Here is a 57,671-nt window from a genome sequence, read left to right as displayed (position 1 = left end):
ATTACGAATCACAATGCGATGATATTCGTCGTCATGCGATTAAGCACTTATTCTCTCGTGAAAAAGATCCGATTAAGATTATTCAATTTAAAGAGATTTACGAAGAGCTTGAAGAAGTAGCTGATAGCTGTCAAAGCGTTGCAAACGTATTAGAAACAATTATTATGAAGAACGCGTAAGGAGTTTGATCATGGATACACTCTTGATACTGACCGTTTTAGTAGTCATTTGCGCTTTAGCTTTTGACTTTATCAATGGATTTCACGATACAGCAAACGCTATTGCAACGGCTGTTTCAACGAAAGCTCTAAAGCCTAGACATGCAATTATTATGGCAGCTATTATGAACTTTTTAGGTGCAATGACATTTACAGGTGTAGCAAAAACGATTACAAAAGATATCGTTGACCCATTTGCTTTACAAAATGGTTCTCTTGTAATTTTAGCTGCTTTGCTTGCGGCGATAGCATGGAACTTAATTACTTGGTACTACGGTATCCCAAGTAGTTCTTCGCATGCAATTATTGGCTCCATCGCAGGTGCAGCCATTGCTGCTGCTGGTATTAGCTCATTAAACCTTAAAGGATTCATTAAAATTCTTGAAGCTTTAATCATTTCACCAATTATCGCTTTCGTTATTGGTTATATCGTTTACAGTATTTTTAAAGTGGTCTTTAAAAACTTTAACTTAACGAAAACGAATAAAAACTTCCGTATATTCCAGATTTTCACTGCAGCATTACAAGCCTATACACACGGTACGAATGATGCACAAAAAGCAATGGGAATCATTACGATGGCTCTTATGGCTAATAACTATCATACTTCTAGCGATATCCCGTTCTGGGTACAATTATCTTGTGCTATCGCAATGGGACTTGGTACTTCTGTCGGTGGATGGAAAATTATTAAAACTGTCGGTGGACAAATTATGAAAATTCGTCCTGTAAATGGTGTAGCTGCCGATTTATCATCATCACTTGTTATTTTCGGTGCAACATTCATTCACTTACCGGTTAGTACGACGCACGTTATCTCTTCTTCTATTTTAGGGGTTGGTGCTTCTCACCGTGTGAAGGGGGTAAAATGGGGAACTGCAAAACGTATGTTAATTACATGGGTTATTACACTTCCTATTTCAGCTTCTTTAGCTGCTCTGTTTTACTACCTATTACATTTTGTTTTCTAATCAAAAGTCGTCTTCCTTATTTTTCTAGGAAGACGACTTTTTTGTGAACAAGCCTATTTCTCATTAAAAAGCGTGTATAATAATTGGTGGATAAGTTATTTAGAGGAGTTGGCAATTTTGGAATACATCATGTTACTTTTCATCGGACTAATCGCCGGGACAGTCGGCAGCCTAGTTGGGCTTGGAGGCGGAATTATTATTGTTCCGTTATTAATTGGATTACACAGTTTATCACCACAACTTGCAGTAGGGACTTCTATGGTAACAGTCGTTTTCACAGGACTATCTTCTACCCTTACTTACATGAAGCATAAGCGAGTGGATTATAAAAGTGGACTTATTTTATTTATCGGAAGCGGTCCTGGTGGTATTATCGGATCATGGGCAAATAAATTTTTAAACCAAGACACATTTTCTTTATACTTTGGGATTTTCCTTATATTCGTCTCAATTCTACTTATGCTTCGAGACAAATTAAAACCTCTTTCCCTCTCAAATACGTCTGTAATTAAGCGTTCTTTTACAGATAATGATGGAAATGCTGTACACTACCAATTCCCACCGTTTCTTGCTATCTTTATCGCCTTTATAGTTGGGTTTATATCTGGGTTATTTGGAATTGGTGGCGGTGCCTTACTTGTTCCAGCAATGATGCTTCTTTTTGCATTCCCAGCACATATTGCAGTAGCAACTTCAATGTTCATCGTATTTCTATCAGCAATTGTAAGTTCTGCAACTCACATCTCACTTGGAAATGTCAGCTGGATTTATGCATTAATCCTTATTCCTGGTGCATGGATCGGCGGAAAAATCGGGGCTTACATTAATACAAAACTGAGTGGTAACGCCGTAATTAATTTATTACGTATTACGTTAATTATTCTTGGAACTAGATTAATCATTATTTCCCTTTTATAACGTATTCTTTTTAGAATGCGTTTTTCTTATACACATGAATATAAAAATCCTCCGAGGAGAACAAATAAAATTAAACAAGCACTTAATAACATATAATTTGAAATATGTACTTTCTTCAAGTTGACCACTCCTATAACTGCGACTGTTATCTTTATGATAGCGAAAAAATAGTTCACTTGCAGTTACAGAGTGCTAACAATGCAAAATCAATTATTACAAATTTTATCCTTATATTTCATTTCTTTGTATATTCTATCGATTTAATAAAAAAAGATGTCATATTGACATCTTTTTTAGTGAAGAAGTGACCATCCCATAAAGTCTTCATGTACTTGGCACGCCCTCTTATCGTTTCGATCATATAATTCAGCATAACTATCTGTTTCTTCATCATAAGCCATCGTATAAATAATTTGGCCGTCTACTTCAACGGATAAAACGACTCCACCTTTCATCTCTTCTACATGAATGATAGCATTCGCCGGAATTCTCATATCCGTCATTCTTATCGCATCTAACAATATACTAAACCCCCTACAGCGTATTCATTGCTAGTACTATTACACACTAAATAGTATACTACTGTAATAGCATACATTTCGTCAATGAAATTGCTGTTGAAATAGCATATTGTCTATATACATATACGCTAAAATAGAAGAAATAGAAACATATTAATGGGGGGCTAACATTGATTCTACACAAAGGAGATGTACTATTCCGTCAAGGCGAGGACGGTCCTTTATACTTTATAAAAACAGGCTTATTAAAAGTAGTTCGGCTAGAAGAAGACGGAACACCATTTTTATTCAACATTATCGTTCCAGGTGAAACGATACCTCATCATTCTTTAATTTCACCGAAAGAATATCACGGTACAGCTATCGCTTTAATAAAGACAGAAGTGGAACCGATCACTAGTAGTGAATGGTACGAGAGACTTCAAGCAAATCCCGAATCATATGCCAACATCGCTATGCAATTGCAATCTAAATTAAGAATGATGCAACAACGAATTGATCAATTGACAACTGTCTCTCCGAAAGAACGTCTTCATCGTTTACAAGAATGGTTCACATTATATTTAGGTGACATTCCTATATATGAAATATTAACACAAACTGAAATTGGTCAACTGATAGGCATACGCCGTGAAACAGTTAACCGTTTATTACGAGAACAAATAAAAAACGAGGTAAAATAAATACCTCGTTTTTTTGTTTATTCTCATCTGTCTTATTGTAAGCTTGTTGCTGGGCCGAAAAATTCATAATGAATATGCTCTTGTTTCACACCTAAATCAGTTAGTGCAGCATTTATATGCTTCATAAATGCTACTGGACCACAGAAATAAAATTCTGCTTCAGTTGTCTGAATAATAGTTTTTAACCATTCGCTTTCAACGAAACCTTCTTTATCAAAGTTCTTCATTTCTAAATCTTTTTCAGTCGGTGCAGAATAACAAGTATATGCTTTAACTTGTTCATATTCATTTTCTACTGCCTTAACGTGTTCTTTCATTGCATGTGTATTACTATTTATTGCTGCATGAATAAAATATACATTACGTTTTGAATCTTGTTCAATTAACGTATTTAACATACTCATCATCGGTGTAATCCCTACTCCACCACTAATTAGTACAACTGGTAATGTTGAATCCATATTTAACACGAAATCTCCCGCTGGTGCACTTACTGGTAAAACATCTCCTTCTTTTACATGTTCATGTAAGTAATTAGACACTTTACCGTCTGGTGTATCTACACCTTTTTCTTTCTTTACACTAATACGATAATATTCTTTCCCAGGTGCATCGGATAAACTGTATTGACGATTATGTGTATATGTCTCACCTTCAATATTGATTTGAACCGTTACATATTGACCTGGGATGAATGAAGAAACTTTCCCTCCATCTTCAGGTTTCAAATAAAATGACGTAATAACATCGCTTTCCTTCACTTTTTTAACAATCACAAAGTTACGGAAGTCTTTCCATCCACCTTCTTTATGTGCAGCTTCTTCATACATCTCTGCTTCAATGCTAATAAATGCATCAGCAATGACACCATATGCTTCTCCCCATGCATTTAAAACTTCATCAGGTGCACCTGCGACCTCTTTAATGGCACGTAGTAAACATGTACCTACAATCGGATAATGCTCAGCTTTAATACCTAAACTTCTATGCTTATGACCAATTTGTTTTACAACTGGAATAATTGCTTCTAAATTATCAATGTACGTTGCAGCTGCATAAACAGCATTCGCTAACGCTTGTTGTTGTCTTCCCTTTTTCTGATTCGTATGGTTGAAAATATTCAATAACTCCGGATGTTCTGAAAATAAAATTTCATAAAATCTCGTTGTAATTTCAACGCCTTTTTCTTGTAATAATGGTACTGTTGACTTTACGATTTCAATTGTTTTTGCACTTAACATTGTATCCCACTCCTCTATTTCCTTAACTGTTTTTAGTTTAACTGAATCTTATAATGCAGATTGTGATTTTAATCACTATTAACACGTTGTTTTTGTGAATAATATATGAACATTGTACTTACAAAAGAAAATAAGCTAACTAGAATTCTAGCTAGCTTATTATTTTGTTTGTATAGCTTGTTCAATTACTTTTATATCTTTCCCCTCGCCAAACTCTGTATACCCCCAGATATTCGTTTCCCCCCTATATTTATTTACGATAATATCCAAGTCATGATATACACGGTGGGCATACACTACATACTCAATATTTTGAAGTTCCACACCTTTTTTTACAATTTCATAGCTTCTATTTACATCGCGTTTTATTTTTTCATTCTTTATTTCCGTATGTATATTTTTTAAAGATGGTTCTTGTTGTTGAAACCATTGCTTAAATTGATTCCAATCCCCGTCTGTATAATTCTCTGCTTTACCGTAATTTAAGAAATTATTATAGCTTTCATGTGTCATTCGAATAAAATCTAGCACTTTTGTCTCTTCTTGCACATCTTCTACTTGAGCTATTGTATTTACCTCAGCAGGCTTATTCGCATAATGTAACAGCACTTTCATAAGACTATAACTCGCGATGATCATTACGATAATAATCCCGAATACACGTAGCAATTTCTTCATATACAGAACTCCTTCTCTACTAAAGATATTATAATGTATGGCTATACTTGTAACATTCTCTCGTAGAAATATACTTCCTGTATAAATTCTTCCTATCATTTCGACAATATTTTTCTATACATTTCTCGTTGGCAAATGTTCTTGTAAAACAATATATCCTTCATAAGCTGTGTAACCGAGTATAGCCATTAATCCGATATAACAAGCAAATACTGTCCATTTCGTTTTCGCATCCACTTTATAATAGTTTTCTTGTTGTTCTTTTTCTATTTTCCATTTATTTAATTTTCTTTCTGACGCTTCAAATGCTTCCCTTATGTGAATTGTATACTCATCTTTTTCATCTTCATATGGAACATAATCTAACGGTTCGAACTTCGGTAAAAGATACTCTAACACTTCCATTTTTTGAAGTTCACCTATTTGTAACTCTTTTTCCCGTTCTCTTTGTCTTAATGCATTCATCTCATGATGCATCATGTATATAGTCCGATGTACAGCACCCGTTTCTTTTAATTCCTCTTCAATCCTAGCAACATATTCTTTCATCCCATCAATTTTATGCCCTAATTCCTTAATCGGCTCATCTCTCTTTATCACTCTATATAATTCCATACAACCGATAATAACAATAAATCCTCCCAAAATACTTTTAAAGTAAATTGAATAGCCAAGTAATAAAATAAGGCCTGCTCCCCAAATTTTAGTGCTGACAACTGAAATAATTCGCCCACCATCTAGCGGCGAAACGGGAATTAAATTAAAGAAATTAATCATACTTCCAAGCAAAATAACAAGCGCCCAAAATGGTTCTTTCGTCATTATGTAAAGCGGTATCGCGGGTAAATATGACAGAAGCCCGAAAAGCGGACCCATATAGGCAATGTAAGCTTCATCTTTTGCATTTTTCGGCATCTCTTTCATTCCAATAAGAGCCCCCATAAATGGGATAAAGATTGCTGGCGATGTTGGAATTCCTTTTCTTTTCGCAGCCCATAAATGGCCCATTTCATGAACAAACAACAAATAAATGAGCGCCACCCCAAATTTCCAACCATATAGAACTGCGTATGCGCCAAGCGATAGAAACATACTAAATACCGTTGAAAACTTTGCTAATTTAAAAATTGCAAATACCCACTTTAACTTAGACAGTAAAAATAATCCTATGGCAACAATAATTCCCCATAATCCTTTTTTATTATTTTTCATCTCTCTCCTTTAACCCCCTGTAACGAGTCATACAAGCTCATCAAAAATTATTCTCCTCTTTATTATGACATATTTTTTTCTATTGTTAGAAATAATGTTTATTTAATCCATTTTTAGCCAAAAATATAAATAAAGGAGGTATATACGAATGAATTTACAATCTCTCATAATAAGTGTTTTATCATTTTTAGCTTCAACTCTTATTTTTTATACAGTGAGCTATGTATTATTATTAGATTGGTTGCCAAATCACTTACTTATCACTCTTATCATTCTTTCCGCTCTTATGATTTCATTTCTTATTACACGAAAATCAATGAATGAGCCATCTGCAAAAGCAAAATAATAGAGAGGGTGTTCTTCTCCCCTCTCTATTATCATTTCCTAGGAAAGGCTATATAGAATTTACAATTCAGTTACAGCCAATAAGGGCCTTACCCCAAAATTCAGTTGAAACAAAGAAGTTAAGTGAGAGTCAACGCCGAATTGGCAAAGACTATTAATCAATGAGAAATGAGCAGCCTCCGCCGATTAAATTCTCACTTTATCTTTGGAAATTCATTTTTTCACCATACTCTTTAACGATTTGAATTATATTTTGAAACACACCTATTTTTTCTTTTTCACTGTTTAATATTTTTAAATCATACTTTTCGTAATATGTTTCTAATGATTTTAATTGTGATTCTGAAGCGCCTTTTACCTGCACAGTAGCATGCAATTCATATTGCTTATACCCTTCCTTTACTTTTTCACCTAAAATCATTTCACTCTCTTTTGCTCCAATTAATTTTTGAACTTTTTCTGGGAAAGTGAGTTGCAAATAATATTCTTGTTCCTTCACTAACTTGTTGTATAGTGATTGTGAAATCGTATACCGTACCATATAATTCACGTTTTGATCGCCTGCTTTAATATGAAACGCGGTAATCTGCAAATCTTTTTTTGTTACCTCCGTTAAAGGACCTACCTGCATCTCTTCTTCTTTTTGTTCTGAAACATTTGGAAATATAGCCAAAAGCTTTTCCGTATCTTTTTCATTCAACATATACATAACTTTCTTATATTGCACCCATCCTCGTCTATCTTCTCCCCTTAACCATGCATAATAAGTTTCTTTTTTCCCCTCTCTACTAATTTGTATTTCATATTCAGGTCCACCGAAGCTTCCGGTTATTTCTTGTTTCTCAGCTTTATCCAAAATGTCTATTACTAACTTCGCTTCTGATTCCTGCAACTTTTTCTCTTTATGTTTTTTTTGTATAACGGTTACCCCTATTGTTTCTTTCACTTCATTCACCGTCTCTTCTACTTTTTTTGTTTCTTGTTTTTGCTCAGCTTGACCACAAGCTGCTAGTAACATAACAAATAACAACAATACATATTTCCCTTTCAAATTAATCCTCCTTTTACGATAAGAAATTCTTATAATCTTCATACATAAAACAAAAACGTGACATCCTATTAAATAAGTTATACTAATCATTGAAAGGAGGTCTTTATCATGTCCATTAATTTTCATGATGCAAATAATAAATACACATACGCAACAAGAAACGCTCATATTTCTTGGGCTGAAATGGTAAAAAACATTACAGACATACAAAACAAGCAAATAATTGATATTGGCTGCGGTGGCGGGATTTATACGAAAGAACTCGCTCTTATGGGAGCCAAAAATGTTGTGGGACTTGATTTTTCAAAAGAAATATTACAAGCTGCAAAAGAAAATTGCAACAATTCCCCAAATATTTCTTTCATCCACGGTGATGCACATAATATCCCATACCCTAACGAAACATTCGACATAGTTATTTCGCGCGCAGTTATTCATCATTTACAAGACATTCCTACATTTTTATGTGAAGCTTCTCGTATATTAAATAAAAACGGTGTACTTATTTTACAAGATCGAACGATTGAAGATTGTACAGTTCCAGGAAGTCCCGAACACATTCGTGGATATTTTTTCTCTATATTTCCAAAACTCATTGAAATAGAGTCAAAAAGACGTCCAAAAACCAACACGATACAGAAAGAATTACAAAAACATTCTCTTCACGTGCTTCCCACACAAACACAATGGGAAGTACGAAAAATACATGATTCTGTAGAAGCATTGCTACAAGATTTATCTCCTCGAACAGGTCGATCCATTCTATATGAGTTAACAGATGATGAACTTTCTCAACTTCTACAACATATACAGACCACATTACAAAACGTCTCTCCTATTATTGAAAGAGATCGATGGACAATTTGGAGCGCCATGAAGTTGTAAGGAAGGAAGCCTCACAAAATAATGTGAGGCTTCCTTTCTTTCATAATCTAATTTTGCAACACTCTTGATATCCTCCACTTCTGGCCTGTGCACTTCCACACTTCGGACATACTAAATATCTAGACTGATTTGTCAACAAACTACCTTTTTGAAAGAGTAAAACTTCTGCTTGTTTAAACGAACGCGAATAATATAACCACATAAAACCAATTATAGCAATAATGCCAAATAATACTCCCATCGCAAGCATTTCAGTCACCTCTTTTGGTTTGTTCTTTCCAGCAAGTGGATTGTTGTAATATTCTCTGTAAATTCAAATAATCCCTTCTTTACTCCTATAAATATCAACTTTCTCTATAAATTTTACAATTCTCCACAAATTTTTACTCCCATTTTACAATTCATTATTCCTTTTGCAACAACGAATATTACTTTCGATATTTCCGTATATAAATATATCTTTCAAAAAACATATTGACTTTCTAAAAAAAACATGCAACAATACTGTCAGAATACTTGAATAAAAATTCATTGACGAGAACGAGTACGTTATAGAACTGTTCCCCAGAGAGTTGGCGATTTGCTGAAAGCCAACGTTCAGTGCGTAACCGAAAATCATCTCCGAGAAGTAGAACCGAATGTTACAGTAAGTTCTTACCGGCCGTCCCCCGTTACAAGGAACACGTATCATGTTGTACGTTGCAAAGCCGTATACATATAGATTTATTTCTACATGTGTAAATTAGGGTGGTATCGCGGGTAAATATAACTCGTCCCTTTCTTTAGGGACGAGTTTTTTGTGTTCTTACAAATGAATTTAAAAAAGGAGGAAAAACAATGAACACTGTATCAAAAAAACATATTTTTTTCACGGGTCTTATGCTATTTTCTTTATTTTTTGGGGCAGGTAATTTAATTTTCCCTCCCATGCTTGGCCAAAACGCAGGTGAAAACTTTTGGCCCGCAATGATTGGATTTTTACTAACAGGAGTTGGCTTACCACTACTTACTGTTATCGCAATTTCTCTATCAGGAAATGGAATGCAGCAACTTGCAAGTCATGTTCATCCATTATTCGGAATTTTCTTTACGGTAGTTGTATACATTGCCATCGGTCCATCCATGGGCATCCCACGTGTTGCAAATGTTGCTTATGAAATGGGTGTTAGTTCTTTCTTACCAGAAACAATCCGCTCTAGCAGCCTAGTGCTATTTGTATATACAATCATATTCTTTACTATCGTATTTTGGCTGAGTTTAAATCCATCTAAACTTGTCGATCGTATTGGAAATATATTAACACCTATTTTATTACTCTCAATTTTCTTATTGTTTGTTAAAAGTGTCTTTACACCACTTGGACAATCAGGACCAGCTATGCAAGAGTATCAAACTTCTCCAATCTTCAAAGGCTTTATGGAAGGGTACTTAACAATGGACACCATTTCAGCACTTGCATTTGGAATTATCGTTGTAAATGCAATTCGCTCTAAAGGTGTGAATGATCGTAAGTCCATTGCCATCGCCACAGCAAAAGCAGGGCTTATTGCCGCTACAGGACTCGTACTTGTATATGGTGCACTCGGCTGGCTTGGGACAACTAGTGTCTCTCTCGGATATGCAAAAAATGGTGGACAGCTACTTACTGTTATCGTACAACAATTATTCGGCCCATACGGTTTGCTCCTATTATCTCTTATCGTTACACTCGCTTGTTTAACGACATGCGTTGGACTCGTATCTGCGTGCAGCCAATATTTTTCAACATTATTGACTACATTTTCATACAAAACGTTCGCGAGTATCATTTGCGCATTAGGATTATTAGTTGCCAACTTAGGTTTAACAAAAATTATCGCAATCTCTGTTCCAATTCTACTTGTTGTATATCCAATTGCGATTGTACTCGTACTACTATCGTTACTTCATAAATACTTCGGTGGATATCGCTCTGTTTATGTAGGTGCTTTAATCGGAGCAGCAGTTGTGAGCGTATTTGATGGATTAAAACAAGGCGGTATTCCAGTCTCGTTTATCACGTCCAACTTTGAATTTATTCCTTTATATAATGAAGGAATAGGCTGGCTATTACCAGCATTAGCCGGAGCACTTATCGGATTTACTATCGCTAAACTAAACGGTGCTAAAAAAGTTCCCTTAATAACCGACGCAAAAGCATCCTAAAAAAACTCCCGAAAGGGAGTTTTTTTACATTTGATAAGCAGTATGATTAAAACTACTTATTTTATACGCTTTCGTATAATATTCAATATTCGTATCAACTGTTTCTACCTTAACAACATCATAGCAGTCTTCTTGCTTTACTAAAAATAAATAGTATTCCTCTGTTGCCTCAATAATCGCAATTTTATCTGTTTCAACATTATATTGTTCACAAAGCGCTTGTAATGCGTTCACATAATCCCCTAATTTTTTAGACTTATCCATTCCGAATATAGTTTGAACTAACATATACATTCTCCCCTTTGTATGTACTGTTAACAACTTAATGATAACGCTTACATTTATTAGCGTCAATAAAAAGATTTGATGCAAACTAATAATCAATGGGGATAGTCCCCCACTGATTAAAGTTGCACTTTATCATTTCGTTAATTGATGTCTAAATGCATAAATAACCGCCTGTGTCCGGTCACTTACATTTAGTTTATTTAATATATTACTCACATGTGTCTTTACTGTTTTGAGGGCAATAAACAATTCATCTGCAATCTCTTGATTACTTTTCCCCTCTGCAATTAATAACAAAATTTCAGACTCTCTTTCTGTTAACTCCTCATGCAAAGGTTGCTCTTTCTTTTGACGCATACGGGACATCATTTTCCCGGTAACTTTCGGCTCTAATACCGTTTCTCCATCATAAGTAGCTCGTACAGCGTCCGCTATATCACTTGCTCTTGATGTTTTTAATAAATAACTAGTCGCCCCAGCCTCAATAACAGGATACAATTTTTCGTCATCTAAAAAGCTTGTTACAACTACAATTTTTGCTTCTGGCCATTCTTGAATAATAGCACGTGTTGCTTCGACACCATCCATCTCATCCATAACAAGGTCCATTAAAATAATATCCGGTCTTAATTGCAGTGCTAATTCTGATCCTTTTTTTCCATTTTCAGCTTCCCCGACCACTTCAATATCTGGTTGTGTAGATAAATATGCCGATACACCCATACGAACCATTTCATGATCATCGACAAGCAATACTTTTATCATACTTCTCCCCCTCTCTCAAGCATAATCGGTACTTTCACTTCTATTTGTGTACCTTTGGCCGGGAAACTCAGTACCTTGAGTGTCCCACCAATTTCATGAACACGCTCTTGCATCGATCTTAAGCCATAGGAACCGGCTTTATTAACGCCTACTTCAAACCCAACACCGTCATCAATGATTTTTAAAATCGCATATTGATCAATTTTTCGAAGGCGCACTTCTGTTTTCTTTGCCTTCGCGTGTCGCAACGTATTTGATAGCGCTTCTTGCACAATACGGAATAAATGATCTTCTACACCTTTTTTTAATTCTATTGGCTCAATAAGCCATTCAATTTTCATATGTTGTTTTCGCGATAATTCCGTTAATAATTCCTCTATACCTTCTGTCAGTTTCTTACCTTCCAATTGTACAGGACGTAAATGAAGGAGCAATGCTCTCATTTCTGATTGAGCATTTACAACCATATTTTCAACAAGTTGTAATTGTTTTTTTGTCACATCTGGAAATTCAGTTATTTGTTCATTAATCGCTGACATCATCATCGACATTGCGAAAAGCTGCTGACTTACTGAATCATGCAACTCCCTTGCTAAGCGATGCCTTTCTTGAGAAATCGCTTCTTGTCTCATCTCTTCATTCCAATGAGCTCGTTCATTCGTTACTTTTTGAAAGAGTCCAGCTTGCTCCTCTAATCGACGAGCCAGAACGATTACTTTTCGCTCCACTTCATGAAATTCATCATCCGCAGTAAACGAAACATCACTCGGAAAATTCCCTCGCTCTACTTCAAATAGAAAAGTATTTAATCCTTGTATACGCTGCTCTATATAGTAACCGATTGCATATCCTACAATTCCCCCGATAAGTAAACTTGTAGTCATAATAAACAAGCCAATTGGAACAGAAGCGATGGATTCCTTCCATAATAAATCATACACTTGTTGCTCGCTTTTCCAAACATATACAATTGTACAAATGAGTGCGATACTAACAGAGGACAACATAGAATAACGAATATACATCCACGAAATATTTTTTTGTTTCTTCATTATACTTTCCTCACTTCCGTGTCGCCTACGACAAGCGAAGAAATAATTTTAATACGACGAGGAGCCTCTTTATACTGCTCTGTTCTAAATGTAACATTGCGGTTAAACCCTGTCTCTTCATGACCTGGCAAGAGCACACGGCCGACAATAACAGAGTGATTTAAAGAAAGTTCAATATCATATGGCACATATAAACGAATATTACCAACGACACCTCGAATAACAATTACTGTTTCTCCTTCTGGAATCATAGCAGTTGTTAAATCTATTTCCACATCACAAGCACCATATTGAACATTAATATCCTCAAGTTCATAAATATGATCCATCATTCGTACATTGCCTACAAACATATTTTTCAAATATGGTTCTGTACGATATATTTGCTTCTCTTCGTCTATAATCCCTTTTTCTTTAATTTCAACCTTCATTGCTTTTTGCTGATGTCCTTGTTGAATCAATTGATAACCAATTAAAGCTAAACAAGCAAATACGACAAGAACAAATGCTGCTGATGAAAATAAGAAAAATAAAAATACGATACCACCAACAAATAAAAATACATTCCCCCGTACATAACGATTCTTTTTACGATAATGCCTTCCAAACATAAGCATAATAAATGCAAAAATGAGACCACCTGGTTCAAAATGTCCAAGTATCATATCAAGAAAAAGACCGAACCCAAATATGATGAGGAGCATCCCCATTAATTGTGTCTTTGAAAAATGTTTCTTCACTTCAGCTCCCCCCTTCTTGTCACATATACATAGAAGAAAAGGCATTGCTTTCCAACACCTTTTCTCCTATCACTATATCATAAGCCTGTTTTATAATATACTACTATTATTTTGTTAACTCTTTCGTTAACGATACATCATTCTTTTCTTTCATTTCACGCTCAAGTTTTGCAATTTTCATATCAAATGTGTCACGCTCATGCCCTTCATTCATACGAGTTTCTAAGTCACGAATGTGATCTTCAATTTCTTCAAATCGTAAGAACGGATTATTTTCATCCATTTTATGCATCGCAGTATTCATCCGACGATTTGCATGTGCCATATTTTCACGTGCCATTAGTTCCATACGCTTTGCGTGCATTTCTTTTAATTTATTTTTCATTTCAGAAAGACGACGCTCTAACTCATCAATTTGCTCTACAACACCTGCATACATTTCTTCTAATCGAGTTACTTGCCCTTCATAATAAGCTACCTCTTCTAACGCACGTTCGTGCAATTGTAATTCGCCTGCTTCTTGAGCAACGATAGCTTGCTTTGATCTTTTATTAACGAAATAACGTGCTTGCTCAAGCTCACGAGCGAAGTTAGATTTTAATGTTTTATGACGCTCAATTAACTTCTCAATTTTTGTTATTTCACGCTCACTATCACGTAAATATTGGTTTAACATCGCAATTGGATTTTTTCTTTCCTTCTCATCTAACACGTTATGAAAATCAGCTAAAATTGCATCGCGTACACGTCCGAATAAAGATTGTTTCATTATAAATCTTCCTCTCTTCTACTTTAATTATAATTTGATTTATTGTTTTAGTTTTTCATTAATTTGTTCCACTCATCTTCAAAGTTGCTATATGGTTTAGAACTTTCTGGAGCAGATTCAACAACTACATCTTTTTCTTTTTTCCACTCACGGTATCCGTAGTATAAAACCACTAAAGCAGCGATACCGATTAATGCTGGTGAATGAGAAAGTGCAATGGATAAACCGATTAAACCAACAATACCCCAAGCTAACTTTCCAAAAAATGATTTAGCTCGCACAAATGATTTATAGCTCCAATATACAACTCCTGCCCCGATTGCGAATCCTACAATACCAGCAAGACTACCAAGAGCAATTAAAGCCAAAATACCGGCTGCGATAAACGCTAGAAATTGTTTCATCTTGTGCTTGCCTCCCTTCGATTTGATACTCTTATCTTAACTATTTTTTCATCTTTCCATAACGAGCTTAAGAACCGTTTTTAACTCAGACTTAAGACCGAGTCATATTCAGCCCTTTACGCAAAAAAACGTGCAGAGTCTATTCTCTGCACGTTTTTTAATTACTAACGTTCATATTAGATTAAGCTGTTTTATGATACTTTTTTTTCTCAGCTACTTTCGAAAACCTTGGAAACCCAATTAAAATAGAAACAATCCCACATACTCCAACTAAAATTGGATAAAATGCATATGGTAACAATTCAACCGGAGATAACGCTGCAAATCCTGCTGCCGTTAACATTTGGGCACCGTACGGGATCAACCCTTGCACACAACATGAGAAAAGATCTAATACACTCGCTGATTTACGAGGATCTATTTCATATTGATCCGCAATATTTTTTGCAAGCGGGCCTGTAAAAATAATCGAAATCGTATTATTTGCTGTACACATATTCGTCATACTCACTAAACCAGCAATACCAAATTCCGCTCCTTTTTTCGAACGAATATTACGTGTTAATACATTCATTAAATATTGAATACCACCATTATATTGGATTAATTCAACCATACCGCCAATTAATATAGCAAGTAATACTAACTCCATCATACCGCCCATTCCAGTCGTTACACTTTTAAAGAAACTTTCTAACGTGTAACTTCCATCTATAAGACCGATAACACCAGATAGTACAGTTCCACCAGTTAATACGATAAGTACATTCCAGCCAAGTAGAGCTGTAATAAGTACTCCTGCGTACGGTAAAATCTTTATCCAATCAAAGCTATGCGCTTTAACCTGGGTATCACTTCCTGAAGTAACTATTACTAATAGTACAATTGTAATAATAGCCGCTGGTAATACAATTAAAAAGTTCGTTTTAAACTTATCTTTCATTTCTGTTCCTTGTGAACGAACAGCTGCGATTGTTGTATCTGAAATAAATGATAAATTATCACCAAACATCGCTCCGCCAACAACAGTAGCCATCGTAAGCGCAATTGAGATATCAGTTTGACCACTAATACCTACAGCAATTGGTGCTAACGCTGCAATTGTTCCCATTGAAGTCCCCATAGCTAATGAAATAAATGCACCAATAACAAAGATTCCAGCTACGATAAATCCTGGCGGTAAAATAGTTAACGCTAAATTAACAGTTGAATCTACCCCGCCCATTCCTTTAGCAGTTTCAGAAAATGCACCAGCAAGCACAAAAATTAATACCATAATCATAATATCTGGATTTCCTGCACCTTTAGCGAACCGCTCTACTTTCACATTAAAACTTTCTTTACGATTCATCACTAAAGCAACTCCTACAGCAATTGAAATCGCTACAAGTATCGGCAATTTATAGAAATCACCTGTAATAATTCCAGAACCAATAAATAGCGCCAAAAATATCCCAAGTGGTAATAAAGCTAAACCATTTCCTCTCGTTTCTTTCAAAGTACCATCTCTCCCTAGTTTCAACCTTTTTCTAATGAATAACAAAAGACCTCTTCCGATGAGAAGAGGTCTTATACATCTATAAGAAACACTCTTCTCATCTTTCAAGCACACGCTTGCTGGATTTGGCACAGCACTCTGAAATCGAGTCCGCTGCCGAGGCATCGTAGGGCCAGTCCCTCCGCCTCTCTTTATAAGAAGGTTTCATATTTATTTTTTAATAATAATTTCTTCCCTAACTTTACTCGCTTACAAAACAAAAGTCAATTATTTTTTGTATAGATTTTTTTGGTAATTATACAAAAATTTGAATACAACAATCATTTTAACTTTTCGATTTCTTCTTCCAATATTGAAATCCAATAAAATTCACTATTTTTTATTGCTGCTAATATCCATTTCGTAGTGTACCAAGCTAACTCATACTCTTCCTTCGTGACATCGCCACTTTTATAAGCATCCTCTAGCTCTTCTTCATCTAATATATACACCTTACCGCTGGGTAATAATACTACATCTAAATATAAATCATCAAAATACGGTAAACCACGATCGTCTATTTCATATTCTTTCGTCACATCAATATAATATTGCACTAAATTGTGCCTATCATCTAACATAGCTGTAATCGCAAAGTTCTTTCCATTAATGAAATATTGAACCCACGTATACCCATCACTTGCAATACAAATTTCTTTACCATCATATTCTTTACAACTAGGCTCTCTCACTTTTTTTATATCCAGTATTCCGAGCATTCCCTCTTCCACTTGCTTAACCGTATAACTCTTTTCTATTAGTCTCTTCCACGAAGCACCGTCACCATATTTACGTTTCATTATGTCTGCTCCTCTTCTATATACAGAAAAGCTCCCACATATTATGTGAGAGCTTGTTCATATTATAATTAAGCAGCTTGACCCTTTTCAGAAATCTCTTTTAAATAAGCTTGTCCTTTTTCAGCGTCATATTGACCTTCCCACTTAGACATAACTACAGCTGCTAAAGAGTTTCCTACAACGTTAACTGCTGTACGAGCCATATCTAAAATACGGTCAATACCAGCAATGAACGCTAAACCTTCAGGTGGAATACCTACTGTACCAAGTGTCGCTAATAATACAACGAATGATACGCCCGGTACACCTGCGATACCTTTTGAGGTAACCATTAATACAAGTAATAATGTAATTTGTTGTGTAATAGATAAATCAATACCGTACATTTGCGCCAAGAAAATCGCCGCAATTGCTTGATATAAAGTTGATCCATCTAAGTTAAATGAATAACCTGTCGGAATAACGAAAGATGTAATTGCTTTCGGACAACCGAATTTCTCCATTTTCTCCATGATTTTCGGTAAAACTGTTTCTGAGCTTGCTGTAGAATACGCTAAGATCAGCTCGTCTTTTAAAATCTTAAAGAATTGGAAAATGTTAATTCCAAATATTTTCGCTGTAAGTCCTAAGACAACTACGACGAAGAAGATCATTGCTCCATATACGACAATTAGTAATTTCCCTAATGGAATTAATGAAGCAAGACCAAATGTAGAAACTGTAACACCAATTAGTGCAAACACACCAAATGGTGCAAATTTCATAACTTGGTTTGTTACATAAAACATTGCGTCAGCTACACCTTGGAAAAATTGAAGAACTGGTCTTCCTCTTTCACCAATTGCTGCTACACCTAAACCAAATAGTACAGAGAAGAATATAATAGCAAGCATATCTCCGTCAGCTAATGACTTCATAATGTTCGTTGGAACAATATTTACAAATGTATCTGCAAATGAATGACTTTGTACTTGCTCTGTTGTATGTGTATATTTTGAAATATCTGTCTTTGTTAACTGCTCCATATTCACGCCTTTTCCTGGTTGGAAAATATTCGCTATTAATAGACCAACAATAATTGCAATTGTTGTAATAATTTCAAAGTAAATAATTGTTTTTCCGCCTAGTCGACCTAGTTTTTTAACATCGCCAACACCAGCAACCCCAACAACAATACTTGCTACAACAATCGGTACAACGATCATTTTAATTAATCGGATGAAAATATCACCAATTGGTTGTAAATAACTCACTACAGCCGGATTGCCAAAGAAAATCGCCCCAACTGCAATACCAAGTGCAAGTCCTATTAATATTTGCCATGCAAGTCCTATTCTTTTCATATTTGTTGTAACCCCCTCTTCGATGTGTCACTCTATCTCTCATTCTATCTCTATAAAACTAAGAAATTAAGAGTATTACATATTATTCGACAATTCACTACATTTTGTCCCTGTTAAAAATCATAAATCAAAATTTAAAATCTGACAACAAAATAACTTTGCTCGAACACAAATAATTTTCTTGACAAAAAATAAACTCATGTCAGAAAACCTCACATGAGAACGATTCCTTACTAGTATTTCATTGGCTTTCTAAGTAATATTTCACCCCATAAAAACTCTTACTTCCCTCCTGCATTTTACAAATAAATCAAAAATTTACCTTTGTTACACATATAAATAAAATGTAAGTACTATGACAATTAAAGTTGAAAAATGATAAATTCCGACAAAACTTAGCAATTTTATAAAGTTTTCTTTACATTATGATTACAACGATAGACACCCTTCTTCTTATGATATATAACATTCATAGGGAAAGGAGTCAGACAACAATGAAAAAGAAATTTGCAGCGTTTAGTGTTTTAGCAGCAGGAACGATTTTTGCTTCCCCGTTACTTTCACCCGTATACGCTGAAACGAATCAAGATAAATTAACTAACATTCAATCTGAATTAGAAGGCAAACAAAGTGACTTACAAAATAAATCAGTCGAGAAAGAACAAATAGAAAAAGAAATTCAAGAATTACAGAAGAAAATCGATGAATTAACTACTTCTATTAATAAAAACGAGGCTGAATTAAACGATACAAAAAAAGAAATTAGCAAAACACAACAAGTAATTACTGACAAAAAGAAACATATAGAACAATTACAAACAAACATAGATACACGTCAGGAAGTTATTAAACAACGATTACAATCTATGCAAGAAAAACCGCGTACAAATATCATTACAGAAGTATTAACAAACTCTACAAACATTGCTGATCTTGTTGATAATATGTACTCCGTAAGTTTAATATTAAACAACGATACAGATATTGTAAAAAAACAAACATCTGATCAAAATGCTGTAACTACAGAAAAAGAAGCTGTTGAGAAAAAAGAACAACAACTGAAAGAATCTGAGCAAAAACTAGAACAAAAACAGCAAGAATTACAAAATAACCAACAACAGCAACAAACTCTTATTAACGATCTACATACGAAAGTAGCACAAGTAGATTCAGAGATTGAAGGATTAGAAGAATCCAAAGGTATTTTAGAAAATCAACGTCAAGCTGTTCAAAAAGCAATTGAAGAAGAAAAACGTGCCGAAGAAGCTCGTAAAGCGGAAGAAGCTCGCCAGGCAGAAGAGGCTCGCAAACAACAAGCTACTAAATCTGCTCAAGCAACTCAAGCAGCTCCAACACCACATGATACAAATATCGGTGGCTTTATCAAACCAGCAGCTGGATCAAAAACATCCGGATTCGGTGTACGTTCTTTAGATAACCATAAAGGAATTGACATCGCTGCTTCGGGAACGGTTCCAATTATCGCTGCTGCAGATGGCGTTGTTATTCGCTCAGAATTATCATCTAGTTACGGAAACGTAGTGTACTTATCTCACCGTATAAACGGAAAAACATATACGACAGTATATGCTCATATGAATAGCCGTTCCGTATCGAATGGACAAACTGTAAAACAAGGCGATCAGCTTGGATTTATGGGGAATACGGGCCAATCATACGGACAACATTTACACTTCGAACTTCATCTTGGAGAATGGAATGTCGGCAAGACAAACGCAGTTGACCCATCTCCTTATATCGGATTATAAAAAACCTCGGTGCCTACCGAGGTTTTTTATTTACACTTCACACAATATAGGCATTCTACATAAACTATAACTAAATGCCTATAGTTTACGAGGTGATCCATATGAATACGCAATTACAACAAAAAATAGAAGAAGCTAGAACGACATATATCGGCCGGATATTTACATTTGGCGGCTCAGTTTTATTTTTAATCGGTTCATTCCTCGCAGTCACCACAGCCTATAAAGCGTATAATCAGCTATTACATTCATCAACATAAAAAAGACGGTAGATCCCCGTCTTTTTTATGCAAACATTTTAAATATACCTATCGCATTTAAAAATACAATTATTACAGTTACCGGAATGACATAACGAAGTAAGAAGAACCAAATGTTAAATAACGTTTTCCCTTTCGTTTCCGTCACTTCTAATTCTTTCATCAACAATTCTTTACTCATTTTATTTGGTACAAATAATGAAATAGCTAGTACTCCTAACGGCAGCAATACGTTACTTACTGAAAAGTCGACTAAATCAAAAAATGTTTTCCCGAATATTTTCACGTCACTCATTATTCCAAATGATAACGCTGATGGAATACCGACTGCAAAAATAAGAATACCAATTAATAATGATGCTGACGGACGCTTCTTCTCATTACCTTTCGCAACAGATGCTACTACAATTTCAAGCATTGAAATTGCTGATGTTAAAGTCGCAAAGAAGAATAAAATTAAAAACATAATAAAGAAAAATTGACCAAATGGTATTTTTGCAAATACTGCTGGAAGGACGATAAACAGTAATCCCGGTCCTTCAGTCGGTTTAACTCCTAATGCGAAAATCGCTGGGAAAATTGCTAATCCTGCAAGTACTGTAACAAAAACAGTTAAACTTACAATAGATGTTGCTGATTTCGCTAAATGTTCTTCTTTCTTTAAATACGAACTATACGTTACCATTACCGAGGCACCTACAGTTAGCGAGAAGAAAGATTGTCCCATCGCATATAAAATCGTATCTGCTGTAAGCTTTGAAAAATCTGGCTTTAAGAAGAACTCTACTCCAGCAAAAGCACCATCGAGTGTTAACGCACGAACAATAATCGCTATAAATAAAATAAATAATAGCGGCATCATGTACTTACTTGCCTTTTCTATACCTTTCTCTACACCTTTACTTACGACAAAAATTGTACAAAGCATAAAGATAAATTGTGCTCCAATCGCACTTAACGGATTTGAAATCGTTTCACCAAACAATTGTCCATAATCAGCTACTCCATTCCAGAAACTGCCTGTCACACTATAATATAAATAAAGTAAAATCCATCCACCTACAACACTATAAAAAGATAGTACACTAAAACAAGTAACAACTCCCATACGACCAATCCAAGGATATAATTTGCTATTTGGCACTAATACTTTATAAGCTGTAACCGCCTCTTTTTGCGTGCTACGTCCAATAACAAACTCCGCTATTAGAAGAGGCATACCTATAAATAAAGTTAATAGTAAAAATACAAGGAAGAATGCTCCTCCCCCGCCATTACCTGCAACATATGGAAATTTCCATATCGCACCAAGACCTACTGCGGCTCCGGCTGCTGCGAGTACAAAGCCTATTTTCGACGTCCATTGCTGTGTTTCTTTCATCATAAATTCTCCTTTTCTGAATATTTAAACTTTTGTTAATTATACACTTTCATTTCATACTCGCACACCTCCTTTAGAAAATAAAAAAGTCCTCTACACGCAAATATGCATGTAGAGGACGATATATGTAATGTAAATACCGTGGTACCACCTCAATTGGATTGATAAATCCCACTTGTTCAAGTACAGGAATAATTCCGATACTCTATCCTTTTAACGGCGGAACCCGGGTTGCCTACTACAATGTTCAACATACCTCTCGCAAGCCCATTCTGTATAATTTATCGTACCGGGCTCCCACCTAACCCCAGCTCTCTGAACGCATCAAATATACGTACTCTTCTTGCTCATCGATTTCATCTATTGAAGTTACTTGTGATTATAAATTATATTTTTATATTTGTAAAGCGCACTTTATCTTTTATTATTTTAAAACCTTTTCCTCTAATTCTCGCAAAAAACTTTCTCTTTTCCCCTCGTTTTGCATATATACTGATTTCAACACTTCCTGGAGCAATATATTTCGTTCCCTCTTTTCTAACTGTAAATCTTTTAACTTCACCCTTACTTCATATAAAAAATCTAAATACGATTCATATGTCTCATCATATTTATTTGCAATCTCATCTCGAATTTTTTTTGCGAGCTTCGGGCTCGCTCCCCCAGTAGAAACTGCTATATTAAGCAAACCACGATGAATCGCTGCCGGAAAATGAACATTACCACTTTCCGGATTTGTAATAACATTTACTAATTGATTCTCCGCGGCATCTTCAGCAACTTGTTCATTTAATATTGAATCACTACTCGCTGCAACAACTAAAAAAGCACTTTTAATATCACTTTTTTCATATTCTCTTTGATACCAACGAATTTTCTTTTCTTCCACAAGTTTTACTAAATTCGCATCTAATTCTGGACTGATTACAACTATATCTGCACCTTGTTTGAGTAAAGGAATAATTTTAAATCCTGCAACTTTTCCCCCACCAATAACAACAACACGTTTCTCATTAACTCGCACTGTAAGTGGATACATACTGATCTCCCTTCAATAACTCCGTCGTTTTCTGAATTAACATATCTTGAAACGCTTCATTCTTCCCTAAATATGGACTGATTTTTATCTCTTCCAATTCATATTGGCGCACTTCTTTCTCAATATGTTTCATAAGTAAACCTGTAAATAACAAGTAGGGCAGTACAACGATGTTCTTTTCTTTTCGTTCTACAACTTCCTTTAATTTCTTCTCAAATTTCGGCTCCGCAGCTGCTAAAAAACAAACTTCTACTTTAGCAATTTTTTCTTCTGCTTGAAATAAAGTAGCGATCCGATTTATATCTTGTAAAGTTTCAGGATCGCTACTACCCCTTGCAACGAGTAAAAGTGTTACTTCATCTTTATATTCTTCAATACCACTTCCGTTATATACCGACTTTATAAGCGTCTCTGATACACCAAACGGATTACCATACGTCACCTTAATATTAGGGTATTGATTATTTAACTTTTCTAATTCAAAAGGAATATCATTCTTCACATGGCCTGCTGCTAATAAGAAAACAGGAATAGCAATAATCTCTGTCGCACCACGCTTCGCACATGTACGAAATCCTTCTTCAATAGAAGGATTCGCCAGCTCTAAAAAACAAACTTCTTGAATAGCCGCTTCTATACGGCTCATACATGTCGTAATAAATTGAATTGCCTCTTCTTTCGCTGCCCTCAAACGACTTCCATGACATATATATAAGACGGCTTTCATTTTACAACACTCCACTTACTTGATAAGCATTTTCCGTTTGCTTCTCAAACCAATGGATTTTTTCTCTAAAACGGACAACTTCTCCAATTACAATCATGCTCGGATTTTGAATTTGCTCTTTTTTCGCAACATCTACAATTGTCCCTAACGTTCCAACAACTGTGCGCTGCATAGACGTCGTCCCCTGCTCAATAATAGCAACTGGCGTACTTTTATCTTTTCCATGCTTCATCAGTTGTTCGCATATGTAGGGTAAATTACTAACCCCCATATATACAGCTAACGTCTCTACACCTTTCGCTAAATTTTCCCATTTCACTTCTTCTTTAGCACCTTCTTTCCTATGCCCAGTCACAATAGCAAAACTTGCACTTGCATCACGGTGCGTCACTGGAATACCAGCATAAGCAGGTACAGCTATTCCAGACGAAATGCCTGGGACGATTTCAAATGGTACACCTTGCTTTGCTAATGCTTCCGCTTCTTCTCCTCCTCTACCAAATACAAATGGATCACCGCCCTTAAGCCTCGTTACAACTTTTCCTTTTTTCGCATATTTAATAAGAAATGTGTTAATTGTCTCTTGCTTCATCGTGTGATAATTCGGGAGTTTCCCGCAATAAATTAAATCCGCTTCAGGCTTTGCATATGAAAGCAATTCTTTATTCACGAGACGGTCATATAAAATAACATCTGCCTTCTCAATACATTTCAATCCTTTAACAGTAATTAAATCCGGATCGCCAGGACCCGCTCCAACTATATACACCTTCCCCATCATCTCTCCTCATTTCTTCTATTAAAATGAAACTTCCATTCGTATATAAGAATGGAAGTTTTTATTTTTTCGTATTACTGATCTCTACTCATGAATAACAAATGCCGCACCTTTTCGAATCTTCTTTTTTTCAAATAAGGAGATTTCCTTTACTTCTGGCAACGGTAAAAAATGCTTTTCAAGCTCAATCTCCGCAAGCTTAAATGCCTGCTCTTCACTTTGAGCAACAACAACAATCGGAACGATATTATTCGCTAATACAGCTTCAAATCGATATAATTCCATATTGCCCCTCCTAAGACGCTATTACTTCTTCTAACACGTTATTTAAAGCTATTTGCAATGTATCTACACCGATACGTCCGACAAAATCATAAAATGTTTCGGCAGGTAACTTATTCTCTTTAAAATAACTTATAAATGATGCGAGTACATCCGGTAAATCCTCGCCATCTATTTTCCCTTTTAACTTTTGATTATAGGCACCGCCATCTAACAACGTTCCACCTACATATATTTCAAATGCTTCAACAATCCCTTTTTCCTTCGTTTTCATTTTTACCCCTTGTAATCCGATGTCAGCAATTTGACGTTGACCACATGAATTTGGGCATCCTACCATATGAATTCGAACTGGAACATCAAGTGCAATTTCTGTATCTAAGTATTCTGCAATTTTCCGTAATCTTTCTTTCGTTTCTACTAGAGCAAGATTGCAATATTCAATACCAGTACATGAAACCGCATGACCAATAAATGATTTCGGACTTGCAGATATCGCTTCAAACAACGGTTCACTTAATAAACCCGTTACATTTTCTGGTGGAACATTCGGAATGATGAAGTTTTGTGAGTTACACGTACGAATTTGTCCATTTCCATACTGCTTTGCAATTCTTGCAATCTCAAACATTTCTTTTGCATGTAAACGACCTACCGGCACATTAAAACCGACATATTTTAATCCATCTTGTTTTTGATCTTGAACACCATAAAAATAGCCTGCATTCCATCCTTTAAGTGCACTTTCTCCTTTACTTTGCAATGGTCCTGTATACTCTATTAGTTTCTCTTTAAATTTCTCTGCTCCCCAGTCTGCAACAAGAAATTTCAAACGAGCTAAATGACGTTTCTCGCGATATCCAAAATCACGGAATATAGTAGCAATCCCAATTGCTACCGCCTTCACTTCTTCTGGTAAAACGAACACATCTAATTCATCAGCTAAATATGGACGGGCTGATAATCCACCGCCTACTTTTATATGAAAACCAACTTTTTTCTCACCATCTATTTCTTTCGTAGCAGGTGTAAATGCAACACAGTTAATCTCTGCGTTTGCCGAGTTATAAACGTTAGAACTAATAGACATTTTAAATTTACGTGGTAAGTTAGAAAACTCTTCATTATGTTGGAAATAGTCATATACCTCCTTCACAATATGCGTTGTATCAAACAGTTCATTCGCATCAATTCCTGCAAGTGGATTACCTGTAATATTACGTGTTATATCACCACACGCCCCTGCTGAAGATAACCCAACTCTTGCTAATCTTTTAAAAATATCTGGCATTTGCTGAATTTCTAACCAGTGAAACTGAATCGCCTGTCTTGTCGTAATATCTATTACATCACGTCCATAATCCTCAGCGATAGAAGCAAGCACTTCCGCCTGCGCATTTGTAATAATCCCTGAAGGAATATTTACACGCATCATAAAATAGCCAGCTTCTTTCGGTCTTTGCAAATACAATCCTGCCCATTTAAATGCGTCCCACTCTTCTTTCGGAATAGATTCGAATCCATTTTCCGCATAGTAAGGAATATCATTAAAAATTTCCAAACCATCTTTTGCTAATTTATTTTTCTCAGTCTGATTTAATTTTTCATTATTAGCCCATACTTTTTCATAACTCATTTTTAAATCCCCCTATATAAAGTGAAACTTTAATCAACCCTCACCAATCGGGCATTTACAGCCTGCTCCAGCCGAATTTTGAGGTGGGCGTTTTACTTCCCAGCAAACAACGGGACAAAACTACGCTCTTGTAAGTACTTCACGATTTGTTCTGCACATTCTTCAATAGAATACTTGTGCGTTTCTACAATTAATTCCGCTCGATCTGGTTCCTCATACGGTGAATCAATACCTGTAAAATCTTTAATATCACCTTGTCTCGCTTTTTTGTATAACCCTTTTGGATCACGTTTTTCACACTCTTCAATTGGACATTTTACAAACACTTCTATAAACTCATCTGCCGCTAATAGATCCCTAACTTGTTTGCGATCTACTCGAAATGGTGAAATAAATGCTGTAAGGACAACTGTTCCTTGATCTACAAATAACTTTGCCACTTCGCCAATACGTCTTATATTTTCCATGCGATCACTTTCAGAAAATCCTAAGTCTTTATTTAAACCGTGGCGAATGTTATCCCCATCCAGCACATAATTTCCAATATTCTTTTCAAACAGTTTACGAGCGACCGCATTCGCTACTGTAGATTTACCCGAAGCTGATAAACCAGTAAACCAAATTACAAAACTGTGATGTCCATTCTTCACTCTTCTATCATCTTTTGAAACCGAAGCTATATGCCAAGTAATATTCGTATCCATCTCGTTCTCTCCCTATTCTGTTACTACTTCTTTTTTTAAACCTTTAATTAGCACTTCTACTACTTCTTTACGACTAAATGTACTTGGCGGAATCTCACCGTTTCTTAATAATTCTCTTACTTTCGTACCCGATAAAATAACATGATCTTCTTTTCCGTGCGGACATGTTTTCGTTGAAGCCATCGCTTCACATTTCGTGCAGTAAAAACTATGTTCAAAGAATAGTGGTGTAATGCCTAACTCTTCTATCGTAAAATTCGTGAAGATTTCTTGCGCTTCGTATGTTCCGTAATAATCTCCTACTCCGGCATGATCACGCCCTACAATAAAGTGTGTACATCCAAAATTCTTTCTTACTAACGCATGAAATATAGCTTCCCTTGGTCCTGCGTAACGCATTGCAGCAGGAAATACACTTAAAAAGACACGATTTTTCGGATAATAGTTTTGAAGGAGTACTTCATAGCTTTCCATTCTTACATCAGCAGGAATATCATCCGATTTCGTTTCTCCAACGAGTGGATTTAAAAAGAGACCATCTACAATTTCAAGAGCAGATTTTTGAATATACTCATGGGCACGATGTACCGGGTTTCTCGTTTGAAATCCGACTACTGTTTTCCACCCACGTTTTTTAAATTCTTCTCTCGTTTCAATTGGGTCTAAACGATAAGAAGGAAATTGATTATTTTCAAAGCGTTTTGTTAGAATAATAGTTCCTCCAACGTAAACGTTTGGCCGTTCATATAACTTTTTCACTCCTGGATGAACCTCATCCGTTGTTTTATATACAAGTAACGCTTCTTTTTCTTTATCTGGTACGAAAATATCTTCTATTTGAATAACACCATATATATTTCCATTGTTGACAAGCTTTACTTCCTCTCCAGTCTTCAGGCTTTCTGCGACTTCTTCTGTTACCGGTAATGTAATCGGTATACTCCACACACTACCATTTGCTAAACGAAGCGTTTCTACGACTGAATCATAATCTTCCTTCCCTAAAAAACCAGTAAGCGGGCTATATCCACCTGTCGCCAATAGTTCTAAATCACTTAAAGCAATATTGTCTAATTTAATTTCTTTTTCAATTTGTGATACCTCATATGTCTCATCTATACGGTTTACTAATTCGTTTACTGTGCTCATTTTCTATATCCCCTCTTAGCTTTATTTCAAGATTCATCTTATTGATAATGAAGACCACATTCGGTTTTCATTTTCCCAGCCCATCTACCATCTCTTGAATCGCCACCATCCCCTACAGGTAAAGTACATTTCTCACACCCAATACTTGGATAGCCAACATCATGCAACGGGTTATACGGCAAGCTATGTTTGTATACATATCGCCAAACTTCTTTCCACGTCCAATGAATGAGTGGACAAACTTTAATAGATTGAAAACGATGATCTTGATTTATAAACTTTGTATGCTTACGTGTTTCTGATTGTTCCCTTCTTAAGCCCGATATCCATGCTTTTTCCACGACTAATGATTTTTCTAAAGGTAAAATTTTTCTAATCTTACAACAAAGATTCGGATTGCTCTCCCACAGTTTTTCACCATGCAACTTCGCCTGTTCATCAAGTGTAAGTTCTGGCTGTTTTTCTATAATATTCAATGAAGGAAATCGTTCCCTCACTCTTTGAATTAATTCATACGTTTCTTGAAAATGAACATTTGTATCTAAAAATACAACTTTAGCAGATGGATTTACTTGGTTTATAAGGTGCAGCAATACCATACCTTCCACCCCAAAGCTACATGCATAGACGATTTCATCTTTATACTCTTCATAAGCCCAATTTAATACTGATAACGCGCCTTTTGTTTCATCTTCTTCCGAAAATGAAACAACATTTTCTTCCCACGTTTCATACGTCAACATGTTTTTTCCCCCTGTAAAAGCAAAAAGACGGTTTTAACCTAATGAAAATAGGTTAAAACCGCCTCTAGTTTTCCTAGTCAGCGCTTTTCACTTTAAACGTACTTTTTCACTTTTCTCTAACTGAATTACTTTTCCATCTTGCACAACAATTGTAATTGAACCATATTTCATATCAGCAAGCATCGCTTCAATCTTCTCGGATACTTCATCAAAATGTTCCCGTACACTCACGCGAACAGCCCCCCTTTTTATTCATAAAAAAAATCTTTCCCATTTCGAAAAGACTGTTCGGTAATATATTTTACCTTATCTTTCAAAATGGATTCCATTTTGCTGGATTTAGCACCTTGCTTTCTATAAGCAGGTTGCCGAGCTTCTTCGGGCCAGTTCCCTCCGCTTCTCTTGATAAGCTTTGTATTTGTATTTTATCACAATTCTGATTTTTTTCAATCCTAGTTTTCCGATATATTTTAATTATTTTATTTTACAAAAAAGGAATTGCCCATCCGAACAACTCCTTTTCTATTTAGACAAGCTCTTTAATACGTATGCGATCGTTCCCAATAATATTTTCATATGTTTCGCGTTCCACAACTACTTGCGATGTTCCGCCTTTTGCAAAGACCACGGCTGGTCTTCGAATCCGATTGTAATTATTCGCCATCGAATACCCGTAGGCTCCTGTACAGGAAACTGCTAGTAAATCAGCAGAAGCGACTTTTGGTAAATGAATATCCCAAATCAACATATCTCCACTCTCACAGCATTTCCCAGCAATCGAAACGAGTTCCTCATTCTCATCATTCCCTCGATTCGCTAACATTGCTTCATAACGCGCACTATATAAAGCAGGTCTTAAATTATCTGTCATTCCACCATCGACTGATACATATTTCCGAATACCAGGAATATCTTTCACAGATCCAACTGTATAAATTGTTGTCCCAGCATCACCTACAATGCTACGGCCTGGTTCAATCCATATTTCTGGCAATGGATATTCACATACAGTAAATTGTTCTCTCACTGCACTTGTTACAGCTCGCACATATGTCTCAAGAGTTAATGGTGTATCCGACTCTGTGTAGCGTATTCCAAATCCCCCGCCTACATTTAACACTTTTACTACATAGTTTGTTTGCTCTCTCACTTCTTCTAAAAATTGGCGAAGAACTTCAATTGCTCGAACAAAACCAGCTGTTTCAAATATTTGCGATCCGATATGTGAATGAATCCCTAGCACATTATAATTTGATTTTTGTAAAGCAAATCCAATTGCCTGCATCGCTTGACCGTTTGAAACGCCAAATCCAAATTTCGAATCATCTTGGCCTGTTGTAATATATTCATGTGTGTGCGCCTCTACTCCAGGTGTTACACGAATTAATATGTTCACAAATTTTCCATGTTGCATCGCTAAATCGTGTAAAATTTCTAATTCAAAGAAATTATCTACGACAAAACAACCAATATTCGCCTGAAGAGCCATCACTATCTCTTCTTCTGTTTTATTATTTCCATGAAAATGAATACGTGATGCTGGAAATCCAGCTTGGAGCGCAGTATATAATTCTCCCCCAGAAACAACGTCTAATGACATATTCTCTTCACGAGCTACTCGGCACATCTCCATGCACAAGAACGCCTTGCTTGCATATGCTACTTGATAAGAGAAACCACTTTCTTTAAAAGCACGATGAAACGCTCGGCATTTTCCTCGAATAGACTCTTCATCGTATACATAAAGTGGTGTTCCGTATTGCTTTGCTAGCTGCGTCGTATCGCACCCTCCAATTTCTAAGTGTCCTTGCCCATTAATTCGGCTTGTGCCGTGTAAATACATTTAAATTCCTCCCTTATTTCCTCTAAAACTCATAACCCCAATCTTCTATTCATTGCAGCACGCTTTTAGATAGACAAAAAACGCGCGGAACAATGTTCACACGCGTTTCTTATTAGGAAAAATATATATTGAAAAAATAAACGAGTTGTTATCTCCTCAAAATAAGAAACCGCATCAACATCTCCAAATAGCTCTCCATAAAATAAATCTTATGACAGTACTACATTTATTCAATGTAGTCCCAATATATGAATAAGATGGTTATTCTTATATTTCGGCAATAGTCCCTTTCAACCTATGATCACAGATTCCATTAAATCTCCCATAGCTTACTCTTTCCTATCGCGGCCTCTACCTTTGAGAGTAGATGAGGTAAGTCTATTTAATTTTCAAACATCTAATTGTTGCTATTAACAATACCAAAGGACCATTTTATTTGTCAAACAATTTTTTATATTGTTTTTTTACAGTTTAATTTTGTATCGTTTGGTAAGCGCTTTACTGAAATCTTTGTCACTTCCCATTCGCCTTCTTCGTTATTAAATGTAATCGTTACCTTCTCAAATGGTGGAGCAATTTTCCCAGCAACACGTTCATACTTTGTCACTTCAATACTTGCTTGAAATAAATATGTACCGCTATACACTTTTTTTAAACTAATAATTTTAGGACATTGATAAGGTTTCAAACTTCCATATTGTTTTTCAATTGCTTTATTTATTTTTGGAAATAAAACAGAATAAAGTGCATCTTCCATAAGAGGTGCATCATATTGAGCTACCGACACACTCGGTGAAGTAAAAAGTATAACACTACTGCATGCTATAAAATATAATAATTTTCGCATTATAACCTCCGTATATCACGCGATTCTTTCTACGTACGATAATTATCATACATAGAAATTCTGTTTTATTGTCTCCCACCAATCTTTTTCTACTCGATTATTATAAAAAAGCCCACAACCCCCTTTTATTTTCGTATAATGATACTCATAGTATAATAATCATAATAACAAAGGACTGTTCGTATATATAAAAGGAGTCGTTAAGCAAACTGACTCACAAGAACTGTCATGCTTTTTAGGAGAGGAGTATATTATGCTACAACATCTGTTTCCAAAACTGCGATTTGCACTCGTTGCAGTCGTTTTACTATGGATTAAAACATATATTGTGTACAAGCTAGCATTTGATATTAAAATTGATAATTTCTTTGAAGAATTCATGCTTTTTATTAATCCACTAGCTGCGTTACTTTTATTTTTCGGCTTAGCTTTACTTGCATCTAAGCACCGAAACCGAATTATAATTGGAATCAGTTTTATACTGTCATTTATTTTATTTGGAAACGCAATGTTTTATGGGTTCTATAACGATTTCGTTACTTTCCCGGTTTTATTCCAAACAAACAATATGGCTGATTTAGGGACAAGTATAAAAGAACTCTTTACGTACAAAACATTACTTTTATTTGCAGATGCAATTATTTTAATGTTTATTTCGCGTAAATTCCCATCATTTGGCGACAAAACACCACTTTCCCGCTCAGAGAAGCGAACTTTCTTTAGCGGTGTAACAGCTTTATTAGCACTACAAATTGTTGTATCAGTTATTTATAAACCACAAATGTTCTCACGCTCATTTGACCGTCAAACTGTTGTGAAAAATTTAGGTTTATACACATATCATCTATTTGATATTACACTTCAATCCAAGTCTTCAGCTGAGCGTGTATTTGCAAGTGGCGATGGATTTTCTGAAATTAAGAACTATACAGACTCAAAAGACAAGCAAGTTGATAAAAACTTATTTGGAGCTGCAAAAGGTAAAAATGTAATTTTAATTTCAATGGAATCTACACAAAGCTTTGTTATTAATAAAAAAATAAATGGAAAAGAAATTACACCATTTTTAAATGAATTTATTAAGGATAGCTTCTATTTCGATAACTTCTATCATCAAACTGGACAAGGTAAAACTTCTGATGCTGAATTTATCGTTGAAAACTCACTTTACCCACTAGATCGTGGTTCTGTATTCTTTACTCATGCAACAAATGAATACACAGCTACACCAGAACAATTAAAGAAATACGGATATTCTTCTGCCGTCTTCCATTCAAACGATAAAACGTTTTGGAATCGGGATGTAATGTATCCTACACTTGGATATGATCGTTACTTTAATTTAAATGATTACGTAGGAACGGAACAAATGTCTGTCGGTTGGGGATTAAAAGATAAAGAGTTCTTTGAACAATCTATTCCAAAGTTAAAATCTTTACCGCAACCGTTCTATACAAAATTTATTACATTAACAAATCATTTTCCGTTTCTTCTAAATCCGGAAGACCAATATGTTGATGAATTCAACTCAGAAAGTGGTGTTGTAAACCGCTACTTCCCAACTGTTCGTTACACAGATGAAGCTCTTAAATTATTTATTAAACAATTAAAAGAAGAAGGACTGTATGATAATTCCGTTATTGTCATTTATGGTGATCATTATGGTATTTCCGAAAACCATAACGCAGCTATGGCACAGTTCCTAGGAAAAGATACTATTACACCATTCGATTCTATGCAATTACAACGCGTTCCTCTTATTATTCATGTGCCTGGTCAAGAAGGAAAAGTTGTTTCTAAAGTATCTGGTCAAATTGATATTAAACCAACGCTCCTTCATTTACTTGGTATTAAAACAAATAAATCCGTTGAATTTGGAACTGACTTATTTATTAAAGAAAAAGACCCGCTTATGGTAATGCGTGATGGTAGCTTTGTTTCTGAAGAGTATGTTTATACAAAAAATATGTGCTACAAAAGAAGTACGGGTGAAGAAGCTGACATGACGCTATGTCAGCCGTATGTTGAAAAAGCAAAAACAGAATTAAAACTCTCCGATAAATTAATTTATGGAGATTTATTACGTTTCGATCCTAATAATCGATATAAAACCGGAACGATGACAACGAAATTTGAATAGTAAAGGAAGCAACTTTATACAAGTTGCTTCCTCTTTTTATTTTCACTTAATTTATTCCTCATCCTTCTATGAAATCTTTCACAAATTGGTAATTTCTTTCGTATGAGGAATAAATTTATGGTATGATAAAATAAGTAAACTTTCATACACTAATTAAGAATTTATTACAGAAAGCAAGGGATCAGATTTTGTATAGAGCAGCTATTCCAAACTTATTTACGCTCGGAAATTTATATAGCGGATTTTTATCAATCGGCTATGCATCTTTAGGATATTATAAATCAGCTGCTATTTTAGTACTTATCGGGATGATGTTAGATAGTCTTGATGGTCGTGTTGCTCGTTTATTACGTGTTGATTCACAAATGGGAAAAGAGCTCGACTCGCTTGCAGATGTCGTAACATTTGGTGCAGCACCTGCTGTTTTAATGTATTACACATCTTTCTCAAACTACGGAATCATCGGATTATACATAGCGGGATTATTCCCTCTTTTCGGGGCATATCGTTTAGCACGATTTAATGTAACACCATCTTCTACTTCAATGAAATATTTCACTGGAGTACCGATTACAGCAGCGGGAGGGCTTGTTGCTTTCTTAACATTATTTTCACATACCATTCCAAAAATCGTTCTTATTACCGTATTTGTAACGTTCGCATTTTTAATGGTGAGCCGCATTCGTATCCCAAGTTTAAAAGATGTACCAATTCCACGATATAGCATCATTATTACACTATTTTTAGTTGGAATCATTATTACAATGTATCAAACAGGATTTGGCAATTTTTCTGTTTTCTTATTCATTGCCATTCCACTATATATTTTGTACATGTTATCTCAATTCATTAGACAAAGACCGTCTAAAAAAGCGAATAAAGAAAAATAAGAAACCTTCCGAGTCCGGAAGGTTTCTTTTTATTTTGTGACTAATACCTTTTGATTTACAGGTGTTACTGGCTCTTCGCCGTTTAATACAGCTAAAATATTTCTGACAGCCATTTCAGCCATCGCATCACGAGTTTCAAACGTTGCATTCCCTACGTGTGGAGCAAGCACTACATTCTTTAATTCTTTTAGCTCTTCTGTAATTTTCGGTTCAAATTCAAACACATCAAGAGCTGCCCCTTCAATTTCATTCGTTTTTAATGCATGAGCAAGTGCCGCTTCATTCATAATTGGTCCACGTGAAGCATTTACAATATACGCTGTTTTCTTCATCATTTTAAACTGCTCTTCATCAATCATATGATGTAATTTTGGATTATAAGCACAGTTAATTGTAATAAAATCTGCTGTTTGTAATAATTCTTCCAACGTCACATACGTTGCTCCCAGTTCACTTTCAGCTTCAAGCTTACGATTTGGCCCTGTATATAAAACACCCATTCCAAATGCTCTCGCACGTTTTGCAACAGCCTTCCCGATTTCTCCAAGACCAATAATTCCAATTGTCTTACCGTGGACTTCTCGTCCTAAGAAAAATAACGGTGCCCATCCGTTAAATCCAGTCGTACGACATAACGTATCCCCTTCAGGAATTCTACGCGCCGCTGCTAAAAGAAGTGCAAATGTTAATTCTGCAGTCGCTTCCGTTGATACTTTCGGTGTATTCGTTACTGCAATTCCTTTTTCCCCAGCATACGTGTAATCAATATTGTCGTAACCAGCACCATAGTTTGCAACAATCTTTAAATGAGGCGCTGCATCAATAACTTCTTTTGGCACCTTTGTTGAAAGTAAACTTAACAATGCATCTTTATCTTTTACACGCTCTGTTAATTCATCTATAGAAATTAACTCCTCTTTATCGTACATTTCTACATCATGATCTTTTAATAGTTCTAATCCAATTTCTGGAATTTTTCCCGCTACTAATATTTTTGCCACTACTAACACCTCTTCTATAGAAAATAAGATATCTCTTATATTTCATTGTAAGAAATCCATATATAAAAACCAAGGAATTTGATTATAGTTTTGAAAATCGACACTTTTCCATAAAAAAAGAGGAGATACAACTCTCCCCTCTTCTTACGCTTTTTCCTGCGATTCTTTTCCGAGCTTCACATCAATAGTTCCTTCTGCAACCGTATCGCTAATTTGCTCCTCAATAACCGATTGAGATGCAGCATTCGTTTCAGACGTATAAGCTTGTTGCTGTGCAACTTGTACATTTTGTTTATTTTGTTGTTTCGCCATTTCTTACCCTCCTTTTCATTCTTTCTTATTTTGAACAAAAAGGACGGTTTTCATCAAAAAATCGCGTTTCATTTTAAATTTGTTACTTCTTCTTCAAGCAACCTCATTACTCTTGCTCGCTTCGTAAATGTTGCGACCTGAGTAACACCGTGAGCTCGTAATGTTTGTACATTTTCTTGTACATAATTCCCTAAATCATTTGGATAATGGGCATCCGAAGAAATCGTAATTGGAACACCATACTTAGCTAATACTTGTAAATATAGTGGACTTGGGCACATCTCACGAACAGGGTAACGATAGTACAGTCCTGCATTTATTTCTGTTGCCGTATTCGTTTCTACTAACGCACAGGCAATTTCCTTATAATAAGAAAGCTGTTCATTCTCATCCAATCGATAATTAAATACTTTTATATTATCAAGATGAGCGATAATATCAAATAACTCTGTATGAATCGCACTCTCAACTGTTTTAAAAAACGTATCGTATAATGTGCGTAGGTCATGCACCTCAAAATATTCTTTCGTATCCGGATTATCAAATCCCCAGCCATTTAGAAAATGAACGGAACCAATTACATAATCAAAGTCTCCTAGCGCTAATAATTCTTTTAACTCTCCTTCACAATCAAGAAAATAATCCGCTTCAATTCCAAGTTTAAGTGTGACACCTCTTTTACTCCATCGTTCTTTCGCTTCTTCAATTGCCTTTGTAAAATCATACAGTGAAACTACCCTTACTTGATCTAACCATTCCTTCTGTATACGACCAAGCTTAGAATCACTAATATCTACATATTTTTCATAATATCCTTTCGCTTCATGAAAACGATATAGATGATCAACAATTCCCACTTCTTTTATTCCTTTTCGCACAGCTTCTTCTAAATAGAGATCCATCCATTCTTTTGTAAATGGCCCTTCCTTCACACGCTTTTGCAAACGCTCTTGTGTTTTCATAAGCCAATCAATAGAATGCCTTTCTTGAAGCGGTTCATAACATTCCAACGCTTCATTTATTTTAGCAAGCCATCTTATTGAATACGGTCCTTCTTCTAAGTGAAGATGATAATCTACTTTCATATACATTCCCCCTTATAATGTATCTATTTCCCTTCTATCCCCAACTCTCGAAAGCTTTCCATTTCGTTCTTTCACCTCTCGCATGACATCTTCCAATGCAATATTTTTTTCAGCCAATAAAACGAAACAGTGATAAAATACATCAACCATTTCTTTCACTACTTCTTCTTTATCATTATTTTTACATGCGATAATTACTTCAGCGCACTCTTCACCAATTTTCTTTAAAATTTTATCTTCTCCTTTTGAAAATAAATAATTTGTATACGATTCAGGAAGTGGGCTTTCCTTTCGTTCTTCAATTGTTTTATACAGCAACTTAAAGGCATTTTCCATATGTATCCCCCCTATATAATTTGATAGTGAAAGCATGTCTTCTCCCCCGTATGACAAGCAGGCCCTACTTGTTTCACATTCACAACAATTGAATCTTGATCACAATCTAAGTATAGAGATTGCACATATTGAACATTCCCTGATGTTTCTCCCTTATTCCATAACGACTGCCTCGAACGAGAATAAAACCATGTTCTTTTCGTCTCTAACGTTTTTTCATATGCGTCTTCATTCATATAAGCTAGCATTAAAACTTCTTTCGTACCTTCTTCGATGACAATTGCTGGTATTAATCCTTTTGAAAAATTAGGTTTCATAACCGCACCTCAACATTTGCATCTCTTAATTTTCGCTTTACACTCTGCACTGTCGCCTCACCATAATGAAATATGGATGCCGCTAACGCTGCATCAACCGTTGTCTTTTGAAAAACTTCTATAATGTGATCCGTATGACCACAGCCCCCTGATGCGATGACTGGAATGGAAACACTTTTTGAAATCTCTTCTGTTAAACGAAGATCATATCCACTTTTCGTTCCATCTGCATCCATACTCGTTAACAAAATTTCACCCGCCCCGAGCTTAACAACACGCTTCGCCCATTCTATAGCATCCATTTCTGTGTCAACTCTTCCACCGTTGACGTATACGTTCCATTTATCTTCCGCTACTTTTCTAGCGTCAATTGCGACGACAATACATTGTGATCCAAAGTGTTCTGCCCCTTCTTCGATTAGCTTCGGGTTTCGCACTGCCGCTGAGTTTATTGAAACTTTGTCTGCTCCAGCTCTTAGTAAATTGTACATATCTTTCACACTTGAAATCCCCCCGCCAACCGTAAGAGGAATAAATACTTTTGCTGCTGTTTTTTCTACAACATCTATAATCGTTTTTCTTCCTTCATGGGTCGCCGTAATATCTAAAAATACGATTTCATCTGCCCCTGCCTCGTTATATGCTTCAGCTATTTCAACCGGATCACCGACATCTTGTAATCCTATAAAATTTACACCCTTTACGACTCGCCCTTCTTTCACATCTAGACATGGAATAATTCGTTTCGCTAACATAACTTCGTTACCTGTAATACTTCTTCTAAATCAATCTTTTTCTCGTAAAGCGCCTTTCCAATTATGACACCATATATATTCATATCATTTAACTTTTTCACATCTTGAATAGATGCCACTCCTCCAGAGGCAATGAGACGAATGCCCACACTTTTTTGAAGTAACGTCAATTGTTCAAAATTTGGCCCTGCAAGCGTCCCGTCTTTCGAAATGTCTGTAAACACAATCGTTTGAACACCTAAACTTTCCATTTGTTTCGCTAAACTAATATAAGAAATTTCAGACAAATCAAGCCAACCTCTCGTTGCTACGAAACCATTTTTCGCATCAATTCCAACAATGATTTTCTCTTTATATAGATGAACTGCTCCCTCTAAAAATGACTTATCATAAAGAGCCGCTGTTCCTAAAATCACTTTTTCTACACCTACTGACAATAACTTCTCCACCGCTTTAAGTGAACGAATTCCTCCTCCCACTTGCACAGGAATACGTACCGCCTTGCAGATTTTTTCAATGACGAGAAAATTTAGCGACTCGCCAGCAATTGCACCGTCTAAATCAACAATGTGTAGTATTTCCGCTCCAAGCTTTTCAAATATGATCGCCTGCGCTACCGGATCTTCATTCATCACCGTTTCTTTACTAAACTCTCCTTGATAAAGTCTAACGCATCGCCCTTCCTTTAAATCGATAGCCGGGAAGATTTCCATGCTTCTACCACCCCTTGAAAATTTTTTAATATTTGCATGCCAATTTCACCACTTTTTTCTGGATGAAACTGTGCACCAAATACATTTCCTTTCGCTACAAACCCTGGTACTTGCATTCCATAATCACTTACTCCGCATACAATTTCATCTGGACAATCCGCGTAATATGAATGAACATAATACACGAAAGAACCATCTACTAATCCATTCCAAAGCGGAAATTCTCTTTCCTTCCTTAATTCATTCCATCCCATATGAGGAATTTTATACGAAACTTTTAACTTACGAATTTCCCCTGGTAGTAAACCTAACCCACTACAACCTTTTAGTTCCTCACTTCGTTCAAATAAAAGCTGCATGCCCAAACATATACCGAGGAGTGGTTTTCCTATATCACAAACTTCTTTTAGTACACACACTAAATCTCTTTCTTCTAATACTTCCATCGCTTTCGGAAATGCACCTACTCCCGGTAAAATCACGCCATCGCTTCTCAATATCTCTTCTTTATCACTCGTTACAATGTGCTCTGCCCCAATATATTTTAATGCTTGCTCTACACTACGAATATTCCCCATTCCATAATCTATAATGGCAATCAATTACAACATCCCTTTCGTTGAATTTACACCAGTAATGTTGGCATTTTTTTCGACCGCTTCTCTAAGCGCTCTACCAAAAGCTTTAAATAATGCTTCAATTTTGTGATGTGTATTACTTCCATATAGAACGCGCGCATGTAATGTAATATTGGCAGCATGTGCAACTGCTCTAAAAAATTCTTCCGTCAATTCTGTATCAAAATCCCCGAGCTTCGGATTTGTTAATTCCCCTTGAAATACACAATATGAGCGTCCACTTATATCAATTGCGACAAATCCTAAAGATTCATCCATCGGTACATACGCTGAACCGTAACGATTAATTCTCTCTTTATTTTGCAATGCTTCTTTCAAGCAATTTCCGAGTACAATTCCAACATCTTCAACGGTGTGATGTGCATCGACAAATACATCACCTTCTGCCTCAACTTGCAATCCAAATCTTCCATGTCTAGCAAATAAAGTCAGCATATGATCGAAAAAACCAATCCCCGTTTGAATAGATACATTCGTACTTTCATCAAGCTGCAAACTTAATTTAATTTTTGTTTCTGTCGTCTGACGTACTTGACTGGACTGACGCATTATTTTTCCTCCTCTAACCTTATTTGGATTGCTCTCGCATGTGCATGTAACCCTTCTTTATTTGCAAGCTCTACAATATGATGCTGTACATTTTTTAATGCTTCCTCCGTATAAGAAATAAAACTTGATTTTTTCACGAAATCATCGACTGATAACGGAGAAAAAAATCTTGCCGTTCCGCTCGTTGGTAATACATGATTCGGTCCCGCCAAATAATCCCCGAGCGGTTCAGGTGCATATGGCCCAAGGAAAATAGAGCCTGCATGTTTCACATAATCTAGAGCATTCATCGGTTCTTTTATATGTAACTCTAAATGTTCTGGAGCAATTTCATTTGATAACTTTAGTGCCTCCTCTAAAGAAGGAACGATAAAGATGGCTCCATTTCTATTTATTGATTCACGTGCAATTTCACTTCTTGGTAACATTTCTAACTGTCTTTCTACCTCTTTTTCTACTTCTTTAGCTAGTTCCATATTCGTTGTAATACAAATTGCCGTTGCTCTCTCATCATGCTCTGCTTGCGATAATAAATCCGCTGCGATATATTTTGCATTACCTGTTTCATCCGCGACAACTACAATTTCTGATGGACCAGCAATCATATCGATATTTACTATTCCGTATACTTCTCGTTTCGCTAGAGCGACGTACAAATTTCCCGGTCCAACTATTTTATCCACTTTCGGAATCGATTCCGTCCCGTATGCTAAAGCCGCAATTGCTTGCGCGCCACCTATCGTATAAATTTCATCTACCCCCGCAAGATTTGCAGCAGCTAATATATGAGGATCAATTCCTTCTTTCCTCGGCGGTGTTACCATTACAATCTTTTTCACACCTGCGAGTTTCGCCGGCAATACATTCATTAATACTGAAGAAGGATATGAGGCTGTCCCACCCGGTACATATACACCTATATTTTCTAATGGCCGAATGAGCTGTCCTCTAATTATGCCTTTACTTTCACAATCGAATATTGAGTACTTCTTTTGCTTTTCGTGATACGAAACAATGTTTTTCTTCGCCTCTTTTAAAGCTTCTAAAAATGAATTCTCTACAAGCATACTCGCTTGCTGTATTTCTTCTTCACTTACACAAAAATCTTTCATCTCTACACCATCAAACTTTTTTGTATAGAAAGATAAAGCCTCATCTTTCCCTTCCCTTACATTTCTAATGATTTCTCTTACACTTCTTTGAACAGTTTCTTCTATTATATTAGCGTTTTCTCTTAGCACTTTTATTTTAGATAATGCCTCCTTAAAGTCTTCATAAATGATTTCCATTTTAAGTCCTCCTATTTCCCTGATAAGATTTCTTGCTCCATCATATTTACAATACTGAATATTTCGTCTTTTTTAGTTTTTAAGGCCGCCTTATTTACAATCATCCGAGCCGATATAGAGTGCATTTCCTCAAATACAATAAGTCCATTCTCTTGTAATGTTTTTCCTGTTTCAACAATATCTACAATTGCATCTGCCAATCCAAGAAGAGGAGCGATTTCTACAGAACCTTCTATTTTAATAATTTCTACGTCCTCTCCCTTATCATGAAAATAAGTAGAAGTAATATGTGGGTATTTCGTAGCAATTCTTTTCTTCCGGTAACTTTTCGGATTATACGTAGGAATAGAAGCAACACAAAACTTACAAATCCCTACTCCTAAATCCAGCATTTCATAAATATCTTTCTCGTTTTCCATTAAAATATCTTTTCCAACGATCCCAATATCAGCTACCCCATGTTCTACATAAGTAGCAACATCAACCGCTTTTACTAAAATAAATGAAACATTTGTATTTTTACTTTGAAATACAAGCTTCCGACCTTTATTTTTGAGTTCCGAACAATCAATTCCAATCTGCTCAAAGAGTGGAATTACATGTTTTTCTAATCTTCCTTTCGTTAACGCAATTTGAATGTTACGCATGAAGTCTCTCCTTCTTTCTGGACTACCCATTTCTCATTCCACACATATTCCACTAAGTATTCATTCTTTGCCTCAACGACCGTTCCTATTTTATTTTTTCTTGCAAATTGAAAGGTATCGCTTAAATTAGAGAATAGAGATAACCAGGCATTTTTCCCGTCCTTTCGAAGTAAATTTCGTAACCTTTCTGCTTCTGCTAATCTATTTAACTCATAATGAATCACAATATCAATTTGATTTCGTTCATATGGTTCTTGCTGCTCTTGTAGCGCCTTCACAATTTGATTTACTTGCACCGCGAGTCCAACAGCCGGCAGCGTTTCTCCAAAATTCCCAATTAGCTCATCATATCTTCCGCCACTAACGATTTCTTCTCCAATTTCATATATATATCCTTTGAAAATAACACCCGTATAGTAATCTAAGTGTTGAATCATGCCTAAATCAATTGATATGTAAGAACCATATCCTAACGTTTCCATTGTTTCATACATTTCTTTTACTCTTGCAATTGCCATTTTCATTTCATTACTTGAAGCAAGCTTTTCTGCTTCCTCAATAACTTCTAAATTTCCAAATAGCCTCGGTAATTTCTCAAGTAATCTTACTGTCTCATCGCATCGATCTAATTTCTTTTCTCCGATGAAATTTGAGAGGGCAGCATAATTTTTACTTTCTATATACGTTCTAAGTACCCTTTCTTCTTCATCATGGATGGAGAGCTTTTTTACAATACATTTATATAACTGTACTTGCCCAATCTCAATTGTAAAAGATTGCACATTCAACTTTTGAAGTGCTTGAATGACACTTATTACGCATTCAATTTCAGCTCTTACATTATCAATCCCGATAACTTCAATACCACTTTGTACGATTTCATTATATTTTCCAGAATGGGATTCATTTGCTCGAAATACATTCCCGCTATACGTCACTTTAAGTGGCGTATCCCATCTCTGTGTTCCAATAACTCTCGCTAAAGGAATTGTCATATCTGGACGTAAAACGATAATCCTTCCCTTTTCATCAAAAAATTTATACATCTTCTCTTCATCTATCGGTCTATTTTGAAATGCAAAAACATCATAAAATTCAATTGTAGGTGTTCTTATTTCCTCATAACCTCTCTCTAAAAAAGTAAGCCTTAATTTTTGCTCCACTTCTTCAATTAATGTACATTCTTCGAATAAATAATCTCTCGTTCCATTCGGGTTTGCCCGCTTCCATTTTGTCATCTAAATTTTCACACCTTTCCCCTTCTAATGTATGCCGATTTCATTCACCTAAGCCGAAAATAAAAAGAGCCTTGTAGACAAAATACCTACAAGGCTCTTCAATAGAGTGTAGGTACAACGGGAATACCCCTTGTACCTACACGTTTTCACGCTAGGTTCAAGGGTTTCATGTATGATGATGTAGTTGTGTAAGCATTGTAATAGATCGCACGATATTCATAATACTTACTCCCTTTCTCCTCTGATTTTCACATAGTATATAACAGTTAATTTTGAATGTAAATACATTTTTAATATTCCGTCACTTTTTTAATATAAAGCCACTTTTCTTTCATACTCTTTTATTTCTTGTTCATATTGCATTGTAATACTAATTTCATCTAAACCATTTAATAACTTCTCTTTCCACATTTTCTCGATTGTAAAATGGAATCTATGCGTATTCGTTGTAATTACTTCATTTTCTAAATCAACTGTGATTTGTTCCCTCGCATCTGTTTTAGCAAGTTGTTCACGCATATCTTTATCCATTACAATCGGTAACATGCCATTCTTCATACAATTCATATAAAAGATATCGGCAAATCCTCCAGCGATAATAACGCGGAAACCATAATCAGCAAGCGCCCATGGAGCATGTTCTCTTGACGAGCCACATCCAAAATTATCACCTGTAATTAATATGCTGGCTCCTTTTCTTTCTTGTGCATTAAGAGGAAAATTAGGGTTTTCTTGGCGATTATTATCATATCGCCACTCATCAAATAAAAACTTCCCAAACCCAGTTCTTTCAATTCTCTTTAAATATTGCTTCGGAATAATTTGATCTGTATCAATGTTATCATTCATCAGTACTGCGGCAGTACCTTTATGAATACGAAATGGCTCCATCATAACTCTCCTTTCTAATATCAACAAAATGACCATATAACGCAGCCGCAGCCGCCATTGCCGGGCTAACTAAATGCGTTCGTGCTCCCTTTCCTTGTCTTCCTTCAAAATTGCGATTTGACGTAGAGGCACAATGTTCTCCTTCAGGCACTTGATCTGGATTCATACCTAGACACATTGAGCATCCGGGCTCTCTCCATTCAAATCCAGCTTCTTCAAATATGCGATGTAATCCTTTATGCATCGCTGCTTCTCTTACCCTTTGAGATCCGGGTACAACAAGTGCTCGCACACCTTCTTTTACTTTCTTACCTTTCACGACAGATGCAGCAATTTCTAAGTCAGAAAGCCTAGAATTTGTACAAGATCCAATGAAAACATGTTGAACTGGAATGTCATACGTACTTTGTCCGGGACTCAATCCCATATAAGAAAACGCTCTTTCGTCATTTACATCATACTTTTCTGGCAATTTCTCATCAATCCGAACACCCATACTAGGATTTGTTCCCCACGTAACGTACGGCGCTAAATCCGTAACATCTACTGAAATATGTAAATCATAAACTGCATCTAAATCTGTATAAAGTTCTGACCATTTTTTCTTAATAGATTCATAGTCTTTCGGCGCATATTTACGCCCTTTTACGTAAGCAACCGTTTTTTCATCTGGTGCAATAATACCAGCCTTTGCTCCCCCTTCAATTGCCATATTGCAAAGCGTCATCCTCTCTTCCATATCCATAGCATGAATGGTCTCTCCGTAAAACTCCATTACGTAACCTGTTCCAACTGCTACTCCGTACTTTGAAAGGAGATGTAAAATAATATCTTTCGCATAAACACCTTGCGGTAACTTTCCTTTTAACTCAATGCCCATCGCTTTCGGCTTTCGTTGCCATAACGTTTGCGTTGCCAATACATGTTCCACTTCACTCGTACCAATACCAAACGCTAGTGCACCAAAAGCACCGTGTGTTGCTGTATGACTATCACCACAAACAATCGTTTTTCCTGGCTGTGTGAGTCCAAGTTCTGGTCCTATAACATGAACGATCCCTTGCTCTTCATCTCCGATATCCGCTAATGGCACCTGAAATTGTTTACAATTTTCCCGAAGTGTATCTAGTTGCTGCTTCGCAATACGATCGGTAATATTCCAAACATCTTTCGTTGGAATATTATGATCCATCGTTGCAAATGTTAAATCTGGTCTGCGGACTCTTCGATTTGTAAGCCGCAAGCCTTCAAAGGCTTGCGGTGACGTTACTTCATGAACAAGATGTAGATCGATATATAATAAATCCAATCCATTTTCATTAGTCGCAACTACATGTCTTTCCCAAAGCTTATCTAGTAACCTTTTCCCCATTATTTTCCTCTCCCTACTAACGCTTGCTCTTCCATTTCTTGAATAACTGCCTTTGTAAATGAAATTGTCGTTTCAGTCCCCCCGATATCTGCTGTACATTTTCCTGATTTAAGGACTGCAGAAACTGCTTCTTCAATTGCATATCCTTCCCTCGTTAATCCGAACGATTGCCCAAGCATCATTGCAACAGAACGCATCATCGCAATTGGATTCGCCTTATTTTTCCCCGCAATATCCGGCGCTGATCCGTGAATAGGCTCGTATAATGAAGGCCCCTTTTCAGCGTGACTTGCTGATGGAAGCATTCCTAATGATCCAGCTAATACTGAAGCCTCATCACTTAAAATATCACCAAATAAATTTTCCGTTACAATAACGTCAAATCTTCCTGGATTTCGAATTAATTCCATAGCCGCTGCATCTACTAAAATGTGTTCTACTTCCACATTTGGGTAGCGAAGTGCTACTTCTTCTGTCACAGTTCTCCATAGTTTACTAGACTCTAAAACATTCGCTTTATCAATAGATGTTACTTTTTTCTTCCGCTTATTCGCTAATTGAAAAGCATACGAAACGATACGTTCAATTTCATGGCGATGATACGTAAGTGTATCTGTCGCCACTTCTTCCGTTCGCTCTTTCGGATAAGAAAAATAAATTCCGCCTGTTAATTCACGAACGACAACGAAATCAATTTCATCCACATTTTTTAATGGTGATAAATGTGCAGTTGCACTTTCTACCGTTACAGGGCGAACATTCGCAAATACACCGAGTCCTTTTCTTAATGCTAATAATCCTTTCTCAGGCCTTTCTTTCGCACTATCCCACCTTGGTCCACCTACTGCTCCAAGTAAAACCGCATCACTCGCTAAACAGGCGGCAAGTGTTCGCTGTGGTAATGGTTGCCCAGTTAAATCGATAGCAACACCACCAAAGTACTCATCTTGCAAATGAAAATGATGTCCATATAGCCTTTCTACCATATGCAATACTTCCTTCGCACTTTCCATAACTTCTGGACCGACACCATCACCAGCTAAACAAACGATACGTTTTTCCATTTTTAACACTCCTTTTAACTGAATTTTCAGAACTTTAATTTGATAGGTGAGGAAAACTTCTCTCACCTATCAAATATTTATTTCACAAGCGCTATAAGAGATTTTAATTTCCCTGCTGCATGGACATAAGCTCTCGCCGACGCTTCCAATACGTCTTGCGCAACTCCGAAACCTGATATTTGGTGACTACCTTCTTTTAATTCAACATGAACGTGAGCAAGTGCATCTTGACCTTGTGTAATAGATTGTATGCGATAATCTGCCAATTCACATTCTAGTCCTAAAATTCTTTGAATCGCATTGTATATCGCTTCAATACTACCAGAACCAGTGGCTGCATCTTCATATACATTTCCTTCCTCATCCTTCAGCACAACTGTTGCGCATTGTGTACTATTTGATACGAAATGCACTTGTAATTGCGTAATGTTATATTGCTGGGCTGCAAATGCTGCTTCACCAAGCATAAGTGCGCGTAAATCTTCCTCAGTAATTTCCTTTTTACGATCAGCCAATTTTTTAAACGCTTCGAATACCGCATCTCGCTCTTCATTTGTAAATTCATAACCAAGCTCTTTCATTTTTTCCGTAAACGCATGACGGCCAGAATGTTTCCCAAGTACAAAGAGATTTTGAGATTCTCCTATAAGCGCTGGTTCGATAATTTCATAAGTTGTTACTTCTTTTAGAACCCCATCTTGGTGGATGCCTGATTCATGAGCAAATGCATTCGCTCCAACGATTGCTTTATTTTTCGGTACAACCATACCCGTTAACCTGCTTACTAATGTACTCGTCGCCTTAATCTCTTTTAAAGTCATAGAAGGTTCTGCTTTATAAAAATCTTTTCTAATATGAAGAGCAACCGCAACTTCTTCTAACGCTGCATTCCCTGCTCTTTCTCCAATGCCATTAATCGTTCCTTCTACTTGCAATGCTCCGCCTTCAACCGCAGCTAACGAATTTGCTACTGCCATACCAAGATCATCGTGACAGTGACAAGAAAAAATCGCTTTTTCATATGATGGAACGGATTCTTGTAAGTATTTGAAAAGAGAATAATATTCTTCTGGATTCGTATATCCAACTGTATCCGGAATATTAATTACATTCGCTCCTGCGCGAATCGCAGTTTCTACTGCTTCAGCTAAAAATGCTCTCGATGTTCTTGTCGCATCTTCTGCAGAAAATTGTACTGTCGGAAATAATGATTTTCCAAGCGTAACCGAACGATGAATACTATTTAACACGTCTTCTTTTGACATACAAAGTTTATATTTCATATGAATATCACTCGTAGCTAGAAATACGTGTAGACGAGGAGATACAGCACCTTTCACTGCTTCATATGCTCTTCGAATGTCACTTTCTTTCGCTCTAGCTAAACTCATAACCGTAGCATTTTGAATTGTATTCGCGATGCGTTTTACTGATTGGAAGTCACCTTCGGAAGCTGCCGCGAATCCAGCTTCCATTACATGAATACCAAGCCTCTCTAATTGCCTAGCAATTTGTAATTTCTCTTGTTCATTTAAATTTACTCCTGGTGATTGTTCGCCATCACGAAGCGTTGTATCCATGAACAAAATCTGCTTCATATTATTTAATCCCTACCTTTACTCGCGGCTGTACGAAAGGCATCATTTCACGTAATTTACGTCCAACTACTTCAATTTCATGTTCATTCTCTTTCTCATTTGTCGCGTGGAAATTTGGTCTTCCTGCTTTATGCTCTGCAATCCAGCCTCTTGCAAATGTACCATCTTGAATTTCTGCTAATACTGCCCCCATCGCTTTCTTCGTATCTTCAGTAACAACGCGTGGTCCTGATACGAAGTCTCCCCACTGCGCTGTATCTGAAACTGAATATCTCATATTTTCAAGTCCACCTTCATACATAAGGTCAACGATTAGCTTCAGTTCATGTAAACATTCAAAATATGCAAGTTCAGGCTGGTATCCCGCATCAACTAACGTTTCAAACCCTGCTTTTACAAGTGCAGTCACTCCGCCGCAGAGTACAGCTTGCTCTCCAAATAAATCTGTTTCTGTTTCTTCTTTAAACGTCGTTTCTAATACACCAGCTCTCGTTGCTCCAATTCCGTCAGCATAAGAAAGTGCTTTTTCAGTCGCAACTCCTGTTGCATCTTGATATACGGCAAATAGTGCAGGAACAGCCCCGCCCTCGGCGAACGTACGGCGTACGAGATGCCCCGGTCCTTTTGGCGCTACTAGAAATACATCTACATTAGCTGGTGGTTTTACTTGATCAAAGTGAACATTAAATCCATGTGCGAACACGAGAGAATTTCCGGCTTGTAAATTTGGTTCAATTTCAGCTTTATATACTTCTGGTTGTAATTCATCAGGCAGTAGAATCATTACTACATCAGCTTTTTCCGCTGCTTCTGCTACTGTATATACAGAAAATCCATCTTCATTCGCTTTATCCCAAGACTTACCTTTTCTTAAACCTACTACTACATCAAATCCGTTATCACGTAAATTTTGCGCATGCGCATGACCTTGCGAGCCATATCCGATGATTGCTACTTTCTTTTCCTTTAATACATTTACTGTTACATCTTTCTCATAATAAACTTTTGCCATTTTCATTTCCCCCTATATTTAAATGATTATTGAATTAACATAACTTGCTTATCTTGTTTTTTCATACTACGTGTAAATGCTGTTACACCTGTTCTCGCAATTTCTTTCAAACCGTATGGTCTAAGTAATTCAATTAACGCTTCCACTTTATCTTGCGTACCTGTTACTTGCACAACTATGGAATCCTTCCCAACATCTATTACAGCGGCTCGAAACGGTTCAATTAAACTATATAATTCCGCCCTTGCTACAGAAGTTGCTACTTTAATAAGAGCAAGCTCTCTAGCAATCATCGCTTCTTCTGTAATATCTGATACTTTCAGAACATCGATTTGCTTATGAAGTTGTTTAATTAACTGCTCAACTTGCTGTTCACTTTCCACATGCACAACTATCGTCATTCGCGATATATCTGATGATTCCGTATGACCTACTGAAATACTTTCAATATTAAAATGTCTTCGTGTCATAACCCCTGTAATTCGGTTTAACACACCACTTTGATTTCGAACTGTCGCTGTAACAATTCTCTTCACCTTTTTTCCACTCCTTCCATTTGGTGAACGCCTTTCCCGGGCGCAACCATCGGCATAACTTTCTCAGATTGAAGTACACGGCAATCAATTAAGACTGGTTCTTTTAATTCAATCGCATGCTTCAACTGCTTCTTTGCAAGAAGTGGATCATCAATACGAACAGCTTTTATACCATACGCATTCGCAAGAGCGACGAAATCTGGTTGACACGACAATAAGGAATGTGAATATCTTTGATTATAAAATTCGTCTTGCCATTGCCTTACCATTCCTAAAGCTTCATTATTTAAAATAAATACTTTAACAGGTAAAGAATGTTCTTTTAATACACTTAATTCTTGTAGAGTCATTTGAAACCCAGCGTCACCAACAATTGCAATGACTAGTTCTTCAGGCTTTGCGATTTGCGCACCAATTGCTGCTGGAAATCCGAATCCCATCGTTCCCAATCCGCCAGAAGTTACCCATTTATCTGGATTTTTCAGCGGATAATATTGCGCTGCCCACATTTGATGTTGCCCAACGTCTGTTGTTACAATCGCTTCTCCTTTCGTGATTTCATATAGCATATCAATTGCGTATTGAGGTTTAATACTTTCAGAGTTTCGTTTATAAGAGAATGGATACTGTTCTTTTCTACTCTTTAATAAAGAGATCCATTCATGATGATTTCCTTTCCTTCCTTCTGGTTGAAGTAATACTTCCAATGCCCGCTTAGCACTTGCAACAATAGGAATTTCAGTCGGCACATTTTTTCCGATTTCTGCTGGATCGATATCGATATGTGCGACAGTCGCTCCTTTAGCAAAATAAGCTAAATTTCCAGTAAGCCGATCATCAAATCTCGCGCCTACATTAATGAGTAAGTCGCATTCATATAACGCCATATTGGCTGTGTAAGAACCATGCATTCCCCCCATCCCTAGAAAAAGTTCATCATCTGGCGGAAAGCCACCAAGACCAAGTAATGTATGCACAACAGGAATTTCATATTTACGCGCAAAACTTGTTAACTCTTTTGATGCTTTCGCATGCAATACACCTGCTCCAGCTAAAATTAACGGCTTGTTTGCAGCACTAATTGCTTGTAATAATTTGTTTATTTGGAGTAAATTCGGTTCATAATTTGGGTTGTATCCTGGTAAATCCATTTGCACATTATTACATCGTTCTCCTTGCTCTACTACCATATCTTTCGGAAGATCGATCACGACTGGGCCTGGTCTTCCTGTTTTAGCAATATGAAATGCTTCTTTAATAATTCGAGGTAAATCTGAAGCCTTTCGCACTTGATAGTTATGTTTTGTCACCGGCATTGTAAGCCCCATAATATCCGCTTCTTGGAAAGCATCACTTCCAATTAACGTTGTTGCTACTTGCCCTGTAAATACAACAAGTGGTAATGAATCAATCATCGCATCTGCTAGACCAGTAATCACATTTGTAGCACCTGGACCACTCGTTGCAATGACAACCCCTGGATTACCAGTAATTCTGGCATACCCTTCAGCAGCGTGAATTGCTCCTTGCTCATGCCTTGTTAAAATATGAGGAATTTCACAATCATACAGTGCATCATAGAGAGGTAAAACAGCACCACCAGGATAACCGAAAATCACTTCTACTCCTTCCTTTTCTAGCGCTTCTAACAATAGCTGTGCACCAGTTGCCAGTTTCTCTTCCGTTTTTGAAGACATTGTTCTTATAAGCCCCCTTTTTGAAAACCTTTATCAATAAAAAAAATCCTACGTCCACACTCCAGCTATGTGCTGAAGGGACGAAAGATTTCGCGGTACCACCCTTCTTTGCAAGAATACTCTTGCCTCAGTGACCCATAAATGGATCTAGCTAATAACGGAGCTACCGTCTAAGCCTAGACAAATGCTTCAGCTTAGCACTCAAGGGCGATGTTCGTCGACGTGAACCATCGGTTTTCAGCAACCACCGACTCTCTGTGAGGCTTCACAATCAACTACTCCTCCCTCTCAACGCTTTCTTATGTTATAAAAAGTTGTTATCCAACTTTATTTTCTTCGTAAATTTTCTCTCCATCTTCTATAACTAACTTTCGGAATTCTTCCAATAAACGATTCGTATGTGGACCCGTTTGCCCTAAACCAATCGTTCTACCATCTACTGTCGTAACAGCAATAACTTCAGCAGCTGTTCCTGTTAAAAACACTTCATCAGCTACATATACATCATGTCTTGTAAATAACTCTTCTCTTACGTCATATCCAAGTTTTTCGCCGATTTCTAAAATGGCGTTTCGTGTAATACCTTCTAACGCTCCAGCAGAACTTGGTGGTGTAATTAATTTATTTCCTTTAACAATAAACACGTTATCTCCTGATCCTTCAGCTACATATCCTTGATCATTTAACATAAGTGCTTCTTGTACTCCAGCTAATTTCGCTTCAATACGAACTAAAATATTGTTTAAGTAATTTAAAGATTTTACTTGAGGGGATAAAACATCGGGACGATTTCGGCGCGTTGCAACTGTTACAACTGGAATCCCTTTCTCATAATATTCTTGTGGGAATAAAGATAATTGTTCTGCAATTACTACTACATTCGGCTTCTTACATGAATCGGGATCCAATCCAAGATTTCCTGCTCCTCTTGATACAACAAGGCGAATGTATCCATTAGATAATTTATTTTGTCGAATCGTCTCAACAACAATATTCGTTACTTCATCTAATGAATATGGAATTTCTAAAAGGATTGATTTTGCTGATTCATACAACCGGACAAGATGCTCTCTCAAACGGAAAACATTACCGCTATAAACTCTAATTCCTTCAAATACTCCATCGCCATATAAATAGCCATGATCATATACCGAAACTTTTGCTTCATCTTTCGGAACAAATTCTCCATTTAAGAAAATCCATTGCTCATTCACTGGAAGTGCCTCCTATGTTCTATGAATTTTTTATTGTTTCCTAGTTTACTCTCCTTTTTAAATAAATCAAGTAAATTTTTAGAAAATTTATAATTTTTAATCGTACGTACATCTTCAATTATATTGATTTAACAACATTGTTAACGTTTACAAAAAGTCCGAAAATTTTTTTCGCCAATTTTCACTAAAAAAATATTTGTTTAAAAGAAGGATTTTCATCAATTAATACGAATCTATTGTATTCAATAAACGGACGTCCGATTTTATAAATCCGGGAATATATAACGACTTTTGCTGAAAAAGGGGGAAAATAACAAAAATAGCGCTGTCTAAAAATAACATTCATATTTTTCATTTCGTAATCATAATCCTATTTTTAAAAAACAATTTGTCAAAATGAAGGAGGAAATAAATATGGCATGTGTACAAATTAAAGGAACGAGACAAGAGGTAGTAGAAATGTTGCAATTATTTGATCTAATGGACACGAAAGGTTTTTGTAAATTCGATAATTACGTAGAGGTAGAACCAAACACGCAAGAACATAATCATTTTATTGCTTCAATCGACATCCATTCAAATACTTCTTCTGCACAAGATACATTAAACGATCAATTCGTTAGTCAAATGCTTACTGGCGTATATAACGACTAAACAAAGATTTACTTCCTACCGTCTTTTCATAAATATATGCAGTGAACTTGAGCATACTAGCAATTAGATGGTAGGAGGTGAGAATTATGGCTAGAATTGGCGTTGAAAACTCATTAACAGACGTTCAACAAGCTCTTCAGCAACAAGGTCATGAAGTTGTTACACTTAACTCAGAACAGGATGCACAAGGGTGTGATTGTTGCATTGTAACTGGGCAAGATTCTAATGTGATGGGCATTGCAGATGCATCAATTAAAGGATCAGTCATTACAGCTCACGGTTTAACAACGGATGAAATTTGTCAACAAGTTGAAATTCGCACTTAAAAAAAGAAAGAGGACTCCTTTTGAAAAGGAGTCCTCTTTTTTATATTCACCTAACGGGAAAGTAACATATACTGGATGAAAGCCCTACCTCTCTCTCATCATTACGGTTCCACTGACCGCTCCTTGATTCACTAGTATACCTATAAAGCTTACACTTATAATTTATAGGGTTTGTTCACAAAAGTTGTTGGTAAGACTACCCGATCTTTCGCAAACTTTTCGTATTACATTTATAAGATTTATTTACTTTATACTAGCTGTAACCGAGACACGAATTAAAATTTTAACATCAATAAAATAACTTGTCAACATTTTTTGTAAATTAAAAACAGACAGTAACGGTTTGTCTGTTTTAGAATGGAGCTTTTTCTTTTATTACATATACAACAAAACCGCTTACTAACATACATAAACCAACTACTAAGTTTTTGATATTAATCATAAATTCCTCTCCCTTATTCCACACATCATATATATTTACAGTTCAATTATTCCGATCATCCTAAAGCGCACTTTTTCTAATATATCATAATTCCTAAAAAATGCAAGTTCACTTTTGGCGACCATTTACAAATTTATCTACAGTGCTTGGTACCGTATTTAAAGCCTTTTCAATTAAATGTGTACTACTATTGAGGTGTAATACTTGCACACCGTTAGAACCGACTACTAAAAAAGCAACTGGGCTAATAGAAACCCCAGCCCCGCTTCCTCCTCCAAATGGATGCCCTTGCTTTTTCTCTTTATGCTGATTTTGCCCACCGTTATGTTTTTCAGTAATGAAATCCCCTTTAAAATCACTTCCACCAGCTCCAAAACCAAAAGCCACCTGAGATACTGTTAATACTACATTTCCGTCAGCTGTTGAGACCGGGCTCCCAACAATTGTATTTACATCTACCATCTCTTTTAAATTTGTCATTGCCGTTTTCATTAAATTTTCAATTGGATGTTCCATTATGTATTGCACCCTTTCCTCTTTATTCCTTTTTATACTTTCCAAAATAGAGGAAGTCATACTAACTTTTCCTATTTCAAGAAAACATTTTCCTCCTTTTAAAAGATACTACTCCCTGTACATGCTCCGGTATAGTGAAACTTTAATCAGTAGGATGTGTACGTAGCTCGACTCCCACAAATAGCAGGATAAAAAAGAAAAAGAGATACATACTACTATTGAACCTTGTTATGAAAGGAGTCATGACTTTGACTGAGAAATTTGATGATTATAAAAGAAGAGATAGAATAGATAGTGATTATAGTGACTATAAAGAAGAGTACGCCGCTGAGGTTGCACCACAACGCATTGATTATGATTACGATGATAAAGACGATAAAGATGTTGTAAAATCATCCGCCGCTGGATCAACTGCTGGTTTTATCGCTCTTGCGCTATCTATCTTATCGCTATTTACATTCCCAACACTATTTGGTCTTGTTTCTGTTTTACTCGGTATTTACGCTTATAATCGCGGAGCTACTGTAACTGGCGGTATCGCTGCAGTTGTCGGTGGGATTGCTGCACTTATCGCAATTTTATTCCGAGTAGCACTTATTGGTTTATTGTTCTCCCTGTTCTAAAAAAGAAAAAGGTATCTCGCTTAACGCGGGATACCTTATCCTGTAAACACATCTTCCGATGGATATTTTATTTTTTGTTTTGCTGGTCGCGCTAAAGAAAACACAAGTGTTAACGGTCCAATTAATCCGCAAAACATAACAAACATAATAATACATTTTCCGAATGCCGATAGCTTTGCAGTAATTCCCATCGTTAATCCGACTGTGCCAAACGCTGATATTGTCTCAAATAATAATTGAATAAAGCTGAAGTTTTCTGTAAGCATTAATATAAATACCGCTGTAAAAATAAGTATTTGACTAGCAACAGCAATCGCTAAGGCCCTCGTTACTGTCGACATTTTAATTGTACGCTGAAATAAAACAATTTCTTCCTTTTTTCTAAAGAAAGAAAGGACAGATGTAATTAAGATAACAAACGTTGTTAATTTAATTCCTCCACCTGTTGATACACTTCCTGCACCAATAAACATTAAAATCATCGTAAATAATATAGATGATTCTTCCATACCTCCATAGTCAATCGTATTAAATCCAGCTGTCCGCGGGGTAATACCTTGAAAGAAGGAAGCCCATAGTTTTTCATTTAAAGATAAATTCCCTAACGTCTTCACATTATTATATTCCAATACAAAAATTACAATCATTGCTATAACATTTAACACTACTGTTCCAATAATCATTATTTTTGAGTGAAGTGATAATTTTCGAAAACTGCGACTATACCATATATCAATTAATACGGTAAAACCGAGTCCACCTATTACAATTAAAGAGCAAATCCCAATATTAATAATGGGATCCCCTACATATCTTGTTAAATTATCTGGCCATAAAGCAAATCCTGCATTATTATAAGATGCAATTACATGAAAAATACTATAGTATAAACCTTTTCCAAAACCAAACTCTGGAATAAAGCGAAACGATAAAAAGATGACCCCAATAAGCTCAATACAAATCGAAAATATAAAGACACGCTTTACTAATTTTACAAGACCACCTATATTTGTTTGATTAAATGCTTCTCCAATTAATAAACGATGGCGTAATCCGATTTTTTTGCCTAATACCCAAACAATTAAAATGGCAATTGTCATAAGACCTAGACCACCTGTTTGAATTAAAAACATAATAACAATTTCGCCAAACATCGTAAATGTACTTGCTGTATCCACTACTCCCAAACCAGTTACGGTCGCTGCTGACGTTGCTGTAAAGAAAGCATCTACCCAACTAATATGTGCTTTCGTTGCGAATGGTAACTTTAATAACAAACCGCCAACCACAATTAAGCAGAAAAAACCTAATGCTAATATTTGTGGTGGGTTTAATCGTATAAGACGATTATACAGCCCTTGTTTTTTTGTTACTTCCATATCACTAACTCCCTTATTAAAGTGAAGCTTTCCCCTCATAAATAAAAAGCTTTTAAAAAGCCCTTAAACAATTGGGACAAACCTTATATTCTTATAATATAGTTGAGCATAATCCTTTTTTTCATAGATTACAACTTTTATTTATATTCAGATTCCTTTTTGTTTTATGCTGGAAAACTATATATCCTAGCTCAATATTGCTAGCAATAACAATTTCATATGTACTATTTTTCAAATCCCCATATCTTTCACTCTATGTTCACATAGAGGTCACATCCACCTTTTATAGTATATGTATCGAAGCTGTTCCTCCCTAATTTTTAAGACATTCCCCAGTGTCTTTGAATAGCTTCCATCCCTAATTAAATTGACATAAATTGTCCCCTTCCTTGACCATCTTATAAATGATGGTCTTATTTTTTTGTCTTTCTATCTTTTCTTTAAAACTCCCTCTCTCTTTCACTCTATGTTCACACAGAGGTCACATCCACCTTTTATAGTATATGTATCGAAGCTGTTCCTCCCTAATTTTTAAGACATTCCCCAGTGTCTTTGAATAGCTTCCATCCCTAATTAAATTGACATAAATTGTCCCCTTCCTTGACCATCTTATAAATGATGGTCTTATTTTTTTGTCTTTCTATCTTTTCTTTAAAACTCCCTCTCTCTTTCAC

At 36.0% G+C, this 57,671-nt stretch carries 64 protein-coding genes, 3 riboswitches and 3 other annotated features (1 of these 70 running past the window's edge); of the genes, 14 read left to right on the top strand and 50 right to left on the bottom strand.

What is annotated here, in order from left to right; all coding sequences use genetic code 11:
- The 3 genes from MR160_RS13265 to MR160_RS13255 all read left to right on the top strand — a co-directional run.
- On the top strand, positions 1–179 hold the 3' end of the coding sequence (locus MR160_RS13265) for a DUF47 domain-containing protein (RefSeq protein ID WP_000231445.1). The gene continues 442 nt to the left of window position 1, outside the view; the window shows 179 of its 621 coding nt (coding positions 443–621); the start codon falls outside the window, past its left edge; its stop codon occupies positions 177–179.
- 11 nt (positions 180–190) lie between these two features.
- Positions 191–1,189, top strand: coding sequence for an inorganic phosphate transporter (locus MR160_RS13260; RefSeq protein WP_000380276.1), 999 nt, complete (start codon positions 191–193; stop codon positions 1,187–1,189).
- A 117-nt stretch (positions 1,190–1,306) separates the two neighbouring features.
- Positions 1,307–2,107 (top strand): sulfite exporter TauE/SafE family protein, encoded by an 801-nt coding sequence (locus MR160_RS13255; protein ID WP_000455760.1) that lies wholly within the window; start codon positions 1,307–1,309, stop codon positions 2,105–2,107.
- A gap of 293 nt (positions 2,108–2,400) precedes the next feature.
- Here MR160_RS13255 and MR160_RS13250 read toward each other — a convergent pair whose 3' ends face one another.
- Positions 2,401–2,628, bottom strand: coding sequence for a hypothetical protein (locus MR160_RS13250; protein WP_000882911.1), 228 nt, complete (start codon positions 2,626–2,628; stop codon positions 2,401–2,403).
- A 170-nt stretch (positions 2,629–2,798) separates the two neighbouring features.
- Here MR160_RS13250 and MR160_RS13245 point away from each other — a divergent pair, with 170 nt between their 5' ends.
- Entirely contained in the window at positions 2,799–3,311 is a 513-nt protein-coding gene (locus tag MR160_RS13245; protein WP_000600585.1) for a Crp/Fnr family transcriptional regulator, read from the top strand.
- Positions 3,312–3,343: 32 nt separating this feature from the next.
- On the opposite strand, the gene hmpA is transcribed toward MR160_RS13245, so the two are convergent.
- The 3 genes from hmpA to MR160_RS13230 form a co-directional block, all read right to left on the bottom strand.
- The gene (gene hmpA / locus MR160_RS13240) at positions 3,344–4,552 is read right to left on the bottom strand and encodes an NO-inducible flavohemoprotein (RefSeq protein ID WP_000947319.1); all 1,209 of its coding nucleotides are present in this window, start codon (positions 4,550–4,552) and stop codon (positions 3,344–3,346) included.
- Between the two features lie 159 nt (positions 4,553–4,711).
- Positions 4,712–5,230 carry a hypothetical protein gene (locus MR160_RS13235; RefSeq protein ID WP_000735433.1) on the bottom strand — a complete coding sequence of 173 codons (519 nt, stop codon included), beginning with the start codon at positions 5,228–5,230 and terminating at the stop codon, positions 4,712–4,714.
- 114 nt (positions 5,231–5,344) lie between these two features.
- Complete coding sequence (locus tag MR160_RS13230; RefSeq protein WP_000794496.1) at positions 5,345–6,442, bottom strand: site-2 protease family protein; 1,098 nt, start codon at positions 6,440–6,442, stop codon at positions 5,345–5,347.
- Positions 6,443–6,590: 148 nt separating this feature from the next.
- Between MR160_RS13230 and MR160_RS13225 the strand changes: the two genes are divergently transcribed.
- Positions 6,591–6,788 (top strand): hypothetical protein, encoded by a 198-nt coding sequence (locus MR160_RS13225; RefSeq protein WP_001053359.1) that lies wholly within the window; start codon positions 6,591–6,593, stop codon positions 6,786–6,788.
- 198 nt (positions 6,789–6,986) lie between these two features.
- Here MR160_RS13225 and MR160_RS13220 read toward each other — a convergent pair whose 3' ends face one another.
- The gene (locus MR160_RS13220) at positions 6,987–7,838 is read right to left on the bottom strand and encodes a YhfM domain-containing protein (RefSeq protein WP_242297445.1); all 852 of its coding nucleotides are present in this window, start codon (positions 7,836–7,838) and stop codon (positions 6,987–6,989) included.
- Between the two features lie 108 nt (positions 7,839–7,946).
- On the opposite strand from MR160_RS13220, the gene MR160_RS13215 reads away from it, so the two are divergent.
- On the top strand, positions 7,947–8,723 hold the full coding sequence (locus MR160_RS13215; RefSeq protein ID WP_098832696.1) for a class I SAM-dependent methyltransferase: 777 nt from the start codon (positions 7,947–7,949) through the stop codon (positions 8,721–8,723).
- A gap of 40 nt (positions 8,724–8,763) precedes the next feature.
- On the opposite strand, the gene MR160_RS13210 is transcribed toward MR160_RS13215, so the two are convergent.
- Complete coding sequence (locus tag MR160_RS13210; RefSeq protein ID WP_000880630.1) at positions 8,764–8,973, bottom strand: hypothetical protein; 210 nt, start codon at positions 8,971–8,973, stop codon at positions 8,764–8,766.
- A 272-nt stretch (positions 8,974–9,245) separates the two neighbouring features.
- Positions 9,246–9,504: a binding site (T-box leader), on the top strand.
- A gap of 56 nt (positions 9,505–9,560) precedes the next feature.
- Between MR160_RS13210 and brnQ3 the strand changes: the two genes are divergently transcribed.
- Complete coding sequence (gene brnQ3 / locus MR160_RS13205; RefSeq protein ID WP_001099170.1) at positions 9,561–10,907, top strand: branched-chain amino acid transport system II carrier protein BrnQ3; 1,347 nt, start codon at positions 9,561–9,563, stop codon at positions 10,905–10,907.
- A 24-nt stretch (positions 10,908–10,931) separates the two neighbouring features.
- Here brnQ3 and MR160_RS13200 read toward each other — a convergent pair whose 3' ends face one another.
- The 9 genes from MR160_RS13200 to gltP form a co-directional block, all read right to left on the bottom strand.
- Positions 10,932–11,270, bottom strand: a complete 339-nt coding sequence (locus MR160_RS13200; protein ID WP_118961699.1) for a DUF3922 domain-containing protein — start codon at positions 11,268–11,270, stop codon at positions 10,932–10,934.
- A 57-nt stretch (positions 11,271–11,327) separates the two neighbouring features.
- Positions 11,328–11,960, bottom strand: coding sequence for a response regulator (locus tag MR160_RS13195; RefSeq protein WP_000598702.1), 633 nt, complete (start codon positions 11,958–11,960; stop codon positions 11,328–11,330).
- Positions 11,957–13,012, bottom strand: coding sequence for a sensor histidine kinase (locus tag MR160_RS13190; protein WP_000744327.1), 1,056 nt, complete (start codon positions 13,010–13,012; stop codon positions 11,957–11,959). Before MR160_RS13190 ends, MR160_RS13195 begins: the two co-directional genes overlap by 4 nt.
- Complete coding sequence (gene liaF / locus MR160_RS13185) at positions 13,012–13,752, bottom strand: cell wall-active antibiotics response protein LiaF (RefSeq protein ID WP_000716094.1); 741 nt, start codon at positions 13,750–13,752, stop codon at positions 13,012–13,014. Before liaF ends, MR160_RS13190 begins: the two co-directional genes overlap by 1 nt.
- Positions 13,753–13,858: 106 nt before the next feature.
- Positions 13,859–14,521: a PspA/IM30 family protein gene (locus MR160_RS13180; RefSeq protein ID WP_000814131.1), complete on the bottom strand. Its 663-nt coding sequence runs from the start codon at positions 14,519–14,521 to the stop codon at positions 13,859–13,861.
- A 47-nt stretch (positions 14,522–14,568) separates the two neighbouring features.
- Positions 14,569–14,925: a lmo0954 family membrane protein gene (locus MR160_RS13175; RefSeq protein ID WP_000808640.1), complete on the bottom strand. Its 357-nt coding sequence runs from the start codon at positions 14,923–14,925 to the stop codon at positions 14,569–14,571.
- A gap of 181 nt (positions 14,926–15,106) precedes the next feature.
- Positions 15,107–16,423 (bottom strand): Na+/H+ antiporter NhaC family protein, encoded by a 1,317-nt coding sequence (locus tag MR160_RS13170; RefSeq protein WP_000665498.1) that lies wholly within the window; start codon positions 16,421–16,423, stop codon positions 15,107–15,109.
- 94 nt (positions 16,424–16,517) lie between these two features.
- A riboswitch (SAM riboswitch) is annotated at positions 16,518–16,623 on the bottom strand.
- 120 nt (positions 16,624–16,743) lie between these two features.
- Positions 16,744–17,262, bottom strand: coding sequence for a ribonuclease FAU-1 family protein (locus MR160_RS13165; protein WP_000824630.1), 519 nt, complete (start codon positions 17,260–17,262; stop codon positions 16,744–16,746).
- 68 nt (positions 17,263–17,330) lie between these two features.
- Positions 17,331–18,605, bottom strand: a complete 1,275-nt coding sequence (gene gltP / locus MR160_RS13160) for a glutamate/aspartate:proton symporter GltP (protein WP_000821134.1) — start codon at positions 18,603–18,605, stop codon at positions 17,331–17,333.
- Between the two features lie 494 nt (positions 18,606–19,099).
- On the opposite strand from gltP, the gene MR160_RS13155 reads away from it, so the two are divergent.
- Positions 19,100–20,374 carry a murein hydrolase activator EnvC family protein gene (locus MR160_RS13155; protein WP_242297443.1) on the top strand — a complete coding sequence of 425 codons (1,275 nt, stop codon included), beginning with the start codon at positions 19,100–19,102 and terminating at the stop codon, positions 20,372–20,374.
- 101 nt (positions 20,375–20,475) lie between these two features.
- Positions 20,476–20,634 (top strand): hypothetical protein, encoded by a 159-nt coding sequence (locus MR160_RS13150; RefSeq protein WP_242297441.1) that lies wholly within the window; start codon positions 20,476–20,478, stop codon positions 20,632–20,634.
- Positions 20,635–20,659: 25 nt separating this feature from the next.
- On the opposite strand, the gene MR160_RS13145 is transcribed toward MR160_RS13150, so the two are convergent.
- The 12 genes from MR160_RS13145 to MR160_RS13090 form a co-directional block, all read right to left on the bottom strand.
- Complete coding sequence (locus tag MR160_RS13145; RefSeq protein WP_000665434.1) at positions 20,660–22,015, bottom strand: sodium-dependent transporter; 1,356 nt, start codon at positions 22,013–22,015, stop codon at positions 20,660–20,662.
- A gap of 111 nt (positions 22,016–22,126) precedes the next feature.
- Positions 22,127–22,375 (bottom strand) — a binding site (T-box leader).
- 64 nt (positions 22,376–22,439) lie between these two features.
- On the bottom strand, positions 22,440–23,054 hold the full coding sequence (locus MR160_RS13140) for an NAD(P)-binding protein (protein ID WP_000283361.1): 615 nt from the start codon (positions 23,052–23,054) through the stop codon (positions 22,440–22,442).
- Complete coding sequence (locus MR160_RS13135) at positions 23,029–23,781, bottom strand: sirohydrochlorin chelatase (RefSeq protein WP_000648894.1); 753 nt, start codon at positions 23,779–23,781, stop codon at positions 23,029–23,031. The genes MR160_RS13140 and MR160_RS13135 overlap by 26 nt, the downstream gene beginning before the upstream one ends.
- Position 23,782: 1 nt before the next feature.
- The gene (cobA, locus tag MR160_RS13130) at positions 23,783–24,559 is read right to left on the bottom strand and encodes a uroporphyrinogen-III C-methyltransferase (protein WP_000521280.1); all 777 of its coding nucleotides are present in this window, start codon (positions 24,557–24,559) and stop codon (positions 23,783–23,785) included.
- An 84-nt stretch (positions 24,560–24,643) separates the two neighbouring features.
- Positions 24,644–24,844 (bottom strand): DUF3906 family protein, encoded by a 201-nt coding sequence (locus MR160_RS13125; protein ID WP_000424929.1) that lies wholly within the window; start codon positions 24,842–24,844, stop codon positions 24,644–24,646.
- Positions 24,845–24,854: 10 nt separating this feature from the next.
- A complete protein-coding gene (locus MR160_RS13120; protein ID WP_000119600.1) occupies positions 24,855–26,477 on the bottom strand; it encodes a nitrite/sulfite reductase in 1,623 nt (540 codons plus the stop codon).
- A 92-nt stretch (positions 26,478–26,569) separates the two neighbouring features.
- Positions 26,570–27,181: an adenylyl-sulfate kinase gene (cysC, locus tag MR160_RS13115; protein ID WP_000380490.1), complete on the bottom strand. Its 612-nt coding sequence runs from the start codon at positions 27,179–27,181 to the stop codon at positions 26,570–26,572.
- A 12-nt stretch (positions 27,182–27,193) separates the two neighbouring features.
- A complete protein-coding gene (sat, locus tag MR160_RS13110) occupies positions 27,194–28,330 on the bottom strand; it encodes a sulfate adenylyltransferase (RefSeq protein ID WP_000108784.1) in 1,137 nt (378 codons plus the stop codon).
- Between the two features lie 38 nt (positions 28,331–28,368).
- Positions 28,369–29,073 carry a phosphoadenylyl-sulfate reductase gene (locus tag MR160_RS13105; RefSeq protein WP_000959017.1) on the bottom strand — a complete coding sequence of 235 codons (705 nt, stop codon included), beginning with the start codon at positions 29,071–29,073 and terminating at the stop codon, positions 28,369–28,371.
- An 87-nt stretch (positions 29,074–29,160) separates the two neighbouring features.
- Positions 29,161–29,304 (bottom strand): YezD family protein, encoded by a 144-nt coding sequence (locus MR160_RS13100; protein ID WP_000116158.1) that lies wholly within the window; start codon positions 29,302–29,304, stop codon positions 29,161–29,163.
- Positions 29,305–29,376: 72 nt separating this feature from the next.
- A riboswitch (SAM riboswitch) is annotated at positions 29,377–29,485 on the bottom strand.
- 114 nt (positions 29,486–29,599) lie between these two features.
- Complete coding sequence (gene lysA / locus MR160_RS13095; RefSeq protein ID WP_000280641.1) at positions 29,600–30,916, bottom strand: diaminopimelate decarboxylase; 1,317 nt, start codon at positions 30,914–30,916, stop codon at positions 29,600–29,602.
- 180 nt (positions 30,917–31,096) lie between these two features.
- Positions 31,097–31,278, bottom strand: a riboswitch (Lysine riboswitch).
- An 89-nt stretch (positions 31,279–31,367) separates the two neighbouring features.
- Positions 31,368–31,763: a DUF3888 domain-containing protein gene (locus MR160_RS13090; protein ID WP_001228823.1), complete on the bottom strand. Its 396-nt coding sequence runs from the start codon at positions 31,761–31,763 to the stop codon at positions 31,368–31,370.
- A gap of 253 nt (positions 31,764–32,016) precedes the next feature.
- Between MR160_RS13090 and MR160_RS13085 the strand changes: the two genes are divergently transcribed.
- Together MR160_RS13085 and pssA are read left to right on the top strand one after the other, a co-directional pair.
- The gene (locus MR160_RS13085) at positions 32,017–33,903 is read left to right on the top strand and encodes an LTA synthase family protein (protein ID WP_000939085.1); all 1,887 of its coding nucleotides are present in this window, start codon (positions 32,017–32,019) and stop codon (positions 33,901–33,903) included.
- A gap of 188 nt (positions 33,904–34,091) precedes the next feature.
- Positions 34,092–34,793, top strand: a complete 702-nt coding sequence (gene pssA / locus MR160_RS13080; RefSeq protein WP_000285417.1) for a CDP-diacylglycerol--serine O-phosphatidyltransferase — start codon at positions 34,092–34,094, stop codon at positions 34,791–34,793.
- Positions 34,794–34,822: 29 nt separating this feature from the next.
- On the opposite strand, the gene MR160_RS13075 is transcribed toward pssA, so the two are convergent.
- From MR160_RS13075 to ilvE, 20 genes are all read right to left on the bottom strand, one after another.
- On the bottom strand, positions 34,823–35,794 hold the full coding sequence (locus MR160_RS13075; RefSeq protein WP_001062837.1) for an NAD(P)-dependent oxidoreductase: 972 nt from the start codon (positions 35,792–35,794) through the stop codon (positions 34,823–34,825).
- Positions 35,795–35,938: 144 nt separating this feature from the next.
- Entirely contained in the window at positions 35,939–36,106 is a 168-nt protein-coding gene (locus MR160_RS13070) for a DUF4025 domain-containing protein (RefSeq protein ID WP_001118893.1), read from the bottom strand.
- A 68-nt stretch (positions 36,107–36,174) separates the two neighbouring features.
- Complete coding sequence (locus tag MR160_RS13065; RefSeq protein ID WP_000861857.1) at positions 36,175–37,191, bottom strand: histidinol phosphate phosphatase domain-containing protein; 1,017 nt, start codon at positions 37,189–37,191, stop codon at positions 36,175–36,177.
- A 12-nt stretch (positions 37,192–37,203) separates the two neighbouring features.
- The gene (gene hisE / locus MR160_RS13060) at positions 37,204–37,527 is read right to left on the bottom strand and encodes a phosphoribosyl-ATP diphosphatase (RefSeq protein WP_000426355.1); all 324 of its coding nucleotides are present in this window, start codon (positions 37,525–37,527) and stop codon (positions 37,204–37,206) included.
- 11 nt (positions 37,528–37,538) lie between these two features.
- A complete protein-coding gene (gene hisI, locus MR160_RS13055) occupies positions 37,539–37,844 on the bottom strand; it encodes a phosphoribosyl-AMP cyclohydrolase (protein ID WP_000803959.1) in 306 nt (101 codons plus the stop codon).
- Complete coding sequence (gene hisF / locus MR160_RS13050; protein WP_000880105.1) at positions 37,841–38,599, bottom strand: imidazoleglycerol phosphate synthase cyclase subunit; 759 nt, start codon at positions 38,597–38,599, stop codon at positions 37,841–37,843. Before hisF ends, hisI begins: the two co-directional genes overlap by 4 nt.
- Positions 38,593–39,312 carry a 1-(5-phosphoribosyl)-5-[(5-phosphoribosylamino)methylideneamino]imidazole-4-carboxamide isomerase gene (hisA, locus tag MR160_RS13045; RefSeq protein WP_242297439.1) on the bottom strand — a complete coding sequence of 240 codons (720 nt, stop codon included), beginning with the start codon at positions 39,310–39,312 and terminating at the stop codon, positions 38,593–38,595. The genes hisF and hisA overlap by 7 nt, the downstream gene beginning before the upstream one ends.
- A complete protein-coding gene (gene hisH / locus MR160_RS13040; RefSeq protein WP_000560346.1) occupies positions 39,285–39,914 on the bottom strand; it encodes an imidazole glycerol phosphate synthase subunit HisH in 630 nt (209 codons plus the stop codon). Before hisH ends, hisA begins: the two co-directional genes overlap by 28 nt.
- On the bottom strand, positions 39,915–40,499 hold the full coding sequence (gene hisB / locus MR160_RS13035; RefSeq protein WP_001249962.1) for an imidazoleglycerol-phosphate dehydratase HisB: 585 nt from the start codon (positions 40,497–40,499) through the stop codon (positions 39,915–39,917). It abuts the gene before it with no gap.
- On the bottom strand, positions 40,499–41,788 hold the full coding sequence (gene hisD / locus MR160_RS13030; RefSeq protein WP_000402916.1) for a histidinol dehydrogenase: 1,290 nt from the start codon (positions 41,786–41,788) through the stop codon (positions 40,499–40,501). Before hisD ends, hisB begins: the two co-directional genes overlap by 1 nt.
- 11 nt (positions 41,789–41,799) lie before the next feature.
- A complete protein-coding gene (gene hisG / locus MR160_RS13025; protein ID WP_001244492.1) occupies positions 41,800–42,435 on the bottom strand; it encodes an ATP phosphoribosyltransferase in 636 nt (211 codons plus the stop codon).
- Positions 42,411–43,673 (bottom strand): ATP phosphoribosyltransferase regulatory subunit, encoded by a 1,263-nt coding sequence (locus MR160_RS13020; protein WP_000170302.1) that lies wholly within the window; start codon positions 43,671–43,673, stop codon positions 42,411–42,413. The genes hisG and MR160_RS13020 overlap by 25 nt, the downstream gene beginning before the upstream one ends.
- Positions 43,674–43,982: 309 nt before the next feature.
- Complete coding sequence (gene leuD, locus MR160_RS13015) at positions 43,983–44,564, bottom strand: 3-isopropylmalate dehydratase small subunit (RefSeq protein WP_000433191.1); 582 nt, start codon at positions 44,562–44,564, stop codon at positions 43,983–43,985.
- On the bottom strand, positions 44,542–45,936 hold the full coding sequence (gene leuC, locus MR160_RS13010) for a 3-isopropylmalate dehydratase large subunit (RefSeq protein ID WP_097826496.1): 1,395 nt from the start codon (positions 45,934–45,936) through the stop codon (positions 44,542–44,544). Before leuC ends, leuD begins: the two co-directional genes overlap by 23 nt.
- Positions 45,936–47,000, bottom strand: a complete 1,065-nt coding sequence (gene leuB, locus MR160_RS13005; protein ID WP_000415389.1) for a 3-isopropylmalate dehydrogenase — start codon at positions 46,998–47,000, stop codon at positions 45,936–45,938. Before leuB ends, leuC begins: the two co-directional genes overlap by 1 nt.
- 77 nt (positions 47,001–47,077) lie before the next feature.
- Complete coding sequence (gene leuA, locus MR160_RS13000) at positions 47,078–48,598, bottom strand: 2-isopropylmalate synthase (RefSeq protein WP_000809594.1); 1,521 nt, start codon at positions 48,596–48,598, stop codon at positions 47,078–47,080.
- 1 nt (position 48,599) lies between these two features.
- Positions 48,600–49,610, bottom strand: a complete 1,011-nt coding sequence (gene ilvC, locus MR160_RS12995; RefSeq protein ID WP_001151745.1) for a ketol-acid reductoisomerase — start codon at positions 49,608–49,610, stop codon at positions 48,600–48,602.
- A gap of 26 nt (positions 49,611–49,636) precedes the next feature.
- Positions 49,637–50,146, bottom strand: a complete 510-nt coding sequence (gene ilvN, locus MR160_RS12990; RefSeq protein WP_000822952.1) for an acetolactate synthase small subunit — start codon at positions 50,144–50,146, stop codon at positions 49,637–49,639.
- Positions 50,143–51,843 (bottom strand): acetolactate synthase large subunit, encoded by a 1,701-nt coding sequence (gene ilvB / locus MR160_RS12985; RefSeq protein WP_218226366.1) that lies wholly within the window; start codon positions 51,841–51,843, stop codon positions 50,143–50,145. Before ilvB ends, ilvN begins: the two co-directional genes overlap by 4 nt.
- A 73-nt stretch (positions 51,844–51,916) precedes the next feature.
- Positions 51,917–52,144: a binding site (T-box leader), on the bottom strand.
- Positions 52,145–52,160: 16 nt separating this feature from the next.
- A complete protein-coding gene (ilvE, locus tag MR160_RS12980; RefSeq protein ID WP_001005485.1) occupies positions 52,161–53,057 on the bottom strand; it encodes a branched-chain-amino-acid transaminase in 897 nt (298 codons plus the stop codon).
- 414 nt (positions 53,058–53,471) lie between these two features.
- On the opposite strand from ilvE, the gene MR160_RS12975 reads away from it, so the two are divergent.
- Entirely contained in the window at positions 53,472–53,711 is a 240-nt protein-coding gene (locus MR160_RS12975; RefSeq protein ID WP_000752514.1) for a DUF3911 family protein, read from the top strand.
- An 86-nt stretch (positions 53,712–53,797) separates the two neighbouring features.
- Positions 53,798–54,037 (top strand): YkuS family protein, encoded by a 240-nt coding sequence (locus tag MR160_RS12970; protein ID WP_000101016.1) that lies wholly within the window; start codon positions 53,798–53,800, stop codon positions 54,035–54,037.
- A gap of 352 nt (positions 54,038–54,389) precedes the next feature.
- On the opposite strand, the gene MR160_RS12965 is transcribed toward MR160_RS12970, so the two are convergent.
- Together MR160_RS12965 and ytfJ are read right to left on the bottom strand one after the other, a co-directional pair.
- Complete coding sequence (locus MR160_RS12965; RefSeq protein ID WP_000608225.1) at positions 54,390–54,479, bottom strand: hypothetical protein; 90 nt, start codon at positions 54,477–54,479, stop codon at positions 54,390–54,392.
- Positions 54,480–54,587: 108 nt separating this feature from the next.
- Positions 54,588–55,055, bottom strand: a complete 468-nt coding sequence (ytfJ, locus tag MR160_RS12960) for a GerW family sporulation protein (RefSeq protein ID WP_000204240.1) — start codon at positions 55,053–55,055, stop codon at positions 54,588–54,590.
- Positions 55,056–55,243: 188 nt separating this feature from the next.
- Between ytfJ and MR160_RS12955 the strand changes: the two genes are divergently transcribed.
- On the top strand, positions 55,244–55,618 hold the full coding sequence (locus tag MR160_RS12955; RefSeq protein WP_000136546.1) for a hypothetical protein: 375 nt from the start codon (positions 55,244–55,246) through the stop codon (positions 55,616–55,618).
- Between the two features lie 35 nt (positions 55,619–55,653).
- Here the strand turns inward: MR160_RS12955 and MR160_RS12950 are convergent, their stop codons facing one another.
- Positions 55,654–56,997 carry a TrkH family potassium uptake protein gene (locus MR160_RS12950; RefSeq protein ID WP_000454114.1) on the bottom strand — a complete coding sequence of 448 codons (1,344 nt, stop codon included), beginning with the start codon at positions 56,995–56,997 and terminating at the stop codon, positions 55,654–55,656.
- Between the last annotated feature and the right edge of the window lie 674 nt (positions 56,998–57,671).

This window comes from Bacillus cereus group sp. BfR-BA-01382, assembly GCF_022663475.1.
GTDB lineage: Bacteria > Bacillota > Bacilli > Bacillales > Bacillaceae_G > Bacillus_A > Bacillus_A thuringiensis_S.
Note: the sequence above shows the minus strand (reverse complement) of the source record. Positions and strands in the feature narration are given on the sequence as shown.

Coding starts and splice junctions, on each gene's coding strand:
- MR160_RS13260 (WP_000380276.1), top strand. CDS start 191: ATGGATACACTCTTGATACTGACCGTTTTAGTAGTCATTTGCGCTTTA.
- hisE (WP_000426355.1), bottom strand. CDS start 37,527: ATGGAAAATGCCTTTAAGTTGCTGTATAAAACAATTGAAGAACGAAAG.
- MR160_RS13065 (WP_000861857.1), bottom strand. CDS start 37,191: ATGAAAGTAGATTATCATCTTCACTTAGAAGAAGGACCGTATTCAATA.
- MR160_RS12965 (WP_000608225.1), bottom strand. CDS start 54,479: ATGATTAATATCAAAAACTTAGTAGTTGGTTTATGTATGTTAGTAAGC.
- MR160_RS13165 (WP_000824630.1), bottom strand. CDS start 17,262: ATGAAACGTAAATATGGTGACGGTGCTTCGTGGAAGAGACTAATAGAA.
- MR160_RS13020 (WP_000170302.1), bottom strand. CDS start 43,673: ATGACAAAATGGAAGCGGGCAAACCCGAATGGAACGAGAGATTATTTA.
- MR160_RS13195 (WP_000598702.1), bottom strand. CDS start 11,960: ATGATAAAAGTATTGCTTGTCGATGATCATGAAATGGTTCGTATGGGT.
- MR160_RS13105 (WP_000959017.1), bottom strand. CDS start 29,073: ATGTTGACGTATGAAACGTGGGAAGAAAATGTTGTTTCATTTTCGGAA.
- leuB (WP_000415389.1), bottom strand. CDS start 47,000: ATGGAAAAACGTATCGTTTGTTTAGCTGGTGATGGTGTCGGTCCAGAA.
- MR160_RS13235 (WP_000735433.1), bottom strand. CDS start 5,230: ATGAAGAAATTGCTACGTGTATTCGGGATTATTATCGTAATGATCATC.
- MR160_RS13135 (WP_000648894.1), bottom strand. CDS start 23,781: ATGAAAGCCGTCTTATATATATGTCATGGAAGTCGTTTGAGGGCAGCG.
- hisF (WP_000880105.1), bottom strand. CDS start 38,599: ATGTTAGCGAAACGAATTATTCCATGTCTAGATGTGAAAGAAGGGCGA.
- ilvB (WP_218226366.1), bottom strand. CDS start 51,843: ATGTCTTCAAAAACGGAAGAGAAACTGGCAACTGGTGCACAGCTATTG.
- MR160_RS13070 (WP_001118893.1), bottom strand. CDS start 36,106: ATGGCGAAACAACAAAATAAACAAAATGTACAAGTTGCACAGCAACAA.
- MR160_RS13180 (WP_000814131.1), bottom strand. CDS start 14,521: ATGAAACAATCTTTATTCGGACGTGTACGCGATGCAATTTTAGCTGAT.
- MR160_RS13230 (WP_000794496.1), bottom strand. CDS start 6,442: ATGAAAAATAATAAAAAAGGATTATGGGGAATTATTGTTGCCATAGGA.
- MR160_RS13190 (WP_000744327.1), bottom strand. CDS start 13,012: ATGAAGAAACAAAAAAATATTTCGTGGATGTATATTCGTTATTCTATG.
- MR160_RS13225 (WP_001053359.1), top strand. CDS start 6,591: ATGAATTTACAATCTCTCATAATAAGTGTTTTATCATTTTTAGCTTCA.
- hisG (WP_001244492.1), bottom strand. CDS start 42,435: ATGCGTAACATTCAAATTGCGTTAACGAAAGGAAGATTAGAAAAACAT.
- leuD (WP_000433191.1), bottom strand. CDS start 44,564: ATGGAGCCATTTCGTATTCATAAAGGTACTGCCGCAGTACTGATGAAT.
- hmpA (WP_000947319.1), bottom strand. CDS start 4,552: ATGTTAAGTGCAAAAACAATTGAAATCGTAAAGTCAACAGTACCATTA.
- MR160_RS13140 (WP_000283361.1), bottom strand. CDS start 23,054: ATGTATCCACTTACAGTGCGAGTTAATGAGAAACGTGTTGTTGTTATT.
- MR160_RS13120 (WP_000119600.1), bottom strand. CDS start 26,477: ATGAGTTATGAAAAAGTATGGGCTAATAATGAAAAATTAAATCAGACT.
- MR160_RS13150 (WP_242297441.1), top strand. CDS start 20,476: ATGAATACGCAATTACAACAAAAAATAGAAGAAGCTAGAACGACATAT.
- MR160_RS12970 (WP_000101016.1), top strand. CDS start 53,798: ATGGCTAGAATTGGCGTTGAAAACTCATTAACAGACGTTCAACAAGCT.
- hisB (WP_001249962.1), bottom strand. CDS start 40,499: ATGCGTCAGTCCAGTCAAGTACGTCAGACGACAGAAACAAAAATTAAA.
- MR160_RS13125 (WP_000424929.1), bottom strand. CDS start 24,844: ATGGAATTATATCGATTTGAAGCTGTATTAGCGAATAATATCGTTCCG.
- MR160_RS13215 (WP_098832696.1), top strand. CDS start 7,947: ATGTCCATTAATTTTCATGATGCAAATAATAAATACACATACGCAACA.
- ilvC (WP_001151745.1), bottom strand. CDS start 49,610: ATGGCAAAAGTTTATTATGAGAAAGATGTAACAGTAAATGTATTAAAG.
- sat (WP_000108784.1), bottom strand. CDS start 28,330: ATGAGCACAGTAAACGAATTAGTAAACCGTATAGATGAGACATATGAG.
- hisA (WP_242297439.1), bottom strand. CDS start 39,312: ATGGAAATCTTCCCGGCTATCGATTTAAAGGAAGGGCGATGCGTTAGA.
- ytfJ (WP_000204240.1), bottom strand. CDS start 55,055: ATGACTTCCTCTATTTTGGAAAGTATAAAAAGGAATAAAGAGGAAAGG.
- MR160_RS13145 (WP_000665434.1), bottom strand. CDS start 22,015: ATGAAAGAAACACAGCAATGGACGTCGAAAATAGGCTTTGTACTCGCA.
- gltP (WP_000821134.1), bottom strand. CDS start 18,605: ATGAAAAGAATAGGACTTGCATGGCAAATATTAATAGGACTTGCACTT.
- MR160_RS12975 (WP_000752514.1), top strand. CDS start 53,472: ATGGCATGTGTACAAATTAAAGGAACGAGACAAGAGGTAGTAGAAATG.
- MR160_RS13090 (WP_001228823.1), bottom strand. CDS start 31,763: ATGCGAAAATTATTATATTTTATAGCATGCAGTAGTGTTATACTTTTT.
- MR160_RS13155 (WP_242297443.1), top strand. CDS start 19,100: ATGAAAAAGAAATTTGCAGCGTTTAGTGTTTTAGCAGCAGGAACGATT.
- MR160_RS13085 (WP_000939085.1), top strand. CDS start 32,017: ATGCTACAACATCTGTTTCCAAAACTGCGATTTGCACTCGTTGCAGTC.
- brnQ3 (WP_001099170.1), top strand. CDS start 9,561: ATGAACACTGTATCAAAAAAACATATTTTTTTCACGGGTCTTATGCTA.
- lysA (WP_000280641.1), bottom strand. CDS start 30,916: ATGTATTTACACGGCACAAGCCGAATTAATGGGCAAGGACACTTAGAA.
- MR160_RS13210 (WP_000880630.1), bottom strand. CDS start 8,973: ATGCTTGCGATGGGAGTATTATTTGGCATTATTGCTATAATTGGTTTT.
- hisD (WP_000402916.1), bottom strand. CDS start 41,788: ATGGAAATCATTTATGAAGACTTTAAGGAGGCATTATCTAAAATAAAA.
- cobA (WP_000521280.1), bottom strand. CDS start 24,559: ATGGGGAAGGTGTATATAGTTGGAGCGGGTCCTGGCGATCCGGATTTA.
- hisI (WP_000803959.1), bottom strand. CDS start 37,844: ATGAAACCTAATTTTTCAAAAGGATTAATACCAGCAATTGTCATCGAA.
- cysC (WP_000380490.1), bottom strand. CDS start 27,181: ATGGATACGAATATTACTTGGCATATAGCTTCGGTTTCAAAAGATGAT.
- MR160_RS13175 (WP_000808640.1), bottom strand. CDS start 14,925: ATGAAACAATTTCTAGCGTTTATCGCAGCCGGTATTTTGGCTTTAATT.
- leuC (WP_097826496.1), bottom strand. CDS start 45,936: ATGGGGAAAAGGTTACTAGATAAGCTTTGGGAAAGACATGTAGTTGCG.
- MR160_RS12950 (WP_000454114.1), bottom strand. CDS start 56,997: ATGGAAGTAACAAAAAAACAAGGGCTGTATAATCGTCTTATACGATTA.
- leuA (WP_000809594.1), bottom strand. CDS start 48,598: ATGAAGCAGATTTTGTTCATGGATACAACGCTTCGTGATGGCGAACAA.